Source organism: Acinetobacter sp. YH16042, from assembly GCF_013417245.1.
GTDB classification, from domain to species: domain Bacteria; phylum Pseudomonadota; class Gammaproteobacteria; order Pseudomonadales; family Moraxellaceae; genus Acinetobacter; species Acinetobacter amyesii.
In genome coordinates this window covers 1-57,671 of record NZ_VPEJ01000016.1, presented here as the reverse complement: position 1 = coordinate 57,671, position 57,671 = coordinate 1, and the positions used below count along the sequence as shown (strand labels likewise).

51 protein-coding genes and 2 pseudogenes (1 of these 53 running past the window's edge) are annotated in these 57,671 nt (G+C 41.6%); 36 read left to right on the top strand and 17 right to left on the bottom strand.

Annotated features, from left to right (window positions below; translation table 11 throughout):
* The 5 genes from FTV37_RS11845 to FTV37_RS11825 all read left to right on the top strand — a co-directional run.
* Positions 1-710: the 3' portion of a class I SAM-dependent methyltransferase gene (locus FTV37_RS11845; RefSeq protein WP_218945800.1), read on the top strand. The gene continues 109 nt to the left of window position 1, outside the view; only the last 710 of its 819 coding nucleotides appear in the window; the start codon falls outside the window, past its left edge; it ends in the stop codon at positions 708-710.
* Positions 711-835: 125 nt separating this feature from the next.
* Positions 836-2,227 (top strand): C13 family peptidase, encoded by a 1,392-nt coding sequence (locus tag FTV37_RS11840; RefSeq protein ID WP_078192361.1) that lies wholly within the window; start codon positions 836-838, stop codon positions 2,225-2,227.
* 28 nt (positions 2,228-2,255) lie between these two features.
* The gene (gene fghA, locus FTV37_RS11835; protein ID WP_180063943.1) at positions 2,256-3,101 is read left to right on the top strand and encodes an S-formylglutathione hydrolase; all 846 of its coding nucleotides are present in this window, start codon (positions 2,256-2,258) and stop codon (positions 3,099-3,101) included.
* A 130-nt stretch (positions 3,102-3,231) separates the two neighbouring features.
* Entirely contained in the window at positions 3,232-4,338 is a 1,107-nt protein-coding gene (locus FTV37_RS11830; RefSeq protein ID WP_180063942.1) for a YjgN family protein, read from the top strand.
* Positions 4,339-4,352: 14 nt separating this feature from the next.
* Positions 4,353-5,414, top strand: coding sequence for a M48 family metallopeptidase (locus FTV37_RS11825; RefSeq protein WP_180063941.1), 1,062 nt, complete (start codon positions 4,353-4,355; stop codon positions 5,412-5,414).
* 31 nt (positions 5,415-5,445) lie between these two features.
* On the opposite strand, the gene FTV37_RS11820 is transcribed toward FTV37_RS11825, so the two are convergent.
* Positions 5,446-5,742 (bottom strand): DUF2218 domain-containing protein, encoded by a 297-nt coding sequence (locus FTV37_RS11820; RefSeq protein ID WP_180063940.1) that lies wholly within the window; start codon positions 5,740-5,742, stop codon positions 5,446-5,448.
* A 606-nt stretch (positions 5,743-6,348) separates the two neighbouring features.
* Here FTV37_RS11820 and rpe point away from each other — a divergent pair.
* The 9 genes and pseudogenes from rpe (at position 6,349) to FTV37_RS11775 (ending at position 13,819) form a co-directional block, all read left to right on the top strand.
* Positions 6,349-7,035, top strand: coding sequence for a ribulose-phosphate 3-epimerase (rpe, locus tag FTV37_RS11815; protein ID WP_168378513.1), 687 nt, complete (start codon positions 6,349-6,351; stop codon positions 7,033-7,035).
* Positions 7,036-7,703: 668 nt separating this feature from the next.
* Positions 7,704-8,168 (top strand): hypothetical protein, encoded by a 465-nt coding sequence (locus FTV37_RS11810; protein ID WP_180063939.1) that lies wholly within the window; start codon positions 7,704-7,706, stop codon positions 8,166-8,168.
* Between the two features lie 46 nt (positions 8,169-8,214).
* The gene (locus FTV37_RS11805) at positions 8,215-10,170 is read left to right on the top strand and encodes a multicopper oxidase domain-containing protein (protein WP_180063938.1); all 1,956 of its coding nucleotides are present in this window, start codon (positions 8,215-8,217) and stop codon (positions 10,168-10,170) included.
* Positions 10,157-11,185: a copper resistance protein B gene (locus tag FTV37_RS11800; RefSeq protein WP_180063937.1), complete on the top strand. Its 1,029-nt coding sequence runs from the start codon at positions 10,157-10,159 to the stop codon at positions 11,183-11,185. Before FTV37_RS11805 ends, FTV37_RS11800 begins: the two co-directional genes overlap by 14 nt.
* A 300-nt stretch (positions 11,186-11,485) precedes the next feature.
* Entirely contained in the window at positions 11,486-11,803 is a 318-nt protein-coding gene (locus FTV37_RS11795) for a multidrug efflux SMR transporter (RefSeq protein WP_078191168.1), read from the top strand.
* A 54-nt stretch (positions 11,804-11,857) separates the two neighbouring features.
* Entirely contained in the window at positions 11,858-12,175 is a 318-nt protein-coding gene (gene sugE / locus FTV37_RS11790; RefSeq protein WP_078191206.1) for a quaternary ammonium compound efflux SMR transporter SugE, read from the top strand.
* 37 nt (positions 12,176-12,212) lie between these two features.
* The gene (locus tag FTV37_RS11785; protein WP_180026910.1) at positions 12,213-12,695 is read left to right on the top strand and encodes a methylated-DNA--[protein]-cysteine S-methyltransferase; all 483 of its coding nucleotides are present in this window, start codon (positions 12,213-12,215) and stop codon (positions 12,693-12,695) included.
* A 39-nt stretch (positions 12,696-12,734) separates the two neighbouring features.
* A pseudogene (locus FTV37_RS11780) lies at positions 12,735-13,322 on the top strand (nuclease-related domain-containing protein); the annotation flags it as partial.
* A gap of 128 nt (positions 13,323-13,450) precedes the next feature.
* Positions 13,451-13,819, top strand: coding sequence for an SseB family protein (locus FTV37_RS11775; RefSeq protein WP_180023108.1), 369 nt, complete (start codon positions 13,451-13,453; stop codon positions 13,817-13,819).
* A 92-nt stretch (positions 13,820-13,911) separates the two neighbouring features.
* Here the strand turns inward: FTV37_RS11775 and FTV37_RS11770 are convergent, their stop codons facing one another.
* Positions 13,912-14,844, bottom strand: coding sequence for a tRNA-dihydrouridine synthase (locus FTV37_RS11770; protein WP_180063935.1), 933 nt, complete (start codon positions 14,842-14,844; stop codon positions 13,912-13,914).
* Between the two features lie 449 nt (positions 14,845-15,293).
* Between FTV37_RS11770 and FTV37_RS11765 the strand changes: the two genes are divergently transcribed.
* Positions 15,294-15,503, top strand: coding sequence for a cold-shock protein (locus FTV37_RS11765; RefSeq protein WP_067761877.1), 210 nt, complete (start codon positions 15,294-15,296; stop codon positions 15,501-15,503).
* A gap of 135 nt (positions 15,504-15,638) precedes the next feature.
* Here FTV37_RS11765 and FTV37_RS11760 read toward each other — a convergent pair whose 3' ends face one another.
* A complete protein-coding gene (locus FTV37_RS11760; protein WP_078191164.1) occupies positions 15,639-16,448 on the bottom strand; it encodes an inner membrane protein YpjD in 810 nt (269 codons plus the stop codon).
* A gap of 138 nt (positions 16,449-16,586) precedes the next feature.
* Here FTV37_RS11760 and ffh point away from each other — a divergent pair, with 138 nt between their 5' ends.
* Together ffh and FTV37_RS11750 are read left to right on the top strand one after the other, a co-directional pair.
* Entirely contained in the window at positions 16,587-17,990 is a 1,404-nt protein-coding gene (gene ffh / locus FTV37_RS11755; protein WP_078191163.1) for a signal recognition particle protein, read from the top strand.
* A 283-nt stretch (positions 17,991-18,273) separates the two neighbouring features.
* Complete coding sequence (locus FTV37_RS11750; RefSeq protein ID WP_078191162.1) at positions 18,274-18,867, top strand: alpha/beta hydrolase; 594 nt, start codon at positions 18,274-18,276, stop codon at positions 18,865-18,867.
* Positions 18,868-19,013: 146 nt separating this feature from the next.
* Here FTV37_RS11750 and FTV37_RS11745 read toward each other — a convergent pair whose 3' ends face one another.
* The 3 genes from FTV37_RS11745 to FTV37_RS11735 all read right to left on the bottom strand — a co-directional run bounded on the left by FTV37_RS11745 (position 19,014) and on the right by FTV37_RS11735 (position 21,423).
* Positions 19,014-19,691 (bottom strand): hypothetical protein, encoded by a 678-nt coding sequence (locus FTV37_RS11745; protein WP_180055574.1) that lies wholly within the window; start codon positions 19,689-19,691, stop codon positions 19,014-19,016.
* 225 nt (positions 19,692-19,916) lie between these two features.
* Positions 19,917-20,645, bottom strand: a complete 729-nt coding sequence (locus tag FTV37_RS11740) for a type III pantothenate kinase (RefSeq protein ID WP_180063934.1) — start codon at positions 20,643-20,645, stop codon at positions 19,917-19,919.
* Positions 20,646-20,667: 22 nt separating this feature from the next.
* Positions 20,668-21,423 carry a biotin--[acetyl-CoA-carboxylase] ligase gene (locus FTV37_RS11735; RefSeq protein ID WP_180063933.1) on the bottom strand — a complete coding sequence of 252 codons (756 nt, stop codon included), beginning with the start codon at positions 21,421-21,423 and terminating at the stop codon, positions 20,668-20,670.
* Between the two features lie 29 nt (positions 21,424-21,452).
* Between FTV37_RS11735 and FTV37_RS11730 the strand changes: the two genes are divergently transcribed.
* The 5 genes from FTV37_RS11730 (at position 21,453) to ligA (ending at position 29,754) form a co-directional block, all read left to right on the top strand.
* Positions 21,453-22,265, top strand: a complete 813-nt coding sequence (locus FTV37_RS11730; RefSeq protein ID WP_180008514.1) for a sulfite exporter TauE/SafE family protein — start codon at positions 21,453-21,455, stop codon at positions 22,263-22,265.
* Between the two features lie 147 nt (positions 22,266-22,412).
* Positions 22,413-23,108, top strand: coding sequence for a GntR family transcriptional regulator (locus tag FTV37_RS11725; protein ID WP_078191157.1), 696 nt, complete (start codon positions 22,413-22,415; stop codon positions 23,106-23,108).
* 10 nt (positions 23,109-23,118) lie between these two features.
* Positions 23,119-26,568: a chromosome segregation protein SMC gene (smc, locus tag FTV37_RS11720; protein WP_180063932.1), complete on the top strand. Its 3,450-nt coding sequence runs from the start codon at positions 23,119-23,121 to the stop codon at positions 26,566-26,568.
* A 1-nt stretch (position 26,569) separates the two neighbouring features.
* Entirely contained in the window at positions 26,570-27,622 is a 1,053-nt protein-coding gene (locus FTV37_RS11715; protein ID WP_180063931.1) for a cell division protein ZipA C-terminal FtsZ-binding domain-containing protein, read from the top strand.
* Between the two features lie 98 nt (positions 27,623-27,720).
* Positions 27,721-29,754, top strand: a complete 2,034-nt coding sequence (ligA, locus tag FTV37_RS11710; protein WP_180063930.1) for an NAD-dependent DNA ligase LigA — start codon at positions 27,721-27,723, stop codon at positions 29,752-29,754.
* Positions 29,755-29,994: 240 nt separating this feature from the next.
* On the opposite strand, the gene FTV37_RS11705 is transcribed toward ligA, so the two are convergent.
* From FTV37_RS11705 to FTV37_RS11695, 3 genes are all read right to left on the bottom strand, one after another.
* Positions 29,995-31,458, bottom strand: coding sequence for an amino acid permease (locus FTV37_RS11705; protein WP_180021403.1), 1,464 nt, complete (start codon positions 31,456-31,458; stop codon positions 29,995-29,997).
* The gene (locus tag FTV37_RS11700) at positions 31,458-32,492 is read right to left on the bottom strand and encodes a methyltransferase (protein WP_078192341.1); all 1,035 of its coding nucleotides are present in this window, start codon (positions 32,490-32,492) and stop codon (positions 31,458-31,460) included. Before FTV37_RS11700 ends, FTV37_RS11705 begins: the two co-directional genes overlap by 1 nt.
* A 66-nt stretch (positions 32,493-32,558) precedes the next feature.
* Positions 32,559-33,929, bottom strand: coding sequence for a uracil-xanthine permease family protein (locus FTV37_RS11695; RefSeq protein ID WP_180063929.1), 1,371 nt, complete (start codon positions 33,927-33,929; stop codon positions 32,559-32,561).
* A 173-nt stretch (positions 33,930-34,102) separates the two neighbouring features.
* Here FTV37_RS11695 and typA point away from each other — a divergent pair, with 173 nt between their 5' ends.
* Together typA and mscL are read left to right on the top strand one after the other, a co-directional pair.
* Positions 34,103-35,938: a translational GTPase TypA gene (gene typA, locus FTV37_RS11690; protein WP_180063928.1), complete on the top strand. Its 1,836-nt coding sequence runs from the start codon at positions 34,103-34,105 to the stop codon at positions 35,936-35,938.
* Positions 35,939-36,230: 292 nt separating this feature from the next.
* Entirely contained in the window at positions 36,231-36,662 is a 432-nt protein-coding gene (mscL, locus tag FTV37_RS11685) for a large conductance mechanosensitive channel protein MscL (RefSeq protein WP_180063927.1), read from the top strand.
* 38 nt (positions 36,663-36,700) lie between these two features.
* Here the strand turns inward: mscL and FTV37_RS11680 are convergent, their stop codons facing one another.
* The 3 genes from FTV37_RS11680 to mutM form a co-directional block, all read right to left on the bottom strand.
* Positions 36,701-37,075: a hypothetical protein gene (locus FTV37_RS11680; protein WP_005007840.1), complete on the bottom strand. Its 375-nt coding sequence runs from the start codon at positions 37,073-37,075 to the stop codon at positions 36,701-36,703.
* 197 nt (positions 37,076-37,272) lie between these two features.
* On the bottom strand, positions 37,273-37,551 hold the full coding sequence (locus FTV37_RS11675) for a peptidylprolyl isomerase (protein WP_078192338.1): 279 nt from the start codon (positions 37,549-37,551) through the stop codon (positions 37,273-37,275).
* Complete coding sequence (gene mutM / locus FTV37_RS11670; protein WP_180063926.1) at positions 37,548-38,402, bottom strand: bifunctional DNA-formamidopyrimidine glycosylase/DNA-(apurinic or apyrimidinic site) lyase; 855 nt, start codon at positions 38,400-38,402, stop codon at positions 37,548-37,550. The genes FTV37_RS11675 and mutM overlap by 4 nt, the downstream gene beginning before the upstream one ends.
* Positions 38,403-38,791: 389 nt before the next feature.
* Here mutM and FTV37_RS11665 point away from each other — a divergent pair, with 389 nt between their 5' ends.
* The 4 genes from FTV37_RS11665 to FTV37_RS11650 all read left to right on the top strand — a co-directional run bounded on the left by FTV37_RS11665 (position 38,792) and on the right by FTV37_RS11650 (position 44,316).
* Complete coding sequence (locus FTV37_RS11665; RefSeq protein ID WP_180009888.1) at positions 38,792-40,054, top strand: carbohydrate porin; 1,263 nt, start codon at positions 38,792-38,794, stop codon at positions 40,052-40,054.
* Positions 40,055-40,072: 18 nt separating this feature from the next.
* On the top strand, positions 40,073-42,178 hold the full coding sequence (locus tag FTV37_RS11660; RefSeq protein ID WP_180063925.1) for a TonB-dependent receptor: 2,106 nt from the start codon (positions 40,073-40,075) through the stop codon (positions 42,176-42,178).
* Positions 42,179-42,190: 12 nt separating this feature from the next.
* The gene (locus tag FTV37_RS11655; RefSeq protein WP_180008490.1) at positions 42,191-43,306 is read left to right on the top strand and encodes an NADH:flavin oxidoreductase/NADH oxidase; all 1,116 of its coding nucleotides are present in this window, start codon (positions 42,191-42,193) and stop codon (positions 43,304-43,306) included.
* Positions 43,307-43,386: 80 nt separating this feature from the next.
* Positions 43,387-44,316 carry an AEC family transporter gene (locus FTV37_RS11650; RefSeq protein WP_180008488.1) on the top strand — a complete coding sequence of 310 codons (930 nt, stop codon included), beginning with the start codon at positions 43,387-43,389 and terminating at the stop codon, positions 44,314-44,316.
* A gap of 72 nt (positions 44,317-44,388) precedes the next feature.
* Here the strand turns inward: FTV37_RS11650 and FTV37_RS11645 are convergent, their stop codons facing one another.
* Positions 44,389-45,195 carry a tetratricopeptide repeat protein gene (locus tag FTV37_RS11645; protein ID WP_078191142.1) on the bottom strand — a complete coding sequence of 269 codons (807 nt, stop codon included), beginning with the start codon at positions 45,193-45,195 and terminating at the stop codon, positions 44,389-44,391.
* A 249-nt stretch (positions 45,196-45,444) separates the two neighbouring features.
* On the opposite strand from FTV37_RS11645, the gene FTV37_RS11640 reads away from it, so the two are divergent.
* Positions 45,445-45,690, top strand: coding sequence for a hypothetical protein (locus tag FTV37_RS11640; protein WP_078191141.1), 246 nt, complete (start codon positions 45,445-45,447; stop codon positions 45,688-45,690).
* Between the two features lie 207 nt (positions 45,691-45,897).
* A complete protein-coding gene (locus FTV37_RS11635; protein WP_180063924.1) occupies positions 45,898-47,079 on the top strand; it encodes a sorbosone dehydrogenase family protein in 1,182 nt (393 codons plus the stop codon).
* Positions 47,080-47,188: 109 nt separating this feature from the next.
* Here the strand turns inward: FTV37_RS11635 and FTV37_RS11630 are convergent, their stop codons facing one another.
* From FTV37_RS11630 to FTV37_RS11620, 3 genes are all read right to left on the bottom strand, one after another.
* Entirely contained in the window at positions 47,189-47,710 is a 522-nt protein-coding gene (locus FTV37_RS11630; RefSeq protein ID WP_180009882.1) for a hypothetical protein, read from the bottom strand.
* 137 nt (positions 47,711-47,847) lie between these two features.
* Positions 47,848-48,579, bottom strand: coding sequence for a folate-binding protein YgfZ (locus FTV37_RS11625; protein WP_180063923.1), 732 nt, complete (start codon positions 48,577-48,579; stop codon positions 47,848-47,850).
* A gap of 117 nt (positions 48,580-48,696) precedes the next feature.
* Entirely contained in the window at positions 48,697-50,796 is a 2,100-nt protein-coding gene (locus FTV37_RS11620) for a multicopper oxidase family protein (RefSeq protein WP_180063922.1), read from the bottom strand.
* A gap of 591 nt (positions 50,797-51,387) precedes the next feature.
* Here FTV37_RS11620 and acnD point away from each other — a divergent pair.
* The 6 genes from acnD (at position 51,388) to FTV37_RS11590 (ending at position 57,484) form a co-directional block, all read left to right on the top strand.
* Positions 51,388-54,003, top strand: a complete 2,616-nt coding sequence (acnD, locus tag FTV37_RS11615; protein WP_180063921.1) for a Fe/S-dependent 2-methylisocitrate dehydratase AcnD — start codon at positions 51,388-51,390, stop codon at positions 54,001-54,003.
* Positions 54,004-54,141: 138 nt separating this feature from the next.
* A complete protein-coding gene (locus tag FTV37_RS11610) occupies positions 54,142-55,746 on the top strand; it encodes an AAA family ATPase (protein ID WP_180063920.1) in 1,605 nt (534 codons plus the stop codon).
* Positions 55,747-55,855: 109 nt separating this feature from the next.
* Positions 55,856-56,086 (top strand): antitoxin, encoded by a 231-nt coding sequence (locus FTV37_RS11605; RefSeq protein ID WP_078191134.1) that lies wholly within the window; start codon positions 55,856-55,858, stop codon positions 56,084-56,086.
* Positions 56,086-56,505 carry a type II toxin-antitoxin system VapC family toxin gene (locus FTV37_RS11600; RefSeq protein ID WP_078192327.1) on the top strand — a complete coding sequence of 140 codons (420 nt, stop codon included), beginning with the start codon at positions 56,086-56,088 and terminating at the stop codon, positions 56,503-56,505. Before FTV37_RS11605 ends, FTV37_RS11600 begins: the two co-directional genes overlap by 1 nt.
* Positions 56,506-56,544: 39 nt before the next feature.
* Positions 56,545-56,781 (top strand): hypothetical protein, encoded by a 237-nt coding sequence (locus FTV37_RS11595; protein WP_143221616.1) that lies wholly within the window; start codon positions 56,545-56,547, stop codon positions 56,779-56,781.
* A 127-nt stretch (positions 56,782-56,908) separates the two neighbouring features.
* Positions 56,909-57,484 (top strand): DUF4126 domain-containing protein, encoded by a 576-nt coding sequence (locus FTV37_RS11590; protein WP_180063919.1) that lies wholly within the window; start codon positions 56,909-56,911, stop codon positions 57,482-57,484.
* Positions 57,485-57,581: 97 nt separating this feature from the next.
* On the opposite strand, the pseudogene FTV37_RS11585 reads toward FTV37_RS11590, so the two are convergent.
* Positions 57,582-57,671 (bottom strand): annotated as a pseudogene (locus FTV37_RS11585) (IS5/IS1182 family transposase); the annotation flags it as partial.

Here is a 57,671-nt window from a genome sequence, read left to right as displayed (position 1 = left end):
AAAAATTAAACGCGCGTTTTTTACGTTTAAACTCTGAACTCAGTTTGTGTGTCGATGCAGATGGTTTGTGGTTAGCGGCCAATGGCATGAAGATGCAACCCGATTGGAAAGCAGAAGTGGGGCGTTTAAAGCGAGCATCCTTAAAGTCTGAGATGATTGCACGTGCGTGTAATTTGGCTGAAAAACCACAGCTTGTAGATGCAACCGCAGGGCTAGGGCATGATAGTTTATTGATGGCCCATTTGGGTGCGCATGTGACCCTTGTGGAACGTCATCCAATTTTATTTACCCTATTGGAAGACTCACATCAACGTGCGCAGCAAGATGCGTTTTTAAGTTCGGTTGTAGCTCGAATTGAATTGGTCTTTTCAGATTCGGCAGATTATTTGAAACATTTGTCGACGACCAATCAAATCTTTGACGTGGTTTATCTCGATCCGATGTTTCCGCAGCGAGATCAAAACCAGCAAGCCGTCAAAAAGCAAGCTCAGGTCAAAAAACAAATGCAATTATTGCATTTGCTGTTACCTGAAGATGGTGAGATGGATTTAGGTGATAATTTACTGGATTTAGCACAAAAAATTGCTAAACGTGTCGTGGTTAAACGTCCACGATTGGCGGTTTTTTTAGCGAATCAAGAGCCACAACATCAGTGGCAAGGTGATGCTTGTCGCTTTGATGCATATTTCCAACATGATCTTGTGACTTAAAATGATATTTGCTTCAATATTGTTCAAAGATTTGTTATATAGTTAAAAAATAGCATTGCTAAAAACGACATCAGGCATAAAATTATTTGTGCAATTAAGCGAGCCAAGGCCACCATCAGAACTCTATGATTGATTTCAAACCCTCCATCAATTTTTGGCATGATTTTAAAAGCAACCAAACTGCGGGGATGTGGTTATTTTTGGGGTCTCGTCGTTCTTTACAAATCGTTCGACCATCGATTTTACAATTGGTGTTTTGGGGGATTTTAGGTGGTTGTGCCAACAGTTTATTTAGTTGGCTCAGCACGGGGCGTATTGGCGAATTTAATGCCCAAGGTCTCATTAGCTACGCATTGTGGCCATTTATTGCTTTAATCGTGGGGATTTTCCTGTCACAACGTGTGAATAATCCACGGTTAATGTTGGTCCCAGCATTGCTCTGGTTGGTGCTTGATACGCACATCATGTTGTTTCAATGTTTGATTCAATATATGGGAGATCTCGATTTTCTCCCATACTTCCTATATGACTACATTCCAACGTTATTCATTATTCTATTTGTTTGGCAAAGTTTGGCTGTCGTTTGGGTGTTTTCACGTGAGCTGAAATGGCCATGGTGGGAGCGAGCACTGATTATGGGTGCGACGCTATTTACTTTGGTCGTGTGGCAAGTCTCAGTCAAAGATCAGCCGATTTGGAAAGTAGAAGAAGTTCCTCCAAGCTTTGCTGAAGATGCATTTTATGCACAAAGCCGTTTGCTCAATAAATCTTTAGACGCAGTGGAATATGGTGAATTTGCCCAATCCCATTGGTACTTCTTAGGGGTGGCAGGTGCGAGTTATCAAGATGTCTTTAAACTGGAAATTGAACGGATTAAAGAACAGTTTGATACACGTTTTGGCACCTATGGGCGTTCGGTTGAGCTTATCAATAACCCTGCAACGCGCACTGAAATTCCGCTGGCATCTAAAACCAGTATGGAGTTGGCGCTGCGTCGTATTGGTCAGCAGATGAACCGAGAAAGTGATGTCTTATTTTTATATATGACCTCACATGGTTTACCGAATGTCTTTGAAATGGAAAATGCACCTTTGGATTTGGCGCAAGTCGATCCTAAATGGTTAAAAGAAGCCTTGGATGCATCCGGAATTCGTTGGCGTGTGATTGTGATTTCTTCATGTTATTCAGGCAGTTTTATTCCAGCACTGCAAAATGATAATACTTTAATCATTACTGCATCGGCAGCTGATCGACAGTCTTTTGGCTGTTCGAATGAAGCTGAATATACCTATTTTGGCCGAGCGTTCTTTGATCAGGCGATGCGTGAGCAGACCAGTATTCAAGCGGCATTTAATGAAACCAAAGCGACTGTAGCGAAATGGGAAGCCGCGCAAGGTTTCGAACCTTCTGAGCCACAGTGGTCGATGGGGAAAAACATGGCATTAATGTTGCCTCAATTAGAACAACGATTGTTCCCGCCGACAACTACTGCACCGGCTACGACGGTTACGCCTTAAAAGATTAAAAAAGTTTAGGATAAAGATCATGGAATTAGTACAACGAAATACCTGTTTTGCGGGTGAGCAGCGCATTTATCAATTGGATTCTTTAAGTCTAAAGACCGCGACAAAGTTTGGTATTTTTCTGCCAGAAGCAGCCTTACAAGGCCAAGCGTGTCCTGCATTGTTTTATTTGGCGGGATTAACCTGTACTGAAGAAACCTTTGCTATTAAAGCGCATGCTCAGCGTTTAGCAGCGCAGCTCGGCCTGATTTTAATCAGCCCTGATACTTCTCCACGTGGGGAGCAGGTAGCGCAAGGTGATCATTGGGATATTGGGCAGGGCGCAGGCTTTTATATTAATGCAACGGAACAACCGTGGGCCGAGCATTATCAAATGGAACGTTTTATCGCTGAAGAATTGTATTCGTTGGTACAGGCTGAATTTCCGGTACAAAAAGGTGCGATTGGCATATTCGGACATAGTATGGGCGGTCATGGTGCATTAACTTTAGCGTTGAAGTATCCGGACCTGTTTAAATCGGTTTCTGCTTTTGCACCGATTTGTGCGCCGAGTCAGTGTCCATGGGGCGAAAAAGCCTTTAGTCAGTATCTAGGTTTAGATCGTCAGCAGTGGCTTCCGCACGATGCTACAGCTTTAGTGCAAACTAAAGGGGCTTTGTTTAAAGCCATTTTGATTGACCAAGGCATTGATGATCAATTTTATAGCCAGTTAAATCCGATGTTGTTTCAGCAAGCGTGTGAGCAAGTTGGGCAGCCACTCGAACTGCGTGAACATGTTGGCTATGATCATGGGTATTATTTTATTCAAAGTTTTATGGACGATCATTTGCAATTTCACGCTGTCCAATTGCAAACAGTAGTTCATTAATTTAAAAGTCAGTGGTTAAAAATATTGAGGCATAGCTTGCTTTGATATACGTATAAATAAAGCATGGTGATGAGCATTGCCATGCAAATGAATAAATTCGACATACCAAAAAAAATAATTTAGGGTACTTATGCAAAATTCACAAATGGAAACGCCGCTTCCGCCAGAGCTGCCCGTGATGAATCCACCGAGTCTATTTGGGGAGACAGAACAGGCTAATGTTTTGGGACGAAATTATCATTTTAGGTTTAAAGGTAATGCATCTGAATATTTCGGTATTTGGATCGTGAATATCTTACTGACAATTGTTACGCTTGGACTTTATGCACCTTGGGCAAAGGTCCGCCGTTTACGCTATTTTTACGGTAATACTTGGGTGTTTCAGCGTCGTTTTGATTTTACTGGTTTGCCTACAAAAATTTTAGTTGGACGCATCATTGCGTTAGTGGTCTATGGTGGTTTCTCTTTTGCTGCAAAATATTCTTGGGAAGCATTTTTAGCGGGCTTTGTCCTGATCTTCTTTGCGGTTCCTTGGCTTATTCGATCTACGATTCGTTTCCGCGCCCGTAACAGTAAGTTTAGTAATAGCCGATTCTTTTTTTCTGGGACGAATAAAAGCGCGTATTGGTGTTTTGTCAAATGTCTTGCGGTGGTTGTCTTTACCCTTGGTTTGTTTACACCAGTTGCGGTCTGGCTATATAAACGTGAATGTCTGAATCATTTGTATCTGGGTCAGTTGAAATTTAATCTGAATAATACTTGGGGCGATTATATGCGTGCCATGTATGTGCCTTTATTTCTGTTTATGGGCTTTGGTGCATTGCTAGCAGTAATCTTTGCGATATTGTTTGGTAGCTCAGATGGTTTAAATGACGCATCTTATGTCTTCATTATTTTTGGTATGTATTTGATTGGCTATATGTTTATTTGGCCACTCACAGCTGCACGTATATTTATTACTACTTGGAATAACACTACTTTGAGTCGCAGTCATTTTCATACGGACTGTAATCAATGGCGTTATGCATGGATTGTCTTGAGTAATTGGTTGGCTAAAGTGATTAGCCTCGGTTTACTGACACCATGGGCAGTTGTACGACTATATAAATATCAGACTGAATCTTTGCACTTAATGTTGGTCGATGATCCTGACCAATTACAAAATCAAATGCAGCAAGATCACAATGCGATTGCTGAAGAATTATCCGATATTTTTGACCTAGATATTTCCTTATAACGCAGGTGAATTACATGAAAACATCAGTAGTGAATGCAACCTATTATGATGGGAAAGTGTCAAAACCCTTTGTTGCTCAAATCAGCGCAGATGGGGAGCATGCTGTGATTGTGCGTTATGGTCAAGACCTAGAACAAACGCAGCATTACACTTATCAAGATATGACGCTGATCGGTGCTTTGGGTGATATTCAGCCAGTGATCGAGTTAAAGGACGATGCTCGTTTAGAGTTTCATCAACCTTTGCCAGAGTGGTTTAATCTCGACGTAAAGTCGCGTTGGCATTCGATTTGGAAGTTAGAGCGTTCACCTTCTCTAATCATTTTTAGTGTGATTTTCGTGGTGGCTTTTGCTTTTGTATTGATTAAATGGGGCATACCTGCGGCGTCACATGTGGTGGCCAACCAACTTCCTGAGACAGCGTTAAAGAGTTGGGGTGATCAGGCGGAAAAATATATTATTGATATGACTGAACCCACGAAATTGCCACAAGCACGTCAAGACAAGTTGAAGCAAGAATATCAACAATTGGTGGCTGAAAATCGTCCTGCGAAGTTGTTATTCCGCGGTGGTGGCAGCATCGGTGCAAATGCATTGGCGATACCCAATAACACCATTATCGTGACAGATGAGTTGGTTAAATTAGCGAAAAATGATTATGAGCTCATAGGTGTGCTGGCACATGAGCAGGGGCATTTAGTTCAACGCCATAGTTTGCAGCAAAGTTTGTCAGGTTTAGGCATCAGTATTATTTTGTTGATGATCACAGGGGATGGCTCTGACATTCTTACCAGTTTACCGGTTGCTGCGGTGGGTGCGAGTTACTCACGAGACTTTGAATCTGAAGCAGATTTATATGCCCTAAAACAACTTTCAAAACATCAAATTCCAACGGCACATTTTGCAAACTTCTTACAACGTATGGAAGATGAAGCTGATGGTGAAACAGCAAAAGAGAAAGGTGCAGAGGATGAAACTGCCAAAGATCAGAGATCTTGGACAGACTTCTTTGAGTCACATCCAGCGACGAAAGCCCGTATTGATGCAGTTAGAAATTATCAATCACATCAGCATTGAGTGAAATGCTTTGATAATATGGCGACGTAGACTACGGTTCGCGTTGCCATGTTGCACTGAGTTCTTCTTGTACCATGCGGATCAAATGATCTAATACCACATGTTCCAATTGATCTAGATTTGTGCTTGGATCTTGGGCTGAAATCACCACGTCTAAAAACGCAGCTTGTGGTAGAAGGCTAACCTCTGCAGAGGGCAGTTGAATCTTGAATGCAGTATTTTCTCCAATGAGCTGTTCATTGACTTCAAATTTATGTTTCCAATGATTGACTAAGCGTTTAGCAACACGTGCTGCTTGGGCGGTGGTGATTTGTGTTGAACTTTTCATAGATGCAATTTTATTGTTAAGTTGTCAGTCCTTTAACTTAGCAAAGTACATAGATGCTCGTTAAGTCTAAATATGCAACGCTGTGTTTCTATCCCTGAGATCTTTATCCATATTAATCACTGATGTTACGTAAGCAAAAAATAATTTTGCATTTTTTAAAATGATATTTAAGTCAATTCGACGGAGTCTTACATCTAGGACTTAAATAATGGGATTAGCCTTCGGCTGGAGGTACTCTTACGAAACGATGTTTCTCATTAGGCAAAATGAGAAGCGAAGCTTCGCAAGGAAACCATCTTGCGGAGCAATGCTCCTCACCGCAAAACTCGCTCTCTAGCGTCTATTTATTTAAAGTATTGCAAAAAAAAAATTTGATGAGAAGTCGTGCTGTCTCAAACAAATGCGGATGACGTTACCGCGTATCTTTCTTTTATTTGAACCAATTACGCTTCTGATATTACTGCGTAACATCAGTTCATCCTAGGTTTTTTTATTATAGAGATCTCAATCATCGGCATCGAAAAAACGACTAAGGGCATAGGCAGCGAATAGGGGGACAATTTGCTATAATGCGTCAATCACTCCCTTTTCAAAGCTAGGTTTTTCATGTCCAAGCCATTCTTAATCGCACCTTCAATTTTGTCAGCAGACTTTGCGCGCTTAGGTGAAGAAGTTGAAAACGTTCTAGAAGCCGGTGCAGATGTTGTTCATTTCGATGTCATGGATAATCATTATGTACCGAACTTAACTTTTGGTGCGGGCGTTTGTAAGGCATTGAAAAAATACGGCATTAAAGCGCCAATTGATGTGCATCTAATGGTTTCACCGGTAGACCGTATGATTGGCGATTTCTTAGACGCTGGTGCAGATATCATCACTTTCCACCCCGAAGCAACTGACCATATTGACCGCTCTTTACAGTTAATCAAATCTGGTGGTGCGCAAGCGGGCTTGGTGTTTAACCCTGCGACACCTTTGCATTATTTAGACTACGTTTTAGATAAAGTTGACCAAGTCTTGTTGATGAGTGTGAACCCAGGTTTTGGCGGTCAAAAGTTCATTCCAATGACTTTAGAAAAGCTGCGTCAAGCACGAAAAATTATTGATGCTTCAGGCCGTGATATTCGCTTAGAAGTGGATGGTGGTGTTACCCCAGCCAATATCCGTGACATTGCTGAAGCTGGTGCAGATATGTTCGTTGCAGGTTCAGCGATTTTTGGTAAGCCTGATTATAAAGCTGTGATTGATGACATGCGTTCTGAATTGGCAAAAGTGCATGCTCAAGAGGCTTAAGCCTTTGGGTATAAGTTATTCATGGCTTGTGGATAACTATATGGATAACCGTATGGATATCTGTGTAGATAAGTATATGGATAACTTGAATAAATTATAAACGATTGTGCATCAATGGTTTAATAATTAGACGTATTAAGTATAAAAAGGACTCAATTGAGTCCTTTTTATATGGGTCAAAGTATTTGAAATATTGTGTATTTATTAATCTATGGTAAATAATTAATCAGTTTAAAAAATAACTTTTATGTTTTAACTGGAAGATATGCGCTGATTTTTATGACAGCGCAATAAATTTAAAACTGTTGTGAATAACTGCACAATTAATTATGCTGTTAGCAACTATTGAGATACGCTGCGACTGGCAAAACACATCATCGATCGCACTGGATAGTGCTTTTAGATATTTCTGAATGTATCGTTCATGATGGATAAATCGGTCGAGCTGCATGTCATGTTGATACAAATGTCATTTGATTGCATTTGAATCGTAAATAATATCATCATGGTGTTTCATGCGGATTTCGGCTGAGCCGATCGCGTGATGTTTCTAAAGATGTGTTAATAGGGATGTGTTGTCACAGTGCATCATTGGGTTGAATTAGGATACTAAATTGTTCAATTTTTTGCGAAAGCATCTTGGCTTTGCTTGGCTCATGGCGTTCGTCATGGGGTGGAGCAGTGTGGTCAGTGCACAGCAAAATTTTCAACATCAACAAATGATGAACGCAAATGCCCATCAGGCATCAGTTCATGCAGCACATGCTGATCCTTCGCATTTAAATATGACAAATTGCCATCAAAATCAGCGGCAAGCTGTTCCTGAACATGCAGCACATCATGGTAAGCAGACGACATTAGAAGTCTTTTCAATGATGGATTGTCATCAATCTTTAGATGCGACATCTGCACTGCAAGATGGTCAGGCGCATCATTCAACGACACAAAGTACAGACTGTCGTCAGGACTGTACACTCGCACATTGCCAAATCAGTACCTCTTATGTCGATAGCGCCTTGGTCGCATTGCAGACCTTCCATGTGCATCACTATGCAGAACCCCCTCGTTTCATTTTTGCTGGACAGCATTTAAAAGGCTTTTGGCAAGAAATTCTAAGACCCCCGCAAGCTTAACCTGAGTTTTAAATACGTTTTTTCGTTATTTTATAAAGGTTAAGTCATGTCTAATTTATTTAAATCAGGCCTCGTGCTCGGGGTATGTCTGCTGTCACCAACGTGGGCGTTTGCAGCCATTAAAGAATATCATCTGAATATTGATGAAAAGACCATCAATTTGACTGGTAAAGCGGTCAAGAAAATCAGCGTCAATGGTCAGTTTCCAGCACCATTACTGGAGTTTGAAGAAGGCGATGATGCGGTCATCCATGTGCATAATCAGCTCAAAAAACAAAATACCTCAGTGCATTGGCATGGTCTATTGCTGCCCGGCTTAATGGATGGTGTACCCGGCTTTAATGGTTTCAATGAAATACAGCCTGATGGTAGCTTTACTTACAAATTTAAAGTCCGTCAAAGCGGAACCTATTGGTATCACGCGCATTCCAAAGGCCAAGAACAAGACGGATTGTATGGCGCTTTGGTAATTTATCCGAAAGGTAAACAAGCACTTGCCGCACATGAACAGACGCAACGTGATTATGTGGTCATGCTGTCGGATTTTCATGAATCATCTAGCGCTCAGATTATGGCAAATCTGAAAAAGTCTGCCGAATACTATCAAAATCAGCGTGAAACAGTTTCAGATGTATGGACGCAAATTCAACGAACAGGTTTAAAAAACACTTGGCAAGATCGTTCGATGTGGAATCAGATGCGTATGCTGAAAACGGATTTGTCAGATGTCACGGGTTATACGTTTTTAGTGAACGGCAAAACACCACAGCAGAACTGGACAGGGATGTTTAAGCCCAATGAAAAAGTTAGACTTCGTTTTGTAAATGCTGCGGCCATGTCGTTTTTTGATGTGCGTATTCCTCAGCTCAAAATGACGGTGGTCAGTGCAGACGGCCAAGCGGTCAAACCGGTCGCTGTGGATGAATTCCGAATTGGTGCTGCAGAAACGTATGATGTGATCGTAGAGCCTAAATCTGCGCATTATCAGATAGAGGCTGAGTCGATCGATCGGACAGGATTTGCGATTGGCACTTTACATGATGAAACGCAGCCTCAGCACTCAGGCATTCACATGCCAAAAGCTCGGCCACGCGCTTTGCTGACCATGGAAGATATGGGGCACGGCTCAATGTCAGATATGGACCATAGCAATATGGGACGTATGGCTACAGGTTCAACCCAAACTTCAGCAATCCAGCAAGTGAATGCTCATGAGCACAACACGCATACTGTCAATCCGTCAAATATTCAGCCGAAACAAGTTCATGATCATGCAGCTATGGGACATGACATGGACTATTCTCCAGTGACTGCGCATACTACTATGCAGCATCCAGATATGCATAAACAGAATATGTCTGATTCAGCGCATGCCAATATGGATCATAGTGAGATGGATCATTCATCAATGAAACTGGATACGCATACAGCGATGGAGCATGCACAGTCTAAAGAGGAGAAGCAGGCAGTTGTAAATTCAGCAACGGTTATGGGTTGGGCCAATGCTTTTACTCCTGTCGGTGATAAGGCACTTCAATATAGTGATTTAAAAGCGTTAACCCCGCAGCCTGATACCCGTGAACCGACGCAAGACTTGGTCATTCATTTGGGTGGAACGATGGAACGCTATATGTGGACCATGAATGGCAAAAAATTTAGCGAAGCCGAACCACTACAAGTGAAATATGGTGAGCGAATTCGCCTGAAATTTGTCAATGACAGCATGATGGCGCATCCGATGCATTTACATGGCATGTTTATGCAATTGGAAAATGGGCAAGTGTCTTCTGAAATGCCAAATAAACATACGGTGATTGTGCCGCCGGGGAAAACAGTGACGGCTCTGTTAACGGCCAATGAATTAGGGGAATGGGCGATTCATTGTCACTTGCTGTATCACATGTCTGCAGGGATGATGAATAAACTTGTGGTCGCAAATGTCGCAGAGAATACTAAAACAGCATCTGTGCCGAAAAAGGAGGTGTCTCATGCGCATCATTAAATCATGCACGTATACGGTATTGAGTTTAGGTTTGGCATCGGTCACTCAAATGACCATGGCGCAAGATGCACATCACAGCATGTCGATGTTAGCTCAACATGAGTCGCATTCCTCACATGATTCGTCGCATCAAGTGATGCAAACAAGGATCGAATCGAACAAGATGGAGCATACTGCAGAACATGCAGAACATGCAGAACATGCAGAACATGCAGAACATGCAGAACATGCAGAACATGCAGAACATGCAGAACATGCAGAACATGCAGAACATGCAGAACATGCAGAACATGCAGAACATGCAAATGCATCATCTATTGCGTCACGTGCTGCTTCTGCGCAGCACCCTGTTGATCATAAGCGTGAACATGGTGGACAGATTTATCAAGCGACTGAGATAGACAATCGATGGCTCAATAATGCCGATGGCCGTGGAAGTTTAAAGACCGAAATTGAGAGTCGAATCGGGACCGATGAAAATAAGCTCTTCATCAAATTACATGCGGATAAAGCAGAATCTCAAGATGCAGATTATGCGGCTCAATTGATGTATAGCCGTATGATCTCCGACTTTTGGGATGCGCAAATTGGTGCGCGTTATCGGGTCGATGAACATCAAGTGACGGACAAAGAACAGTTAGATGCTGTGGTGGGTTTGCATGGTCTGGCACCGTATTTCTTTGAAACCGATGCTTATTTATATCTTGGTGCAGATAAACAGGTCAGTTTTTCTTTAGAAACCGAACGTGATTTTCTGCTGACGCAAAAATTGATTTTAAAACCGTATCTGAACCTAGATGTGGTGCTGAGTGATGATTCCGCCTATGCACAAAAAACAGGACTCAGTTCTGTATGGCTAGGGCTAGAAACACGCTATGAAATCAATAAAAAGCTGATGCCCTTTATCGATGTCGCTTACAGCTATGAAAAAGGAAATCAGCATACGGCATGGCAAGCTGAAACTGGAAGTGAAAAGCAATGGTGGTATGGCGCAGGTCTTCGTCTGAAGTTCTAATCGGCGAATAGACCAAATAAAGAGGGTATCATCAATAGGTTTTGGTGATGCCTTTTTTATTTCTGAATTTGTCCTTTGAACAGACATGCTATGTTTTGGCGCAAATCATCAGCACTAGAGTTTTACTCAACTGAATAACGCCCTGAATTTGGTCAAAAAATGTAAAGACTGCACTAAAATTCAGCATATTTGCTATACTGAGAAAATATTCGGAGGAACGACCTCCCTTACATCTTTGTTCAAAGCCAGTAAGAAAAATCGTCAGGACGACCTGACTCTATTAATATGGAGGAAGGCATCATGGCTTGGGTTGTTCTGGTATTCGCTGGTATTTTTGAAATCGTTTGGGCCTATTCGATGAAGCTCTCAGAAGGCTTTACAAAACTTGGCCCAAGTTTAGTCACTTTATTTTTTATGATCCTGAGCTTTGGTTTGTTGGCCTATGCCATGAAAACGTTGCCTCTGGGAACAGCTTATACCATTTGGACAGGAATCGGCGCGATTGGCTCTTTCCTCGTGGGTATTTTTATACTCGGTGAGCCTGCAACTGCCATGCGGATGTTAGCCGCAGTACTGATCATTTCGGGTCTAATCTTGATGAAATTATCTTCAAGTTAATATGTTCTAAAGCACAGCAGTCATTGATCCCTGTGCTTTTTTTTGGGTAAAAATATGGCTTGGGTTTTATTAATTGTAGCGGGATTACTTGAGGTGGTTTGGGCCTATTGTATGAAAGTCTCTGAAGGCTTTAGCAAACTGACGCCAAGTATTTTGACCATTGTTTTCATGATCGCAAGTTTCGCTTTATTGTCTTATGCAATGAAATCCTTACCACTGGGTACAGCCTATACGGTGTGGACAGGGATTGGTGCAGTGGGTTCATTTATCCTCGGCATCGTTGTATTGGGTGAGCCTGCCAATGCCATGCGCATGCTAGCTGCGGTACTGATTATTTCAGGACTAGTCTTGATGAAATTATCGTCCTCCTGAATAATGAAGTGCTGCGATTTTGAGCTTGGAGTATGTCATGCAACTTTCTTATCAGTTTTTAGATTCGCCCGTTGGACAATTAAAACTTGTTGCACATGAAACCGCATTGGTGGCTGTCCTTTGGGAAAATGAAAACCCTAATCGTGTGCGATTGGCGGCTTTGGTTGAAGATCGGCAACACCCGATTTTGCTCAAAACTGCACAGCAATTAAATGAATATTTTGCGGGTAAAAGACAGCAATTTGACTTGCCGCTAGACTTTGAAGGCACCGCATTTCAGCAACAAGTTTGGCAAGCTTTACTGACGATTCCTTTTGGAGAAACTCGCAGCTATAAACAAATTGCAGAGCAGATCGGCAATGTCAAAGCCGTACGTGCTGTCGGTGCAGCCAATGGTAAAAATCCAATTTCAATTATTGCACCTTGTCATCGTGTCGTGGGCGCAAATGGAAAATTAGTGGGTTTTGCGGGTGGTCTAGAAAATAAAGAAATATTGTTAAAAATTGAGAAATTACAATAAAATAGAAAATATACTTATTTAAAATAATGAATCAAATTAATGAATATTTCTCAAATCTTTGCACCCTTCATTTCGACGTTGTGGTGGCTAATTCCATTGTTACTGATTGTGGGGGCAATCAAAGCATTTAAACCTTATTTAAAGGGGAAAATGGGGGAGTTTGCTGTCGCCGTTCATGTCAAACTTTATTTGAAAGACCATTATATATTGTTAAATGATTTGACCTTACCAGATGGCGAAGGAGCTACAACTCAAATTGATCATCTTCTTTTAAGCCCATTTGGTGTGTTTGTGATTGAAACTAAAAACTATAAGGGCTGGATTTTTGGGAGCGAGAGACAAAAACAATGGACGCAAAAGATTTATAAAAAAAGTTTTAAATTTCAAAATCCAATTCACCAAAATTATAAACATATGAAAGTGTTAGAACAGGTGTTGAGCGATATTGTGGATAAAGACAATATGCATTCTGTGATTGTTTTTATGCCTGAAGCAGTGTTTAAAACAGAGATGCCGTCGAATGTATTTCGGGGTACAGCTTGGGTGGACTATGTTCAAACCTTTCAGCAACCCGTGGTCTCTGAAATGAAACTTAAACGAATACAGTTGCGTTTAGAAAAAGAAATTTGAGAAAAATCGTGGAAAACAAATCGACAGCACATTGAGGATTTAAATCAACGGCATAATTCATAAACTTCCTGTATGCTGTGGATTGTGAACAGTATCTGACTGATAAAAATAGACGGACAATAACAATGAACGACACGCTTCAACACCTTTATGAATCGACTTTAGATCATCCTGAGCAATACCAAGACTTTTATCAGCAACTTTTAGCCAGCCAAGTATATTGTTTGGGTGAGCGTGATACAGAGCAGCATTTACATTTTCAATTGATGGAAACGGAGCAAGGCGAGCAAGCCATTCCATTTTTTCTGAGTCTTGCGATGCTTCAACAGGATGTTGGTGCAGATGCAGAGTTTGTCATGATCAGTGCTGAAAAATTATTTGCGATTACCAAAGGCGCAAGCTTGGTGATGAACCCGACTTCGGAACATCCTAAAGAGTTCTTGGCAGATGAGATCGACGCAATTTTAGAGTTTGCCAAACAACAAAGCCTTTGAACACTGTAGGTATAATCAAAGGCTCTGCGGCTACGCTTAGATAGGTGTTTTCACACTTTTTCGTTTTCATATTGGGCGATGTGCTTTAAAACTTACATACCGGCTTTGAGTTTTTGCACGATTTCATCAAGTGGTTTGACACGTTTTACTTCATCCCAAAGGACTTTGGCTTCTGGATAGTGCTTCGACATCATGCCGAGCCATTGTTTATAACGACCGACCATATTCATTTCTTTTTTATACGAGCCGTTTAAGAAACGAATTTGTAATCCAAGTAGTTCATGCCATGTAATCAGCGGTTCATCGGTATTACGACGGATACACTGTGTAATGTCAGGAGTGGTCACCGCAGCACGACCAATCATTAGGTCTTCACAACCGGATTCGAGTTGGCACTGTTTGGCATCGGCATTGTTCCAAATTTCACCGTTGGCAATCACATTGATTTTCAATGCTTCACGAATGGGTTGCAACTGATCCCAAAAGGCAGGCGGGGTATAACCATCGGCTTTAGTCCGCGCATGGACTGTAACCCATGCAGCTCCGGCATCTTCGATGGCATGCGCATTTTCCATAGTGAAGTTACGGTCCATATAACCTAAACGCATTTTTGCCGATACAGGAATATGACTCGGAATAGCATCACGCACAGCTTTGACTAACTCATACACCACTTCAGGTTCATCTAGCAGAACTGAACCACCACGGTGGCGGTTGACGGTTTTTGCAGGACAACCAAAGTTCATATCAATCGCAGGGGCACCAAGTTCTACCGCGCGTACAGCATTTGCCGCGAGCATAGTGGGATTGTTACCTAAGAACTGCACATGAACCGGTGTTCCTGCTGCAGTTTTACCTTCATTGTTTAGTTCAGGACAATAGCTATGATAAATATGATCGGGCAGGACAGAGTCCGTGACACGGATAAACTCGGTTACACACCAGTCAAAACTCCCCACATGCGTCAACACATCTCGCATAATTGGGTCGGTTAAGCCTTCCATCGGCGCAAGAACAAGTTTCACGGTCACACAGCCAAAAATTGAAAAACGGAGTTATACGTGGTTTTGAAAGGGATGTCTAGGTTTTGTGCTTAAGGTGACGCGGAATACGAAATGACAAGATTTTATGTAACTATTTGGTGAAATTAGGACCAAAGTCGTAAAGTATTGACTGACATAAAACTTTAACAATAAAATGAGTAAATACATATGGATAGTAATAATAAGAAGATGGCTTATACTGTTGTTTTTTAATGGAATCAACAACATATACTGTGCTTGAATCTTTTAAGATTTCATGTATGATGGCTGCAACTAGAAAAAAAGTATTGTTTCGTAAATTTTCTTTAAGTATCGCAGTGTTAGTCATAATCCTTCGTTTTTTACAGAAATGAAGTTCAATTCTTTATTATTTTCCAAGTTATAGTCAGTCATCATCCAATGGCTAAATCAACAAATTAATAGGTATTATTATGTCTAATACAGTTACTGGTACAGTTAAATGGTTCAACGAAACTAAAGGTTTCGGTTTTATTGCACAAGACAACGGTCCTGACGTTTTTGCTCACTTCAGCGAAATCACTGGTTCTGGCTTCAAAACTTTGCAAGAAGGCCAAAAGGTTTCTTTCAGCATCGCTCAAGGTCAAAAAGGCCCGAATGCTGTAAACATCGTTGCTCTATAATTTAGACGTAATGAAAAAAAAAGCGCTGTATAGCGCTTTTTTTATGCCTGTTGTTTTTATGTGAATAATCAAGATATAAAAAAAGAGAGCCGTAGCTCTCTTCTTAATAAAACTTAAAATCGTTTCATCGTCGACTTAGCGGCCCAAAACCATTTCTAAAATAAACTTAGATCCAATAAAGCCAACTGCCAAAAGACAAAAACCAATAATGGTAAAGCGAATAGCTTTTTGACCACGCCAGCCAAATCGATAGTGTCCAATAAGCAAAGCTCCATAGACGAACCATGAAATAATGCTAAAGGCAGTTTTATGCGCCAAATGCTGTGCAAAGAAGTTATCGATGGTGAAGAAACCAAACCCAAGCGCCACGGTCAGTAGTGCAAATCCAGCAATCAATAAATCAAATAGCAAAGATTCCATGGCTTGGAAGGATGGAAGCAGACTCACCCATACACGCTTTTTCTGCTTGTTTTTTAGTTCACGGTCTTGTAAACGCAAAATAACCGCTTGAATTGTTGCCATCAGCAGGACGGCATACGCGGAAAGTGACAAGATGATATGGATGTCTAAACCCAGCGAATGTTGTTCTATAAATTGATTTTGTCGACTAAATGCGAAGCCCAAAATCAACCCTGTCGCTGCCACAGGAATGCCCAACAGGTTCATTGCCAGCACAGGTCGATAGGTACTAAATAACACACTGAGCAATAGCATGAGACCTGAAGTGAAAGACATCAGGTTGAACACGTCATAGTTCACACCCATAGGCGTCAACATGTCGTTATATAAAACACCTGCATGCAATAACATGCCTAAACCAAGTACAACACCAATAAACCAATGGTTCGGCGCACGTTTAGACATTAAATGGCTGAATAAATACCAAAAAGACGTGGTATAAGCGATTAATGCTAGGATCGTGTAAACCAAGGGGAGACTGATCATGTCAAACCTTTTTCAGGATGTTGAATATTCATTTATATAAATTCTGCAAGAACTAAAGTATCCTATAGCATTCTATGCATAAATTTTCTATTTTAAGAAACAATTTTTTGCTCATGGCTATTTTAAGCGGATTTTGCAATGTTTGATACCTTAACAGAACGACTCACGCAGAGTTTAAGAAATGTTACTGGCTCAGGGCAGCTAACCGAAGACAATATTAAAGATACGTTACGCGAAGTACGTATGGCACTTCTTGAAGCCGATGTTGCGTTACCTGTAACTCGTGAATTCATCGCGAAAGTTAAGGAAGAAGCATTGGGCCAAGAAGTGATGACTCAGTTATCACCGGGGCAGGCTTTCGTCAAAATCGTTCATGACGAATTGACCAAAATGATGGGTGAGGCGAATGAAAGCCTAGACCTAGCGGCAAAACCACCAGTTGTTGTGCTACTTGCAGGTTTGCAAGGTGCGGGTAAAACTACTACTGCGGCAAAACTTGCACGTTTCTTACAAGAGCGTCAAAAGAAAAAAGTAGCAATGGTGTCTGCCGACGTTTATCGTCCAGCAGCGATTAAACAGCTACAAACGGTTGCAGGTGAAGTTGGCGCGATTTTCTTTGAATCAAGCGCAGACGAAAAACCAATTACCATCGCAAATCGTGCGATTGAGCAAGCAAAAATTCAATTTGCTGATGTCTTGATTGTCGATACAGCAGGTCGTTTACATGTAGACGACGAAATGATGGATGAAATTAAAGAGCTTCATGCAGCAATTAAGCCGACTGAAACATTGTTCGTGGTTGATGCCATGACCGGTCAGGATGCGGCGAATACGGCAAAAGCCTTTAATGATGCTTTGCCTTTAACAGGTGTGATCCTGACAAAAACCGATGGTGATGCACGTGGTGGTGCGGCACTTTCTGTTCGTGCGATTACTGGCAAGCCGATTAAATTCTTGGGTATGGGTGAAAAACTTGATGCCCTAGAGCCATTCCATCCTGAACGTATCGCACAGCGTATTTTGGGTATGGGTGACGTACTTTCTTTGGTCGAAGAAGTTGAACGTAAAATCGACAAAGAAAAAGCCGAAAAAATGGCGAAAAAACTGCAAAAAGGCGGTAGCTTCAACTTTGAAGATATGCTGATGCAGTTTGAACAAATGAACAAAATGGGCGGCATGATGGGCTTCCTGGATAAACTTCCAGGCATGAGCAACTCAGGGATTCAAGATGCAATTGCACAAGCAAATCCTGAAAAGCAAGTGAAGAAAATGGAAGCGATTATTCAATCGATGACCATTAAAGAACGTCGTAACCCAGACTTGATGAATCCAAGCCGTAAAAAACGTATTGCAGCAGGCTGTGGTATGGATGTTGCTGAAGTGAATAAACTCATCAAGCAACATGCGCAAATGGCGAAAATGATGAAGAAATTTGCCAACCCAACGGGTATGGCAAAAATGATGAAATCATTAGGCAATATGCAAAAACAATTTGGCGGCGGTGGCATGGGTCCATTGTTTGGCAGTAAAGATCCGAAGTAATTTGGACTGAAAAAAAGGCGCTTTCTGCGCCTTTTTTTATGGCTGCAATTTGACGAGACTGTGCGTTCAAGTAAAGTGGTAGGGTATATTTGATAGCAAGTACTGGATGAAGGAATCTTGCTATACGAGCCGATAGATACCGAACTGAGCTAAATCATTACAAAAAGATGCCAAATTGACATTGAGAGCGTGTAGGTGACAGGTTTAAAACAGAGGTGAAAATTTGCCGAACTGCAAATTGAAGGTTTAACCAAAAATAATCACCTAAAATAAGAATCAAATCATGAATACACCGCATACGCCAGAAAGCCAAAAGATCTATATTGTTCATGGTCATGATGCATCACCGAATGATCATTGGTTTCCTTGGTTAGGACGAAAGCTGCAGGAAGCAGGACATTATTCTCGACGCATCGTGATGGCAAATGCAGCACAACCTGATTTTGACCATTGGCAGAAATTTCTAGCGTTGCAAATGCCTGATTTGGATGAAAATACCATTGTGATTGCCCATGGTTTGGGGTGCTTAACCACGCTGCATTATCTCAATCAATATTTTGAACAGCATGGCACACGGATTAAAGCGGGCGTTTTTGTGTCAGGTTTTAAAAGTAGTTTACCGACACAACCTGAATTAACCGCATTTATTCAACGTGCAAAAATGGATAGTGGTGTTTTACAGACCTATATGCCAATTTGTATCAGTCTGATTTCATCCAATGATCCAATCGTGCCGCCACCGGTTGCGATTCAATTGGGCAATTTTATAAATGCACAAATTTATGAAGTGAAAGAAGCAGGGCATTTCACAGCAAAAGATGGCTTTTCTGAGATTCCACAACTGTGGCACGTGTTAGAGCCGATTTTAACGGCTTAGGTAGGTTTTGAGCGCGTGTTTTATAGATCGCGTGTTTTGTCGATAAGATATTTAGTGAAGCCTGAGATTACAATCATGCAATTGGTGCAATTGAAGAGAAAAAAGGCGCAATCTGCGCCTTTTTGTTTGTTCGATTTGTTGATAGATCAGTCGAGTTCTAAAGCAACACGTTCACGAATGTCGTCAATATCATCATTGGCTTCGCGACCATCTTCCTGCCATGCTTTATAGGCACCGACATATTCACCATCGGTATCGACGACATATTCAGCCGCAATTTTTCCTGAGGCATACCATAAGCGATAGGCATCATTGCCATTTTCATCGACTTTATACGCTGCGCCACGTTGTCCTGTTGGATAAAACTCTTCGCCGTGGATGCTCACGCCATCTTGGTTCACAAAGGTTGATTCTACTTTGCCGTTTTTGCGATAAAGCGTTACTGGGCCTTCAATGTCACTGCCACTGAAACTAAATAGTTTCATCGGATCTTTGACCCAAGCAGGTGAGGATTGAGGGGTTTTGGTTTCTTGGTAAAAATCTTGGACTAAAAAATCACCTGTCGCATTACGACCTAAAAGTACACGGTAATAGCCGTCTTTGACTGGAGTCATGTAATAGCTTGAGTCAATATATGATACGCAGCCGCAGTAATCAGGATTATCTTCATCTCCAAAATAACCCAAAACTGCTTCAGAGGTGCTGAGCTGTGATTTGATTTCGGCAGGGATTTTAGAGTTGGCTAGATTTTGTGTCGTGGTACAACCGCCGAAGAATAATGTAGAGGCGAGCAGGCTTAAACCCAGTAAATTTTTAAATTTCATATCTATACTCTTCGTCTTATATTCTATCTTGAAAGACATTTTTAAATTATAAAGTTGCTGATGTATCTGTCGATCATCGCAGGCTATTGTAATTCCTTGGACGAAAAAAGGTCATGAATCGCGATACAATTTGTAACCACGCTTATATGAAATGCCCCTCAATAAAAAAGCGTGATCACCATTGGTCATCACGCTTTCACAGTTTGCTATCAAAAAATGGCTAAATTACACGCCATTTACATAACTTTGTAGACCTTGAAGCAGCAAATCTGCTTCGACAGCTGGCTGATATTGTTCTAAATAGCGTGCAAATAGCGCAGCATCGCCACCGGTTAAAATCAACTGACTTGGATATTTATCGAGAACCTTTTCAATGGTGCTGACCAAGCTGAGCAAGATGCCATGATGAACAGCGTCTATGGTGTTTTTACCAGGAGACAGCTCATCAAAGGTGGCATCTGGAATTTTAATGCCTTTGGTGTTTTGGATGAGCGAATCACGTTGCAAATACAAATTTGGCAAAATATAGCCGCCTAAATGTTGTAAGCCATCCGTTAAGTCAATGGTGAGTGCCGTGCCACAGCTAATGACACAGTATTTTTGTGTAGGGTCTTTGACCACAGCCAGCATTTGCAGCCAACGGTCGATCCCGAATTTACTGGTATCTTCGTAGGCACAGCGCAAGCCCGCATATTCGGCATGAACTTTTGCAATGGTGACAGGAACGGCTAAAAATTTAAGAATTTTTTGAATCCGATCATTATTTTTCTTGTCGAGTACCGAGGAAATCCCGACCTGATCTAAGTCCAAACTTTTAAAGTGCTGGATCAAACCGAGTAGAAGTTCGGCAGGCGACTGTAAATGCAGTTCCGCAGCATGCTCTATGATTTGATCGTATTCGGTAATCCAGTATTTCAGCCGGGTATTACCGACATCGAGCCATAATTTTTTCATCAGTAGGCCTTTGCAATCCTGTTTATGATTGATCTGCTAAACGTAAGCGACCTTGGAAATGATTTTCTAAGCGCTGCGAAGTTTGGATGTTGATCGAACCATCATTTTCAATACCGAGAAAGAGACCTTGGCTTTTGCCTTGTAGGTGTTCAAGCTCAACAGGCTGTTGCATAAATGCAGCATAATGGTTGAATCGTGCAGCGAGGTTGTAGCAGTTATGATCGAACCATTCACCTGCAAGTTGAATCGCTGCATAGAGTTCAGCAATTAACTGCAAACGGTTTGGCGAGGGAAGTCCGAGTTCAGATAACGAGGTTGCACGTTGCTCAATTCCTGCGGATGGAATCGGAAATAAATTCATCCCAACGCCGACAATTGCTTGATGTGGCGAAATCGGCTCAATCAAGATCCCGCCCCATTTGCCTTGTGGGCTATACAGGTCATTGGGCCATTTCACTTGCAATGCTAGATTTTGCAAACTTGGCATTTGCAAGATGTTTAAGGCAATTTCAAGTGCAAGCCGTCCATCTATCGCTGTCTGTAAATTCAGCAATGTGCTTAAATAGATATTACCAACGGGTGAGACCCATTGATGATCGCGTTGCCCACGGCCCTGAGTCTGTTGTTCACTGCATACCAAAACATGCTGAATGCCTTTTTTGGCAATCTCACGGACATCGTCATTGGTCGATGTAGTAATGGGCTTCAGTAATAAAACTTCAGGCGGTTGAGGTACTGTGCTCAGCAATTGCTGTAAGTGTCTGGTCTCTAAATCCATTTGAATCTGAGAGTTGTGGAATAATATTGATGGAGTTAATCATATATTTACTGATTGGTGCAATCGCTGGTTTTGCTGCGGGGCTATTTGGTGTGGGCGGTGGCCTGATTATTGTACCGATTTTATTCATCGTCTTTACCCAACTTCAGTATGATCCCAGTGTGATAATGCACATGGCGGTGGGCACATCTTTAGCCACGATTATTGTCACCTCACTTAGCTCGGTTTCGGCGCATCATAAAAAAGGTGCCGTGCTGTGGAATGTCTTTCGGAATTTGGCACCGGGTTTGGTGATCGGTTCATTTCTCGGTGCAGGCATTGCAGATTATTTATCAGGGCAGGGTTTGCAACTGTTAATTGGCTTTTTTGCGGTCTGGGTGGCCTTTAAAATGTTTCGCGGTGCAGCGACACCAGTCGATCCGAATAAACATTTACCCTCACAAGCCATGCAAATGGCAGCAGGCGGTGGTATTGGGATTGCTTCTGCGATCTTCGGTATTGGTGGTGGTAGCTTAACCGTCCCATATTTGAATAAAAACGGCGTCATTATGCAAAAAGCAGTCGCAACATCTGCTGCATGTGGTTTACCGATTGCGATTGCTGGGGCACTCGGCTTTATGTGGTTTGGTCATCAAGCCGATATCGTGGTTCCCAATACCATTGGTTATATCCATATTTATGCATTTATCGGGATTAGTGTAATGAGCTTCATCACTGCGAAATTGGGTGCGAAAGTGGCTCATATGTTGTCGCCATTTATGCTAAAGCGTTGTTTTGCATGTTTATTAACAACAGTCGGCTGCTATTTTATTTACCAAGGTGTGCAAGCCTTTGGCGCATGATTGTCCGTTTTGACTGAAAAAATTGGCTTTGTTGACACAAGATTGTCAGACAATGTCATGTTCAATTAGGTTGCTTATCGTTTCTAATGCAAATAGATTGAGTGTAAATCTGAACATTGCATCTTATAAAAAAAAGATAGGAACAGTATGCAACAACAAGAAGCGGACAGTTTGTCAGAACAAATTGCCAAACACATCGGTGAACAAATCATTCGCGGTGAGTTGGTTGAAGGCGAGCGTATTCAGGAACTCAGAATTGCGGCCGAATTGGATGTGAGCCGTGGCTCTGTTCGTGAAGCGTTATTGATTTTAGAACGGACTCAGCTCATTGAAATCTACCCACGACGTGGCGCCTTAGTCTCTGAAATGTCGGCTTTACAAGTGCGCTCATTATTTGATATTGCAGCATTATTGTTGGGTCAAATTGTGCATCGTATGGCGGAAACGTGGCGCAGCCATGAAGCTGAGCGTATTCAGTTATTACTTGAACAATTAGACGTGGAAACTCGCCAAGGCAATACTGAAAAGTTTTATGATCTGATTTTTCAGGGCATGGCTCGTCAGCATGAAATGGTGGGAAATACCTACCTGATGCGTTATTACCAAGAATTGTTGCCATCACTCAGACGTAGTTATTTCCTGACACTGAATATTTCACGACGTGAACTACAAGAATCTTTTGATTTGTTTAAATTAGTGACTGATGCAGTTTTAATCAGAAAATCACATCAAGCCACTTTATTTATGGAAGATTTTTGTCGACACTTACGCAACCTTGTGTTGGAATCACTAACACGGATGAAACAAATCGAATTAGCGTGGGCGAGACGTTCACGCCGCTGATCAGGACATTATGCGTTTAAGCAGTTTAAAACTTTCCGGCTTCAAATCTTTTGCCGATAGCACAACTCTAAAATTTGAAGGCAACCGTAGTGCGGTTGTTGGACCGAACGGCTGTGGTAAATCCAATGTGATTGATGCCATTCGTTGGGTTATGGGTGAATCCAGTGCCCGTCAATTGCGTGGTGGCACCATGCAAGATGTTATTTTTACCGGAACGGCAAAGCGTAAACCAGTCGGGATGGCGAGTGTTGAACTGCGTTTTGATAACACCTATGGCAAGTTAGGTGGTGCTTATAATGCCTATACTGAACTGGCAGTTCGCCGTCAGGTCAATCGTGATGGTAAATCTGAATATTTCCTCAACGGCACCAAATGCCGCCGTCGTGATATTACTGATATTTTCTTAGGTACCGGTTTAGGTCCGCGTTCGTATGCGATTATTGAACAGGGCATGATCAACCGTTTGGTCGATGCCAAACCTGAAGAAATGCGTGTGTATATTGAAGAAGCCGCTGGGGTTTCTCGCTATCAAGCTCGTCGTCGTGAAACTTTACAGCATCTAGAACACACCACTCAAAATTTAGAACGTCTCGAAGACATTGCATCCGAACTAAAGTCTCAGCTGAAAACCTTAAAACGTCAGTCTGAAACGGCGGTGCAGTACAAAGAATTAGAAACCCAAATTCGTACTATTAAGATCGAAGTGCTGTCTTTCCAATGTGAACAAAGCACGCGTTTACAGCAAGAATACACGCTTCAGATGAATGAGCTCGGGGAAACCTTCAAACTGGTTCGTTCTGAGCTGAACACCCTAGAGCATGACTTATCTTCCACCAGTGCTTTATTTCAACGGCTTATTCAACAGTCCACTCCTTTACAAAGTGAATGGCAACAGGCGGAAAAGAAACTGTCTGAGTTGAAAATGACGCTGGAGCAAAAGCAGGGTTTATTTGCACAAAATTCGGCAAGTTTGGTGGAGCTTGAAAAGCAAAAAGCCCAAACCAAAGAACGTTTACAGCTATTAGAGTTACAACTGGAAACGCTGCAAGAACAGCAAGATGGATTTGTTGAGCAATTACAGCGTCAAGAAAGCAGTAGTCAAGATCAGACCCAGCAGTTAGCCGATTTGAAAGCTCAGCATCAACAAGCGGTTCAACAATTTGAACAATGCCGTGGGCAAGTTGAAAAGCAGCAACAGCAAAAGCTACAGATGTTGGCGCAGAGTGAACAATTGACCAAAAATATTGGTCGTATTGAGCAACAGCGTGAGACCCTACAACAGCAACGTGGTCAAATTCAGCATCAAGCGCAGCAAGATGAGTTGGAGCAGTATCAGCAAGATAAGCAACAGCTCGAACAACAAATTACGCAACAAGAGCAGGTGATTGCCGAAACTCAAGCACAGCTTGCAGCTGCACAAGAACAGCAGGCACAGCATAAAAATATGGTGCTGCAGCTAAAGTCAGAAATACAGGTGTTGTTGTCAGAGCAAAAAAACCTAAATCAATTGATGATTAAAGCCAGTCCAAAGCAGCAAAGCCAGCGTCAACATTTAATGCAGCAGTTGCAGTTGAGCACACAAGGTAAACAGCATGCACAACTGGTCGAAAAATTTTTGTCTAAATGGCTGAGTGCCCAAGTCTTAGGACACAGTGATAATTTTCAAGACAGTATTGCACGTCAGGTCAAAGGCAATCACCACACCGCAGTACAAATCGTTGGATTAGACGCTTTGGCGACGTGGATTGAAGCCCCTCAACTTTCGATCTGGCAGCAGGTCGCGATTGCTGAAACATTGACAGTGGCATTGAGCCATCAGGCTAAACTGGCCGCAGGTCAGTCAATACTCACGCTCGATGGTTATCATGTCGGTGCAGATTGGGTGATTGGTCTAGATTATGATGAGGACAGCCAAGCAGGGCAAGGTGCATTGAGCCACCGTATTCGCTTAGATGAATTGACTGAATTACTTGCAGAGCAGCAGCCAAAGCTAACGCAACTAGAAGGCCAATTGCCTGAGTTGCAAAATGCCGTACAAGCTTTACAGCAAAATCTGCAACAGCAACATAGCCAATTAAAAAATTGGCAAAAAGACATTCAAAATACTGATGTTGCCATTGCGAAGGTACAAAGTTCCAATCAGGCTTTTGCATTACAAAAGCAGCAGTTAGAAGATCAATTACAGCAACTTGAAGCACAGCTTGAAGAAGATGCCATGCAAAAAGACGATTTGGAAATTGATTTGCATGCGCTGACGATGAAGCTTGAGCAAGCTTTGCCCAATTATAAGACCTTGCAATTCCAAGTTGAGGAATTGAGTCTAGCGCTGGAAAGTGCTCAGCAAGTGGCATTACACAGTCAGCAAGAATTGGAAATCGTGCGTCGTCAGTCTGTACAGACGAAACAACAGATTGAATTATTAGAAAAAGACACGGTCTTTTTAAAAGCGCAAACTCAGCAAATTATTGGACAGATGGAACAGGCGAAGAAATTTGTCGATCCAGTACAGTTAGAATTGCCTGCGCTTGAGTCACAGTATTCTGAACAGGCTCAAGTCACTGAACGTTTACAAAAAACCTGGAATGACTGGCAGCTTGAACTCAATAATGTTCAGAGCAAACAACAGACATTGACGGAACAACGCCATTCACATCAACAGCAAGATGAAAAATTGCGTACGCAATTGGAAGAAAAGCGTCTAGCTTGGCAATCCGCGCAGTCTGATTTGCAGCATTATTCAGAACAATTGAAAGAAATGAACAGCGAAATGCTGACAGGTTTAAGCATTGATGTGGTATCCCATCAGCAAAAACTCGAAAAAGCGCAGCAGCAGTTTGATAAATTGGGTGCAGTCAACTTGGCTGCGGCAGAAGAATATACTGAAGTTTCTAAACGCTTTGATGATTTAAGCCACCAAATTGATGACTTGCAAAAGACTGTTGAGCAACTGCAAGCCGCGATGAAAAGCATTGATCAGGAAACTCGAAAGCTGTTTATGACCACCTTTGATAAGGTTAATGCTGAACTTCAAGCGTTATTTCCGAAAGTATTTAATGGTGGTGAAGCAAGTTTAAGCCTTGAAGATGGTTGGCAATCGGGTGTAAAACTGATGGCACGACCACCGGGTAAACGAAATAGCTCTTTGGCATTATTGTCGGGTGGTGAAAAGGCATTGACCGCATTGGCTTTGGTTTTTGCGATTTTCCGCCTAAATCCTGCGCCATTTTGCGTTTTAGACGAAGTCGATGCACCTTTAGACGATGCAAATGTAGGAAGATTTTGTAATCTTGTAAAAGAGCTTTCAGAACAAGTGCAATTTATCTACATTACACACAATAAACTGGCAATGACAATGGCAACTGACTTACTTGGTGTGACCATGCCAGAACCAGGAACTTCAAAATTAGTGACTGTGAATATTGAGCAGGCCAAAGAATACGGTTTAGCTGCGGAGGCATAACATGGAAATCACCACTATAGCTGGGATTGTAATCGCTGTAATTATCATGGTTGTGGGCATTCGAATGATGTTTCGTAAACCTGCAGATGCAGCGCCATCACTTGACACCGAATTACATATTGACCCTGATAGTCAGCAACCTGTTATTCCGCGCCATGTACGCAATCAGTTAAATACACCTGAAACCACCCAACGTGTAGAGCCGACCTTAGCTGAGGAAAAAGTCACAGCGGTTGAAACGATTGAAACTGCTCAAGCGAATGTAACGCAAGAAGCAATGGCAACAGAACAAGCTGAGCAAAGCGTTGAGGCTATTGCAAAGACTGAGACGACTACGACGGATCCCGTTTCAGTTGAAAAAGCTCAAACTGCGACAGAAGACACTACTTTGTCTACAGAAGCCACTGAATCTACGACAAATACGTCTGTAGTAGATGTAGCCAATGAAGCCGCGACTCCTGCGACGAACGTTCAGGCAGACGCTGTTCCTGTAGAAAAAGCGCCAGAATTTAGTGTAAATAGCGCAATTGAAAAAGCTGAAATCAGCGATTTTGATGAAGAAAGCAGTATTTTGGATGCGCATTTACATGAACAAAAAATTGTTGATGAAGAAAGTGCTTTAGCGACTGCGGAAACCTATATCGCCTTAAATGTGTTCCCGGATAGCCGTGCCTTGTCGGGTGAAAAAGCATTAAAAGTTTTACTGAAATACGGTTTACGCTTTGGCGAAATGGCTTGTTTCCATCGCTATGATGAAGAAGGTACAAAGTTATTATTCTCTGTATTGCAAATGAATAATGATGGCGCTGCGCAAGGTTTTGATCTTGAAACTTTATCGACTGAAGAAGTAAAAGGTTTGGCTTTCTTCTTAGCGCTGCCACACAGCGATGTACAAAATGCCTTTGATACCATGGATAGCATTTCACGTCTAATTGCCCGTGAAATTGACGGTACTGTGTATGATCAAAATAACCAAGAATTTACACCGCAGATGCGTGAACATTGGCGTCATCAAGCGATTGATTATCGTCAAGGTCAAGCTATCGAAGTCTAAGCGTCTTTGATTGAAACTCACCGAGTGGGTTTCTATAATAGCAACAGATAATGAAATTTGAGGGCGGAGCATGAACCGCCCTTTTTTATGGTGAATGTATGACACAACAATCCACTGTCGTTGCACAGATGCGACAACTGATTCAACTCTTGGCGAAGCATAACCATGCCTACTATGTCATGGACACGCCAGAAATTGAGGACAGTGAATATGATCAACTTTTTCACCAATTAAAAGCTTTAGAAGAGCAATACCCTGATTTAGTACAACCTGATACACCAACTACAAAAGTGGGTGGAAAGGCCTTGTCTAAGTTTGAATCTGTAACCCATGCAGTACCCATGTTGTCATTGGGTAATGTGTTTAATGCAGAAGATTTATTTGCCTTTGCGCGTCGTGCGGAAGAGCGCTTGCCGAATCAAAAAATTGAATATGATGTCGAATTAAAATTTGATGGACTGGCCATTTCTCTCTGGTATGAAAATGGCATTTTAGTCCGTGGTGTGACACGGGGTGATGGTGAAACAGGGGAAGACATTACCCAAAATGTAAAAACTATTCGTAATTTACCTAAAGTACTGACTTCTACACAGACTGAAATTCCAAGTCTGCTTGAAGTTCGTGGTGAAGTCCTGATGCCAAAGTCAGGCTTTGAAAAGCTCAATGCTGAAAACGAAGCCAAAGGTGAAAAAACCTTTGCCAATCCACGAAATGCAGCAGCAGGAAGCTTACGTCAACTCGACCCTGCAATTGCAGCTTCGCGTCCTTTGGCTTTTTATGCCTATGGCATTGCACAGTGCGAACCACATCATGGTCAAACCACCATGTCTGCTAGCTTAGAATGGCTGAAACAGTTTGGTTTTGCTGTCGGTGAACGTCACTTTATATGTGACAGCATTCAGGACGTACAAGCTGCGTATGAGCAAATGATCATTGATCGACCAAGCCTGAGCGTTGAAATTGATGGCATGGTGATTAAGGTAAACAGCCTGAAGCAACAGCAAACACTGGGCTTTTTAAGTCGTGAACCGCGCTGGGCAACGGCATATAAATTCCCTGCAGTCGCAGCGCTGACGACGATTGAAAATATTGATTGGCAAGTGGGGCGTACAGGCACTTTGACCCCAGTCGCACGTTTAAACCCTGTGGCAGTCGGAGGGGTAACGGTTTCCAATGTCACTCTTCATAATATTGGTGAAATTCACCGCCTAGATGTCCGTGTAGGCGATACCGTGAGTGTTTACCGTAGCGGTGATGTGATTCCAAAAGTGGAAAAAGTATGGCCTGAATTCCGTCCTGTAGATACGGTAGAAGTTCAGTTACCTGCATATTGCCCAGTCTGCTCATCTCCAGTGGTGATGCCCGAAGGTGAAGCCTTGGCACGTTGTTCAGGTGGTTTGTACTGTGCTGCACAGCGTATTGAGGCGATTCGTCACTTTGTATCACGTAAAGCTATGGACATTGAGGGCTTAGGCGACCGTTGGGCGGAATCACTTTTACATTTGGATTTGCTCAAAGATGTTGCTGATATTTATAGCTTGCCAGAGCATCGTGAAAAATTACTGACCATTGAAAAAATGGGTGAGAAGTCGGTTCAAAACCTCATCGATTCTATTGAAAATAGTAAGAAAACGACACTAGGTGCATTTATTTATGCACTCGGCATTCGAGGCGTGGGTGAAACCACGGCACGCATGCTCGCCAATACCTTCCAAACCTTTGATGCGATTCGTCATGCAGATCTAGAATCCTTGAAAAAAACGCCAGACGTTGGTGATATTACCGCTGAATGGATTGTCGATTTTTTCCAAGCGCCGCATAATCTCGAAGTGGTTGATCGTTTGTTGGCAGCTGGGATTCATTGGGATGCACCGATTGCACCAACACGCCAACCATTGAATGGTGAAAGTTGGGTGATTACTGGGACATTGAGTACCATGGGTCGTGATGAAGCGACGCAAATGCTTCAAGCCTTAGGCGCACGTGTCAGTGGTAGTGTTTCGGGTAAAACCAAATGTGTAGTTGCAGGTGAAAAGGCAGGTTCTAAATTAGAAAAGGCTGAAAAGCTGGGTGTACCTGTGATGAGCGAAGAAGAGTTTATTTCCTTTGTACAACAGCATAATGCTTCTTAAGTATTGAAAATCAAACCTGAAAAGGTGGTTAATTTTGAACAAACGCCTGATGCATTGCATTGGGCGTTTTTATTTGAGCGCTTAAAAATGATCGAATGAATAGATAAATTGGCGGTTATAGGTGAGACAGCGTACTTTAAATAGACACTAAGCATTTTGTTAAAGCGTGAATGTATTGAGATACAATTTTAGCCATAAAAAAGCAGCCCTGAAGCTGCTTATTTTTATTCAGTGATCACATTATTCTTGATCAACTTTCATTGGTTTTACATCCATTTCTTGATAGGAAACCAACTTAGTTTTGTGTTTCCACTTATAACCGAACCAAATGGCAAGGAATAAGAAAATACCAATATAGGTAGAAACAACGGCCAACCACTCACCATCTAAAACGGCTTGATAGTTCTGACCAAGGACCACGATGGCACACAAAATAAAGGCAAACCACGGTGCAAATGGGAAGAATTTTGCACGGTAAGCAAGATCTTCCAATTTATTGCCTTGAGCCAAGTAGCCTTTACGGAAGCGATAATGTGAAACTGCAATACCGAGCCACACAATAAAGCCACACATACCTGACATGTTCAGTAACCAGTTAAAGACCGCTTGTTCACCGATAAATGTGGTTAAGAAGCACAGTGCCGCAATCGCTGTAGTTGCATAAAGTGCATTCATTGGTACGCCACGTGCATCTAAGCGACCAAAGACTTTCGGCGCACTGCCTTTACGTGCCATATCAAACAGCATACGGGTAGAGGAGTACATACCAGAGTTACCCGCTGATAAAATCGCAGTCAAGATCACCGCATTCATCACCGATGCAGCAAAGGCAAAACCTGCTTTTTCATACAGTAAGGTAAATGGTGATAGTGCAATATTTTCAGTAGATGCTGCTTGTAATAAACGTGGGTCATCATAGGCAATAAGAGTGCCGATAATGAAAATACACACGATATAAAACAACAAGATACGCCAGAAAATTTGCTTGATGGCAATAGGAATGGTCTTTTCAGGATCTTTCGATTCACCTGCAGCCACACCAACCATTTCAGTCCCTTGGAAAGAGAAACCGGCAATCATGGCCACACCAATCAAGGCAGATAAACCGCCGACAAATGGGGCTTCACCCTTGGTCCAGTTGGCAAATGTTTCTACGCCCGGTGTCAGCATGATTTTGCCAATCATAAACAGACCGATAATGATAAAGGCAACAATTGCGAGCACTTTAACAAGCGAGAAGAAGAATTCAGATTCACCGAAGCCTTTTACGGTCAGCGCATTAATAGCAAAGACGATTGCGAGGAAAATCGCACTCCAGTAAAAGCCCGGAATATCTGGAAACCAGAATTTCATAATGAATTGGACTGCGACCAATTCAAATGCCACGGTAATCGCCCAGTTGTACCAATAGTTCCAACCCAAAGCGAAGCCGAAACCACCCTCGACATATTTTGTGCCGTAGGTAAAGAATGCACCCGAAGTTGGATTATGTGTTGCAAGCTCACCTAGACTGGTCATCAAGAAGTAAATCATGATACCAATTAAGCAGTATGCAAGCAGGGCGCCACCCGGGCCTGCATTGGCAATGGTTGCTCCAGAGGCAAGAAATAAACCTGTACCAATTGAACCACCAATTGCAATCATGTTGAGATGGCGAGCACCCAACTTACGCTGAAGCTGAGCTGGTTTTTGAGTTTCGCTCATCATTGTTCCTTAAGATTTTTTTGCGTGCTCGCAAACAAGACTTTAAATCCTTGTTGGTCGGCTTTGATTGTACATTGACCGTAATGTTGCTCAATTAAAGTCGGATAATTGAGGAATCGGTTGGCAACAATCCAAAGCTCACCCCCAGACTTCAAATGTCTGCGCGAAGTTTTGCATAGATTTTCACTGGCATTGTAGTCGGTTTGAATCCCTTGATGGAAGGGTGGATTGCTGACTATGGCATGTAAAAATAATGGAGCATCCTCGATTCCTGTGACCGCTTTAATCTCAAGTTGTTCAGGTTCAAGCAAATTTTGTTCAAATGTCATTTGTGTAGACGCTAGTGCAAAGGCATCTACATCCATGGCAAAGATACGATTTTTAGGATTCAGTTTGGCTAAATAAGCACTGATAACACCCGCACCACAGCCAAAATCTGCAATTTTGCCAGAAGTCACCTGTGATAAATAAGGCAATAATGTAGCCGTACCCACATCTAAACGGTTCTGGCTAAATACACCCGGCAGTGCGCAAATCGTAAGCTCACCATTTGGGGTCTCTACTGGATATTTTTGCACCCAATCTTGCAGTGGCTTCAGTGTGACAGTTTTTTCCAATAGGGTTTGCCACATTTGACAGTGACGCGCACTATCAATTTTTAGGGTTTTACCAAAGGGCTGTAATTGTTTTGCAGCGCGTTCAACACCGCCTTTTTTCTCACCCACGAGGAAAATAGAAGCACCTTGAGCAAGATGACTTGCGACATTGTGTAATAAATAATTTAGCAGTTCTTTTGATTTTGGAACAAAAATAACCGCTTGATCAAACTGACCTTCAGGAAAATCGACACCAAAATGGACGTTTGACTGTTGATTTTGAAAGTACTGAAAATCATTAAAATTCCAGCACCAAATCGATGGCTTAATATTGTCATTCAATTGACTGAGTAAGTCATCTGTCGGTGCATTTACGAAAAGCACGCGATCTTGTAATAAATCGATCTGTCGTATAACGACTTCACTTGTGAGATCCATAGATTTCTCCATCATAAAAAACACTGCCTAGGGCGGAACCTAGGCAGTGTTCTTTGACAAATGAACTTACTTCTTCACTTCAGGAAGAACAATATTCAAAATAAGGGCAGCGATACCACCAGTGGCAACGCCTGAACTGAAGATATTACGGAACAATTCAGGAAGATGTTCAAGGATTTGTGGTACTTGTGCAACACCTAGACCCAATGCCAATGAAATCGCAATGATTAGTAGTGCGCGGCGGTCTAAATGAATGCCTGACAAAATATTAATACCAGAGGCAGCCACAGCACCGAACATCACCATCACAGCACCACCAAGCACGGCTTGTGGAACCGCCTGAATGACACCTGCAACAGCAGGAAGTAAGCCTAAAATAACCAATAAGGCAGCAATCCAAATGCCTACATAGCGGCTTGCAACACCTGTTAACTGAATAACACCGTTGTTTTGCGCAAATACAGAACTTGGGAACGTGTTAAAGATACCGGCAAGGAATGAGTTTGCACCATTCACCAATACACCACCTTTGATACGCTTCATCCATTCAGGGCCATCTACAGCTTGATTTGAAAGCTTAGAAGTCGCGGTAATATCGCCAATCGCTTCTAAAGATGTCACAAGGTAGATAAATGCCATTGGAATAAACAAGCTCCACGAGAAGCTTAAGCCAAAGTGCATCGGTGTTGGAATTTGAACCAGTGGCGCATCTTTTAAACCATCAAAGTTTAAATGACCCATAAAGCCTGCAAGGATGTAACCCACGACTAAGGCAATTAGGATGGCAGAACTTTTTACCCATGTAATACGTACACGGTTCAATAAAATGATCAGTGCCAAAACGGTACATGACATGATGAGGTTGTCTGCATTGGCAAATGTTTTATCGCCCATGGCTTGATAACCACCACCCATGCTGATCAGGCCTTCTTTAATTAAAGTCAGACCAATCAATAGCACCACAATACCTGTTACCAATGGGGTAATCAGTTTTTTCACCCACGGTAAGATCCGTGACACACCCATTTCAATGAATGAACCCGCGATCACCACACCAAAGATAGATGCCATGACTGCTTCTACAGGTGTGCCTGCCGCAACCATCGCAGAACCAATACCGATAATAGGACCAATAAAGTTAAAGCTGGTTCCTTGTACAATCAGCAAGCCTGCGCCAAAGGGACCCACTTTCTTGGATTGTAAGAAAGTTGCGATACCAGAGATCACCAATGACATCGACAGAATCATATTGGTGTCTTCTTTTGACACACCAAGTGCCAAACAGATCAGCAGACCCGGCGTCACAATTGGGACAATAATGGCCAATAAATGTTGGAACGCAGCGAGAAAAGCAATAAAAGGTTTTGGTCGATCATTCAATCCATAGACTAAATCGAGTTGATCTTTTGCTTCGGGAGATTGGTTTAAATCAGACATGCGGCACTGAAAATTAAGGCTAGGTGGCGCTATTCTAATCTGTTTACACAGCTTTACAAAACCAAAAGCGTACCAGTCGTCAAAAAAAATGCGATTGTCAATAAACTGTCACTACTAAAATCTATATTTTTTCTGTATAATTTGCCCTCAAACTTTAGGCGTATCGAATTCACATGTCAGATATTAAAACTCTCCGTAACATTGCCATCATCGCGCACGTCGACCATGGTAAAACTACTCTTGTAGACAAACTTTTACAGCAATCAGGTGCTCTTGGCGATCGCGCAGGCGAGATCGAACGTGTAATGGATTCTGGCGCTATTGAAAGTGAACGTGGTATTACCATTCTTGCAAAAAACACTGCAATCAAATGGTTAGACAAGCGTACTGATACTGAATACCGTATCAATATCGTGGATACCCCGGGACACGCCGACTTCGGTGGTGAAGTAGAACGTGTAATGTCAATGGTTGACTGCGTACTTCTTCTTGTTGACTCTCAAGAAGGCCCAATGCCACAAACTCGTTTTGTAACGCAAAAAGCGTTCGCACGTGGTTTGAAACCAATCGTAATTATTAACAAAGTCGACAAGCCAAACGCTCGTCCAGACTGGGTAATTGACCAAGTATTCGATTTGTTCGACAACCTTGGTGGTTCTGACGAACAGTTAGACTTCCCAGTTGTATATGCTTCAGGTCTTCGTGGTGTGGCTGGTCCATCTCCAGAAGAACTTGCTGAAGACATGACTCCATTGTTCGAAACAATTGTAGACATCGTTGAACCACCAGCGGTTGACGTTGACGGTCCATTCCAAATGCAAGTCTCTTCACTTGACTATAACAGCTTCGTAGGTGTTATCGGTGTTGGTCGTATTCAACGTGGTTCAGTGAAATTAAATACACCTGTAACCGTGATTGACCAAGAAGGTAAAACACGTAACGGTCGTATCTTAAAAATCATGGGTTACCATGGTTTAGAGCGTGTTGATGTTGAATCTGCTTCTGCAGGCGACATCGTATGTGTAACAGGTATGGACGAACTGCATATTTCTGACACGATTTGTGATCCGAAAAATGTAGAAGCTTTACCACCGCTTTCTGTAGACGAACCAACAGTATCGATGACATTCCAAGTGAATAACTCACCGTTTGCAGGTAAAGAAGGTAAATTCGTGACTTCACGTAACATTCGTGAACGTCTAGACCGCGAATTAATTCACAACGTTGCACTTCGTGTAGAAGATACTGACAGTCCTGACCGTTTCAAAGTATCAGGCCGTGGTGAACTTCACCTTTCAGTATTGATTGAAAACATGCGTCGTGAAGGCTTCGAGATGGGTGTATCTCGTCCACAAGTGATCTTGAAAGAGATCGATGGCGAAATGCAAGAACCATACGAAAACGTGACTTTTGACGTAGAAGAACAGCACCAAGGCGCTGTGATGGAACAAATGGGTAACCGTAAAGGTGAGATGACCAATATGGAAGTAGACGGTAAAGGCCGTATCCGTATTGAAGCAACAGTTCCTTCACGTGGTTTGATTGGTTTCCGTTCTGAATTCATGACCATGACTTCAGGTACAGGTATCATGACTTCAAGCTTCTCGCACTATGGCCCAATGAAACAAGGTACTGTTGCGAAACGTCAAAATGGTGTGTTGATTTCTATGGTTCAAGGTACTTGCTTGGGCTATGCATTGTTCAGCTTACAAGATCGTGGTCGTTTATTCGCTAAACCTCAGTTAGAAGTTTACGAAGGTATGATTGTAGGGATTAACTCTCGTTCAGACGACATGGTGGTTAACCCAACTAAAGCGAAGCAGTTAACTAACGTACGTGCTTCTGGTACTGATGATGCGTTGACACTAGTGCCTGCAATTGAATTCACGCTTGAGCAAGCACTTGAATTTATTGAAGACGATGAGCTAGTTGAAGTAACACCAAAATCAATTCGTATTCGTAAGCGTTGGTTGACTGAAAACGAACGTAAACGTAACCGCGATAAATAATAGAATATCGTGATCTAAAAACCGCTAAATTCGTTTAGCGGTTTTTTTATGCATGGGTGTTTTGAATAAAAATGCAAAAATTGAATGACTTTATTCATTTAATTCGACATGTATAATTTTGATAAATCCTTTTTAATAGAATGTATTACCAAAATCAAAAATGTTTTGTGTGAATTTTTATACATGGTATTTAGAATCGAATATAAACCAAGTAAATTAGGTGGAAATAGTTATACAGATATAATGTATACTTCGTCACAAAATTAAAGCTGAAAAAATTTCTGGAGATCACATGAGTATTATTCAAGAATTTAGAGAATTTGCCGTAAAAGGCAACGTGATGGACTTGGCTGTAGGTGTCATCATTGGTGGTGCTTTCGGTAAAATCATCGATTCCATGGTAAAAGACATTATCATGCCTTTTATTTCTTGGATCCTTGGTGGTGACGTTGATTATTCAAATTGGTTCTTAGTATTGGGCGATAACCCAAACAAATTAACCACGCTAAAAGCAGCACAGGATGCAGGCCTTAATGTGTTGGCTTACGGTAACTTTTTAACTATCTTAATCAACTTCTTGCTTTTGGCATGGGTCGTATTCTGGTTAGTGAAATTGATGAACAAATTGCGCCGTCAAAAAGTTGAAGAGCCAGCTCCAGAGGCGACTCCAGAAGATATCGAATTACTTCGTGAAATTCGTGATGAATTAAAACGTAAAGGTTAATCCTTTAGCAGTGAAAACGGCGCTTAAAGCGCCGTTTTTTATTGTGAATTTTGTTGAGGCGTCATTTTCATAAACTTAGGTTCTGATGTCGAAAAAACAATGCCATTTCGAATGCCTGTAAATACTTCATTTGCTTCTTCAGGTGATTCGGGTGCGCAGGCTTGTTGACCTAATATAAATAAGACTAAAGGGTGATTTTTGGATAATTTGCTAATTTGCTGTATCGCATCATACCATTTTGATTCATCGTTACGATTCCCATCTAAATCTAGTGCCAACTGGACTTCACCATGAGGGTTCATATCTTGATCATCATATAATGCTTGGATAAGTGCATGCTTTCGTTCACCTCGAATGATTGTAAAATCTGTTGTATCGACAGTGCCAAGACGAAAATAGTTGTAATAGCCCAATGGAATGTCCTTTGTTTATTATTAAGTAGAATTGATTTAGTGCAATGTTATCTGGTTGCTATGATTTATATTATATGATTGAAAACCGCCAGCCAATGTTCTGAACGATTGAAAAAAATACTGGGATTATGTGCTTTAAGATGAAAAGCACATATTCGCGATATACTCGTTATAGCATGTTCAATGTGGGTGCTATGTTACATCCGAAACTTAATTTCTAATAAATGCCAGCCAAATTGGCTTTTGATCGGACCATGCAGTTCACGTTCAGGTAGGGTAAATACCGCTTTATCAATTGGGCCAACCAACTGGCCTTTTTTAATGTCGCCAAGCTCACCGCCTTTTTTACCCGAAGGGCATGTCGAATGCTGCTTTGCAATTTTGGCAAAGTCCGCACCGCCTTTGATTTTCTTTTTCAGTTGCTCACATAGTTCTTTATCTTTGACTAATATGTGGCGAACAATCGCAGACTTCATGCGTTATTTCCTTTCACGGTTTTCTTAGTCAGCATTTTAACCTTTTTTAAAGGCTGACACTCTGGGCAAAACACCGATGCACGTTGCCCTAGTTTGATATTTTGCAAGATGGTTTCACAGTTGATGCACATTTCACCGGCACGTCCGTAGGCGAGCAGAGTTTGTTGGAAATAACCATTTTCGCCCATCGCATTGGTGTAATCACGTAAAGTCGAACCGCCTAAATCAATTGCCTGTTTTAAAATACGTTTGATTTCGATGACCATTTTTTCAACTTGTTCAAAACTCAAACTCGATGCTGGCTGCGCAGGGTGTATGCCGAGGTTAAACAGGCTTTCCGTTGCATAAATATTGCCAACACCGACTACGATATGATTGTCCATGATCGATACTTTGATACTGGTCTGCTTATTTTTAAATTTTTGGAATAAGTATTCAGCATTAAAGTCATCACTCAGCGGTTCAGGGCCAAGCGTGTCAATCAGTTTGGTTTGAGACGATGCATCTAACCATAAAATACAGCCAAAACGGCGTGGATCGTGATAGCGCAATTGCATATCTTCAAAATGAATCACCAGATGATCATGCTTTCGTAATGCTTCATGACCTTCACAAATCCGAAAACTGCCAGACATGCCCAAATGCCACAACATGCTGTCCTGTTCAAATTCAGCCAAAATATATTTTGATCGACGGCTGAGCTGAAGTAGCTTTTGTCCGACGAGTTTTTGAATGTCGTCAGGAATAGGCCAACGCAGGCTCGACTGAAAAACCTCAACTTTGAGAACCTTTTCATTCAATAATGGCAATAAACTGGTTTTAGTGGTTTCTACTTCTGGTAATTCAGGCATAAAGGTCGAAGCAATGGATCATTCAAGTTATGCATACTATTGGGTCTAGCCCTACATAATGCAAGTTTCATCGCGGCCTAAGGGAGTGTATGAATAGGTTATTGATTATTAATTGTGAGAATAATAAACCAACAAGTCACAATAATGAGTTTGAAAAAGCGATCAGAAGTTAAACAATTGAATTAATAGATATATAAGATATTGAAAAATAATCACTAAAAATATTGCATAACAATAGATTTATTTAAAGTCACTTATTGATAAATTAAAGTTTGGTGAATGATAAAAATAATGCTGAGATAGAACGTGAAAAATTATGTAATTTCTGTGACATTAGATTTCAAGCCTTGTGGCTTGTCTAGAGACTCTCTCCAGATTTAGGTTTTACCATGAAAAAATACAGTCTAGCTCTTCTACCTGCATTTGTTGCAGCAGCCATGACACATGTTCACGCTACAGAAGCATTCGACACTAAAGGTCAGTACATGCTCGGGGATTGGGATGGTAAACGTACCGAACTTGCACAACAAGGTGTGAAGTTTGAGGCCAATATTGCTGCTGATGCTGCCTATCTTGCCGATGGCGGTCGTAATCCGGGACATTCAGCAACGGTAGCCAGTCAATTGTGGTTAGGAACACAGCTTGATATGGAAAAACTTGCAGGTTGGGATGGCGTGACTGTACGTGCTGTAATGACTGCTCGTCAAGGTCAAAGTACCTCAGTTCGTGATTTGCAAGGGGATGTTCCTCAATTGGCAAATGCACAAGCCAATTTTGGCCGTGGTAACCAAGACAGCCGCTTAACCGAGCTTTCGATTGAAAAGAATTTCAAAGAACAAGGTATTAGTGTTAAAGCCGGTCGTCTTGGTGTCGGTATGGACTTTAACGTGATGGCGTGTGATTTTGCCAGCAATGCCTTTTGTGCTGCACAAATGGGTAAATGGCAAGGTTCTATGTGGATGAATACCCCAGTTTCACAATGGGGTGGACGTGTGAAATACCAAGCGACACCAGAACTTGCGGCACAAGTCGGTGTTTATGAATTTAACCCTGACAATGGTAATGCCAAAGCAGAAGGTCAAGGTTGGAGTCTAGATACAGATCATGCTGATGGCGTAACTATTCCCGTAGAATTGGTTTGGACACCAAAATCATTGGTCAATGGCTTACCGGGGAGCTACCGCTTTGGTGCGATGTACAACACTGCAGATAATGTAAAAAATCAAAAAGACATTATTTCCGGTGAAGCTGAAGATCGTACCTTTGGTGGTTGGATAGCGATTGAGCAACAGTTTACGTCTACAGGTGAAGGCAAACGTGGTTTGCATAGCTTTGCTAATTTTACTTGGCATGATCGTGTCACCACAAAAGTTGATAACTCACAGCAGTTGGGTTTGAAATACATTGGATTGGCCGATCGTTTGCCTAACGATATGGTGGGCTTGGGCGTGAACCGTGTTCATGTCAATGATCGCCTTTCTACTGAAAAATTTGATGCAAGTGCAGAATATAATGTCGAGTTGAACTATAGCCATAACCCGACGAAATGGTTGATGATTCGCCCTAGTTTACAATATGTGATTAACCCAGGCTCAACAAATCGAGTTGATGATGCTTTCCTAATTGGTTTAAGCTCTAAGGTAATCTTCTAATGTCAAAATAGGTGCTCTATGCAAAGTAAATTTAACGTCACATCATTTAAGACACATTTACTTTGCCTGACGGCATGTATTAGCCAACAGCTGTATGCAGAAACAGGTTCTACGGAACCTGTTTTACTTCCTGAGATTACCATTGAAGCACCACGAACCAATACCACGTGGTTAAAAACACCTGCATCGGTATACCGTGTACAGCAGGCTGAAAATAATAACAATACTGGAGTGAATCTGTCCGAAACCTTAAAAGGTGTGCCCGGACTACAACTGAATAACCGTGAAAACTATGCACAAGACTTGCAACTCTCTATGCGAGGCTTTGGCGCACGTTCAACATTTGGTGTGCGTGGTATCCGTTTATATGTTAATGGAATCCCTGCGACCATGCCGGATGGTCAGGGACAGACATCAAATATCGATATGAGTAGCTTAAATCATATCGAAGTATTGGGCGGCCCATTTTCTTCTTTATATGGCAACTCTTCGGGTGGGGCGATCTTAACAACAACCAAGCAAGGTACTGGAAAAGACTCTATCGAACTCGGCTATTCGGGCGGCAGTCATCATAAAAGTCGTGCTGATATTGTGCTGCAAGGTGGCTCAGAACAGGCCAATGAACCTAGCTATGTTGTGAGTTCTTCTTATTTTGAAACCGATGGCTACCGTGATCATAGTGCTGCAAATAAGGTACTCAGCAATGCAAAACTGACGTGGGATTTGGATGATGGTTCCAAGGTCAATTGGATTGTGAATCATGTGGATATCAATGCCGATGATCCACAAGGTCTGAATCGGGAGCAATTGCGTCAAAATCCGAAACAAGTTAATGATGCCAATAATACCTATGATGTACGTAAGGAAATTAGCCAAACTCAAACTGGGTTGACGTGGAAAAAACCATTGAATGAGCAGCATGAACTCAATGCAATGGTGTATATGGGGCAACGTGATGTGGTGCAGTATCAGTCCATCCCCAAAAATCCACAAAATAATGCGCGCCATGCAGGTGGTGTGATTGATTTTAGCCGTGATTATTATGGAACAGATATTCGCTGGACAGGCAAAGACCTCTTGCCGAATACGCGTTTAACTGTAGGCCTTGCCTTTGATTATATGGATGAAGACCGTAAGGGCTATGAAAATTTTGATGCCAATGGAAATTTTGGCAAGAAAGGCAATATTCGTCGAAATGAAAATAACACCTTGTGGAATTTAGATCCCTATGTACAAGCTTCATGGAATTTTTTACCTAATTGGACTTTAGATACAGGGCTACGATATAGCAATGTTCATTATGAATCTGACGATAAATATGTCGTGGGTTTAAATAAGGATGACAGCGGTAAAACTGACTTTGACAAAGTTTTACCTTCAGCAGCAGTAAGCTTGAATATTGCGCCTCAACTGAATGCCTATGCCAGTTATGCCAAAGGTTTTGAAACACCAACCTTTACAGAAATGGCCTATTCTAAAGATGACGGCATGAATTTTGATTTAAAACCAGCCAGTAGCGATAACTACGAGCTTGGGCTTAAATCACAAAATGTATGGGGGAATTTCACTGCAGCGGTGTTCCAAAGCAAAACTCAAGATGACATCGTCTCTGCAGGAAGTATCAATGGTCGAGCAACCTATAAAAATGCCGATAAAACCTTACGTGAAGGTGTTGAGCTTTTGTGGAATAAACAGCTATGGCGAGATTTAAGCGCGCAAGCAAGCTACAGTTATATCGATGCCACTTTTGATGCCGCAATTCCTGACAGTGATGTCGTCAAAGGCACTTATATACCGGGTATCGCCAAAAACCAAGCGTTTGCCGCACTGAATTGGCAGCCAGATATTGGCTTTAATGCCGGCCTAGATGTTCGCTATATGGATAAAGTCTATGTCGATGATGCCAACAGTGATGCCGCGTCGAGCTATACCGTGGTTTCTGCCAACGCAGGTTATGTGTGGAAACAAGCAGATTGGAAAGTCAAAACCTATGTACGTGCAGATAATTTGTTTGATGAGAACTATGTCGGTTCAGTGATCGTCAATGATGGAAACGGACGCTTCTTTGAACCCGCAGATGGTTTGAATTGGAGTGCAGGATTAAGTGTGACCAAAGCCTTCTAAAAGGAGAGTAATGTGGCGTTGTTATTTCAACCAATTCAGTTTGGAACATTGGGGCTGAGTAATCGAATCGTGATTGCACCCATGTGTCAATATTCTGCCAATGAGCAAGGGGAGTTAAGCTATTGGCATGAGCAACAATGGGCGAATTATGCTTTGTCAGGTGCCGGACTTTGTATCGTCGAGGCAACGGCTGTGCAGGCAGAGGGGCGCATTAGCTATGCAGACCTCGGCCTTTGGAATGATATGCAACGCGCACAGATGAAGGCACTATTGGCCAAGGTGAAATCACTTTCACCTATGCCATTTGCTATCCAACTGGCACATGCGGGTCGTAAGGCATCGACAGATAAACCTTGGGCAGGACGTGGACAATTACCCCCAGATCACCCTCAAGGATGGCAAACTGTTTCAGCAAGTGAGTTGCCCTTTAATGTCACAGATCATGCACCCCATGCTTTAAGTCGAGATGAAATCCAGCAGATCATTCAAGACTTTGCCGATTCAGCAAAACGAGCGGTAGATGCAGGCTTTGACTTAATTGAGTTACATGCCGCACATGGTTATTTGCTGCATCAATTTATGTCGCCATTGTCGAATCAGCGTAGCGATGAATATGGTGGCAGTCTGGAAAATCGCATTCGGCTGACGCTTGAAGTGTTCCAAGCCATGAAAAATACCGTTCCTGAAGATTATCCAATTGGGGTACGTATTTCCGCAACTGATTGGATGGAATATACTGAAGCACCGAGTTGGGATCTAGACTCGGCTGTTGGCTTGTCAAAAGCGCTTGCACAACTAGGCACAGCCTATATTCATGTTTCTAGTGGCGGCTTAGATGTTGCGCAAAAAATTCAATTACAAGCCAGTTATCAAGTGCCTTTTGCTGAAGCCATTAAGCAAGCCGTTCAGGTTCCCGTCATTGCTGTGGGTTTAATTACCGAAGCAATGCAAGCCGAAGGCATCTTACAATATGGCATGGCAGATGCGATTGGTCTTGCTCGTGCAATTCAATATGACCCGCGTTGGCCATGGCATGCCGCTGCTGAACTCGGTGAAAACCTAAAAATTTCTCCGCAGTACTTACGCTGTCAGCCGCATGCACAAAGAAGTCAATTTACGGCTTTCTAATTTTCAAAATTTATAGCGTCCGATCTACACTCTCAGGTTGAGGGTGTGGATGGCAGAGTCTATTACACAGGATATTTCGTATGGTCTTTGAGGTGATTGGTCCAATCTTTTTTCTTTTGGCCTTGGGATATCTGTCTGTAAAATGCAGTTTATTGAGTAAAGAACAGGTCGGAACCATTGGTGCATTTGTGGTTAAGATTGCACTGCCGGCTTTGTTTTTTCAGTCATTAGCTTCTAAAGATTTGCATCAAATTTGGTATCCCGGCTATTTCTTTGTTTATACCGGAGTCACGTTTTTACTGTATGGTATGGCCTATTGGCTATTGTCGACACATTTTAAAAATAATATGTCGCAAACAGCGGTACTGTCATTAGGCGCTGGCATGTCAAATACAGGCTTAATTGGCACTGCAGTGCTAAGCTTGTTGGTCGGTCAAAATGCGATGACCTATACCTCACTAATCGTCATTATTGAAAGTGTGCTGCTGATTCCAACGGTACTGGTCCTTGCGCAATTAGGAAGTTCACAGCAAAAAGCCAATATTGGCGACATCATCAAAAATACCTTAATGACCCTGTTAAAAAATCCACTCTTTGCAGGGGTAATGCTAGGGATTGGGTTTGCAATTTTCCAAATTCGTTTGCCTCATCAAATCAATGATGTACTAGCGATGTTAGGTCAAACGGCTTCACCACTGGCACTGTTTGCAATTGGTGGAGGGATTGTCGGTATGAGCTTAAAGTATGTGAATGCTCAGAGCTTCTATTTGGTGATTTCAAGCAACTTGGTGATGCCTTTACTGACTTATTTAGGCTTACGTTATTTGACCGATGTCAGCCAAGAGATGTTATATGCAGGGACGATTATTGCCGCATTACCGATGCCGACGATTTTTGCCATGCTTGGACAAGTTTATGGCTTAAATGAAAAGACCTTAACGCCTTTGTTGATGAGTACTATCTTGGGCTTTGTCGTAACAGGTGTATTAATCAGTCTGTGGTGGGCGTGATTTTGATCAGCTCAAGATTTGCTTAAACCCATGAAAAAGCCCTGCATGTGCAGGGCTTTTTTTAATGCTCAATTAACTCTTTTTCGCATTGGCTTTAGGTGCTTTGGCTTGTTCAGCAATCATTTTATCCACGGTTGCCAAAGATTCTTTGGCTTGTGGAATATTTTCTTTGGCTAATGCACTGAATATTTTTTTAGCTTCAGGCAAATTTTGCGGGATGATATTGCCATTTACAAACATATTGCCCACCGCCATCAATGCAGGGACATAGCCTTTTTTTGCTAACTCTTGAATGCTATTTAGACCTTGCTGAATAGGCTTTTCATTTTTAGCTTTAAAGCCCGCACTGATGTCATAAAGTGCTTTGGCATGAATCGCAGGGTAGTTGCCTTTTTTAATCAGCGGATCAAGTTTGCTGAGTGCCAATTTATCTGACTCAGGTTTATTTTCTGCAAAAAGTAAAATGGCATAGTCGATGGAGGCATCGTCAAAACCTGCCGAAGATGCGCGTTCTAAATATTGTTTGGCCTTATTGGTGTCTTGTTTTAAGCCCAGTGTGCCCGTTGCATAATTTTTACCTAAAACATAGTTAGCAACAGGGTAGCCTTTGGCTGCAGCCTGTTCATAGAGTTGGATGGCTTTTTTCTCATCCTTCGCTACGCCTTGACCTGTTTGAGTAAGATAGCCCAAATTATAAATGGCCTGAGCATTACCTTTTGCTGCAAGCTTGCTCAGTGTTTGGTAGGCGCCATTCATATCTTTGGCCTTGACCATGGCTTCCACTTTAGCAAATTCAGGATCGACGGCATCTGTTTTAGTTTCAGCAAAAGCGAATTGAGTGCTCATTGCCAAAATGCTTGCAAGTAGGATTTTTTTCATCTTAAAACCTTTTTTAAATCATGCACATAATTCCATTTATGTGTTTTGGTGGTTATTTTTGTCGGTTTTTACATCATAGGTAGATTTACGTAAATGTAAAGTGAGGAATTGTGATTTAAAGCGTTTTTATAAAATAATGTTGATTGCCGTTAGCACTTTAAATGCCATGACTTTATTGCATCAAAAGCCTTTGCAAAAAAGCAGGACTCTGATTTAATCGCGCATTGTTATTTTCTCAGAGGCAGCGCGATGTTTATTAAAGGCATTAAACGCAATTACGATAAAATCAATGCAGATGAATCGATTGCAGATGAAGATAAAATTGATGCGCTTTTGATGAAATTGGGTGCAGAGTTTTTAGTCAGTAAAGAGGATCGTGTTTATATTTTCAAAAAAGGCGATTTAGAAGCTAAATTTGATGCCAAACATGCGCGCGCCTATCATTTTAAAGAATATGTATGCAAAGACATGAATAAGTTGTTTCATGGATTTTGATTAAAATCATGATTTAAAAACGAAAACATGAGGGGGAATAAAGTTCCTCCTTATTTTTGTTTGTTGTGTACTGCACCAGCGTATGTGATTTAAAAAACCTTAATTTTCAAAAGTATAATATTTTCTAAAAATATAAATTGAATAAAAAAGATACAAGGCATCTATGATGAATACAGATATACATGATTCATTGAGATGTATTTAAATATGATAAAAATAAGTGCCATCTTGATCCTTAGTTTCGTCTGTTCAATGACCAGTTGGGCTCAACAACCCAAGCTTGTTCCGCATCCAATCCATTTAAAAAATGGCAAGCAGTTTTCATTAAATTTGCCTGCGCAGTATGAAATTATTCCTGCTGCCGAAGGTCTCAAACGTGTTCGTTTTTTTGCGCAAGCACCTGATCGCAGAATGTTTGTCACGGATATGTATGATCTAACAGATAATAAAAAAGGTACTGTATATATATTGGATGATTGGAATGCTGACACAGGTAAATTTGGCAAAATCATTCCTTATCTGACCGGTTTGAGAAATCCAAATTCAGTTCAGTTTTATACCGATGCTCAAGGACAGGATTGGCTTTATTTGGCAGAAACGCACCAACTGACACGGCAAAAATTCAACAGAGGTGAAACTCAGCCTTCGAGTAAGGCTGAAGTTTTAGCGACATTTCCTGATTATGGTTTGAGTTATAAATACGGCGGTTGGCATCTGACGCGGACGATTGCAGTCGGTGGAAATGGAAAGATTTATGTGTCGGTTGGCTCGAGTTGTAACGCCTGTGTAGAAAAAGAAAAAGTGCGAGCATCCGTCATCGAGATGAATCCTAATGGTTCAGAGCAACGGATTTATGCGACAGGTTTGCGTAATGCAGTTGGTCTAAAATGGATCGGTAGATTTCTATTTGCAACTAATCAAGGTTCTGATCATTTGGGAAATAAAAAGCCAGATGAAACTTTTTATGCGTTAAAGCATGATACCGATTATGGCTGGCCCGCATGTTATTCATGGCAGGGCAAAGTCTTGGCGGATGCTAAATTTAAACGTGCATCAGGCTGTAAAAATGTTCCATCGCCCTATGCTTATTTCCCTTCGCATTCCTCTGCATTAGGTTTTGATTATTTTGATGACCCTCATACTGATGCCACCATTAAAAATGCATTTTTAGTGGCCTTGCATGGCTCTACCGACGAGGCGATTGGTCATGGCTATCAAATTGCAATGATGCGTAAAGGACAAAAACTTGAAACCTTTATGGATGGTTTTTTAGTCGGTAAAACGGTAAATGGGCGACCCGCGGATATTTATAAGATCGATGAAAAATCTTTTTATTTTTCGGATGATCGGGCAGGGGTGATTTATTATGTGAGTGAAAAAAATGAGTGATAAAAAGCCAAAGTCTTTAGGCTTTGGCTTTGAGTGCTTAGGGATAGTCTGAAAATTTAGATGGTCAGACCAGATGTCAAAATTCTAGTTTATATACGGTCAAAAATGGCTAATCATAGCGTTTCAGTTCTAAGTCTTCATTCTTGAAATGGGCAATCGAAATATGATTATTTGCTGCAATATTCTTAAAGCGTAACCATAGAAAAAATTCAATAAGATTGATTCCAATTCCCCAAAAAGATGTATTTAAGAGGGTGAGTTGGGTGTCGTAGGCAACATGAAACTCGAAGCCTGTGCTACTGAAGCCAAAAGAGCTTTGCATAAAGAGAAAAAAGCCAGTTGTTACTTTTGGATAGTAAATGACTAAGGGTGTGATAATAATCGGGACAAGGCTTAAGCTGATCCAAAACAGTATTTTCAAGCCTAGAACATCTCTTTTCCAATATTTGATAGCGCCCATTAGCATGAAAAAGAGTTGGACATACAGTACAATAATAATAATCAAAACAAGTAGAGATAGCTGAATTGAAAGCAATTGATTGCCGAGTATGACCATGCCTAGAAGAGCAAAAAATCCGTAATAAAGGGCAATGATCTTGTGCTTTGGGTCTTGAAATTGTGTCTGATGCATCGTTATATAGTTTATTGTTAAAATTCGGAGTGCATTTTAGTTTAAAAATAGTCAAATTAACATGATGAATTTTAAAATTTAAAACTTAGATTTATTATAAAAGAAGATAGCTAAATGTAGCTATCTTCTGAATTTATTTAAGCTGACTGCGGACGTGCCACATCACCATTCAATGCTTCAGGCAAGGCTAAAACAGTCACGTCTAACTCTTCTAAGGCTTCAGGACGAGCAACAACCAGTGCTACATAACCATTTTCTACAGCCGCGCTATTTACCACTTGCACGCCTTTATTCAGCTGTTCGCCTTGTGCAGGAGCAGCGCCTGTACCTGAAATCGCATGCAACCAAGCTTTGGGTTTGGCTTTAAACCATAAACGTGCAATCACTTCCTGACCCAAATAACAGCCTTTGTCATAGTGTACACCTTCACGCTGATGTAAACGTAGCTCTTGCGGTTGGAACACATGTTCAAGCGCTTGGTCAATATAGGCCTGACCCGCTTGAATGGCTTGAACTTCCCATGCTGCAATATCCGTCGGCGCCGAAGCAAAAGTCGTGTCATCACCGGCTAAACTTGGAAAAACTGCACCGGCTTCTTCCAGTTTCATTTTTGAAAAAGCGCCGAATTTTTTAATATGTTTGGCAAATTCTTCGGCTTGATCTGCTGTTGTGACAATAGAAAAACTTTCAGCACTGTGTTTGGTGAGCCATAAACCAAAGTGAATACGGCCTTTGAGGTCGCAGATTGCGGTATAACGTGTTGCATTTTCTTCAAGGCGTTCAACATGTAAAGTAACTTGCCCTTGTAGAAATTTTTGTGCATCGACACCGTTGAGAGAAAAAGATGTGAATGCCATAGACGTTGTCATGACCAGCCTCAGTATAAATTTTAGATATCATTAATCATGTTATTTTGCAGCAAGCCGCAGTGTTAGGCAAACAAAAAGCCCATATTGATATGGGCTTTTGTACAGCATAGATCGGTCTTAGTGACTGTGTGCCGGCATATCGCTTGTAGTCATATCCATAGTGGAATGATGTGAAGGCGGTTCACTATTACAATCATATTGGTCGCCACAAATACGCACGGTTTCCATCATGCCTTGATCTTCATGGTCTAAAATATGGCAGTGCAGCACGAAGTCACCTTCAAATTTTTCGTATTTACTGCGTACAAAGATTTTATAGCCCTGTTTGACGAAGAGCGTATCTTTCCAAACGCCTTTCATTCCATGATATTGCGAGTCAATATTTCCTGCACCATCTTTATCTGAGCTGCCGATGGCACTGACATCGACACCATTTTCATTCAATATTTTCACGACTTGGAATGGATTGACATGAATATGGAAGGGATGACTGGCTACATTACTGCTTAACTCCCACTCTTGAACTTGCCCGATTGGAAGCTTGCGGACATAGCTATGGTGGGTATGGTCTTCATCGTGGTAGGCATCGCCAAAGCTGATCAATGTGCCTTCTTCGGCATGACGAATACCAAATTTAAAGCTGCCATCTGCATTGAACAGAATGTCAAAGTTGGTGATTTGCTTCGCCATCGTTTTGAGCATTTCATCGACTTCAGCGGTCATTAAACTCGCATGCGAGATAAAGGCTGATAAATCACCCTGTTCGAGCTGTGCAATCACTTCTGGTGCCAGTTTCAATTGGGTGGCCTGACTTTTTAAGAAGTTAAACGGCGTTTGCTGTGGTAGTTGGGTTGCTTTTACATTGACCCAACCGAGGAGCTGTGTATTGAGTTTTTCTTCTGGTGCCCGACGAAGTAATGGACTTGATTCAGGCGCATTAATTTCATCTTCCAGATTGAGCTTGGCATCGTATACACAGTATTTATTGGTGGTCGGGAAGGAGAGCATGGCATCAAAGCGATAACCCGGCTGAAAAATTTCAATCCCTTGCTTTTGGATTTTCCCCATGGTCAAGCCGTCTTGTGCAAGGGTATATAACGGTAATGTTTTCAGCGTTTTAAACTGTGAAGACATCGACTTGCTTTGATACTTTTGACATTCACTAAGGGTTTGCTCTGCGGTAAAGAGCGCAGAATCAGGCAGTTCTTTGATGGTCAAACCAATGGTGTCACGGATACCGCCGTGAATCATGCGCCAGCGGTGGTATTGGTTCTGATCCACCTTAATTTCACCAAACATTTTGCCATTGATACTGGTAAAACGATTTTCATCGGCCCAAGAGGTCGGTATATCGAGTTTTGAATAATCTTCTAAGCTATAGATGCAGGGTGTACCATTCACTTGGCTTAAATTGCTGTCGCAATCTTCATTGTATTGAATCTGCTGGAACAGCATGATTTTTTCATGGTCATACTGCTGGGTTTTTTGATTTTTCCATAAGATGTCCAAATCACCAGTCTGCTGAATTTGCCCCTGACGAATGACGGGTTTTCGCTCTCCCTCAATAATCAAAGGGCCAGCCATGCCACTTGAGACCTGAATCGCGGTTGAACCATGCACATGCGAGTGATACCAAAATGTTCCCGCAGGATGATTCGGTTCGATCTTAAATTCGTAATGAAAATCTTGCTGAGGCTTTAAGCTCAAAAATACGTTGTCACTATTTCCTTGCGGGCTAACCCAAAGACCATGTGTATGTAAATTTGTGGTGTTAAAACAGTTCCCTTGGTTAATATTGGTTACTGGACTTGGACAGGTCTCCGTCGATTCAACAGGGAGATGATTGACCAGATGAATTTTTAAATTGTCACCTTGTTTTGCACGAATTTGTGGGCCGACCAGCACATCAGAAACACTGCCATCGCTATTTTTCGAGTTCCAGAGTTCAGGTTTAGTTAGATAGCCTCTGACTTGTAATAGGTCATTTTCACCGGTTTCAGGGTCGTATAAGGCTTGGCGTTTATAGGCAATTAGCAGTTCATGTTCACCTTGTGCATTGGCTTTCAAACGTGGTGGATTCGAGACGACAGTCGGTGAGTCTACTTCCTCTTCTTGAATCGTCGAATCTGTTGTCGATTGGTCGTTGTCGCCACAGGCAATGAAGCTGAGACAGCTTAAGAGGCAGCCAGCCCCAATGATGGTTTTAAATTTTGTCATGATCTTTCCCCAAAGCATAATGACGGTAGAACAGTAATCGCAGATTTATTTAGCTAAGATTTTGTAAATATTGTGATTATTTTGGCGAGTACAGCGAGTTACTGTGCTTGTATGTCGTGCTTTTATTATCTGAGAGAGGGGTGATTCGACGCTATCCCTGCAAATAGGGATAAATTGAGAATTAAGATAAAATAAATAATAAAACCGTGTTTTGATTCACATTATGGCTTTAAGGCGCCATGAGCTAATGAAGTAATTTAATGCCTTGATTATTAAATACTAAAATTGATAAGACTGATTATTAACCAAATTGGTTGATATTTAGATTAAATATTATGCAGTGCAATTTTCCTTAGACTAAAGAATGAGGCGGATTTGCAGCTATTTTTCAAAAAAATTCACATTTAGAGCGAATATTCCAAAGTTAGTGTAACTAAATATTTCAAAAACCCCTGTTTTTATATTTAACCCTATGAAATATATGAGATTTGGGAAATGGGTTTTCGGCAGTGTAGTATGCCTATCGAACAAAGATGAATTGTCTATGAAAAAGACAACGCAAAAAAATGAAAGACCGAGGGCAGGAACGCTATGAACAACAACTACCGTAAACCGCTGCAAGGCACCCAGCTAGAATACTTCGATGTACGCCAAGCCGTAGAAGATATTCAGCCAGGCGCATACGCAAAACTTCCATATACATCTAAAGTCCTTGCAGAGCAGCTGGTGCGTAAATGCGATCCTGCAATTTTAGAGCAGTCTTTAAAAGAATTAATTTTCCGCAAACAAGACCACGATTTCCCTTGGTATCCTGCACGTGTGGTGTGCCATGACATCTTAGGTCAAACAGCATTGGTTGATCTTGCAGGCTTACGTGATGCCATTGCAGATCAAGGCGGCGACCCATCTAAAGTAAACCCTGTTGTTCCAACGCAGCTGATTGTCGATCACTCTTTAGCTGTAGAGTTTGGCGGTTTTGACCCAGACGCTTTCGAGAAAAACCGTGCCATTGAAGACCGTCGTAACGAAGACCGTTTCCATTTCATTGAATGGACGAAAACAGCCTTTGAAAATGTCGATGTGATCCCCGCGGGCAACGGTATCATGCACCAAATCAACTTGGAAAAAATGTCTCCAGTGATTCAAAACCGTGGTGGTTTGGCATTCCCTGATACCTGTGTGGGTACAGATTCACATACACCACATACCGATGCTTTGGGTGTAATTTCGATTGGTGTTGGTGGTTTAGAAGCTGAAAACGTAATGTTAGGTCGTGCATCTTGGATGCGTCTACCAGATATTATTGGTGTTGAGTTTGTCGGTCAGCGTCAAGCAGGCATTACCGCAACTGACATTGTATTGGCTTTAACTGAATTCTTGCGTAAAGAACGTGTAGTCGGTGCGTATTTAGAATTCTTTGGTGAAGGTGCTGACAGCATGTCAGTGGGTGACCGTGCGACGATCTCAAACATGACCCCTGAATATGGTGCAACGGCTGCGATGTTCTACATTGACCAAAACACCATTGATTACCTGACATTGACAGGCCGTGAAGCGGATCAAGTGAAATTGGTTGAAACCTATGCCAAAGAAATTGGTCTTTGGGCGTCGGATATGACAGCGGCAGAATACCCGCGTGTACTACGTTTTGATTTATCACAAGTCACTCGTAATATTGCAGGTCCATCGAATCCACATGCACGTGTATCAACCGCTGATTTAAAAGCGAAAGGCATTGCAGGTAACTTAGAAGCGGTTAAAGCTCAGGAAGCTGAAGGTTTAATGCCTGATGGCGCAATCATCATTGCAGCAATCACCTCATGTACAAACACTTCTAACCCCCGTAATACCGTGGCAGCAGGCTTACTTGCACGTAAAGCTAATGAGTTAGGACTTGTGCGTAAACCTTGGGTGAAATCATCATTTGCACCAGGTTCTAAAGCAGCAGCTTTATACCTAGAAGAAGCAGGTGTACTCGGTGATTTAGAAAAATTAGGTTTTGGTATTGTTGCCTATGCATGCACCACTTGTAACGGCATGTCAGGTGCGCTCGATCCAGTGATTCAGCAAGAAATTATTGACCGTGATGTGTATGCAACTGCGGTACTTTCAGGTAACCGTAACTTTGACGGACGTATCCATCCATACGCAAAACAAGCATTCTTGGCTTCGCCTCCTTTAGTTGTGGCGTATGCCATTGCAGGGACGATCCGTTTTGACATCGAAACTGATTCATTGGGCAATGACAAAGACGGTAATCCAATTTACTTAAAAGACATTTGGCCGTCTGATGCTGAAATTGATGCATTGGTGAAAGAAGCGGTTAAACCTGAACAGTTTAAGAAAGTGTATATCCCAATGTTTGATTTGGGTGAGCGTGAAAAAGCGGCAAGCCCACTATACGACTGGCGTCCGCAAAGTACTTATATTCGCCGTCCGCCGTATTGGGAAGGGGCTTTGGCTGCACCACGTACACTTGCAAATATGCGTCCGCTTGCGATTCTGCCTGACAACATCACCACTGACCATTTATCACCTTCAAATGCGATCATGATGGATTCGGCAGCGGGTGAGTACCTGCATAAAATGGGCGTGCCTGAAGAAGACTTTAACTCATACGCAACCCACCGTGGTGACCATTTAACTGCACAGCGTGCGACATTTGCCAACCCGAAATTGTTTAATGAAATGGTGGTGCGTTCTGACGGTACGATCAAGCAAGGTTCAAAAGCGCGTGTAGAGCCTGAAGGCGAAGTAATGCGTATGTGGGAAGCGATTGAAACTTATATGAACCGTAAGCAGCCGCTGATCATCATCGCAGGTAAAGACTATGGTCAAGGTTCGAGCCGTGACTGGGCTGCCAAAGGTGTGCGCCTTGCAGGTGTAGAAGTGATTGTAGCGGAAGGTTTTGAGCGTATTCACCGTACAAATTTGGTGGGTATGGGCGTGTTACCGCTTGAGTTTAAAGCAGGGACTGACCGTAAAACCTTGAAGCTGGATGGTACTGAGCTTTATAGCGTGATTGGCAATATTGCGCCGCGTTCTGACCTGACTTTGGTGGTAGAGCGTTCAACTGCTGATGGTAAAAATGAAATCATTAAAGTGCCTGTGACTTGCCGTTTGGATACCGAAGAAGAAGTGCATGTGTATGAAGCGGGCGGTGTATTGCAGCGTTTTGCACAGGATTTCTTGGAAGGGAATGTTTAAAAAATCTCCCCTAACCCCTCTTTGAGAAAGAGGGGGAACTCCCTCCTTTTTTAAAGGAGGGTTGGGGTGGATTAAAGTTATTGATATTGTTTAAAAAAGACCCTACATTTATGTGGGGTTTTTTATTTGAATATAAATATGAAAGTTAAAGAAATTCGTCTGAATAATTTTAAAAGATTTTCCAATTTAACGATTACAGGTATTCCTGAACAAAACAAGCTAGTTGTCATAATAGGGCCAAATGGTAGTGGAAAATCCTCACTTTTTGATGCTTTATACCATTATTATAGAGAAAGAGCTGGATGGGGGTGGCAAGGGGATCATAGCTACTTTTCTAAGAATCCATTATTAGGTTTTGATAATCATAATGCCGTTAAAATTGATTTTCATGACTATTTTGACATTCATTATTTACCCAAAAATTCTCTTTATTTTCGATCAGCATATAGACATGAGCCAGATTTTCAAATTAATCATTTTTCTAGAATGAATCAACCTTTTGAAAATTTGAGGCTAGGGAGATCTATCGATGCTGATCAAACTGTATCTGAAAATTATCAAAGGCTAGTGCAACAGACAGTTCAATCTTTGTATAGCGAAATTAATAATAGAAGAACTGTAGAAGATTTGAGAGATGAGTTAATAGGTAATATCCGTAATTCATTTAATAATATTTTTCCTGATTTAACATTAAGAAATATTGTTGATCCTCTTGCGGATAACTGTTTTACGTTTCAAAAAGGTACTGTTGAGAATTATCCTTATAAAAATTTATCTGCAGGTGAAAAAGCTGTTTTTGATTTAATATTGGATTTACATGTAAAAATAGGTGCATATAACAATACAATTTTTATGATTGATGAACCTGAATTGCATATTCATACTTCACTTCAAGCAAAGCTTTTAGAAGAATTATATAAAATTATTCCTGAAAGTTCTCAACTTTGGGTTAATACTCATTCATTGGGAGTTATGCAAAAAGCAAAAGAAATATCTATACAAAATCCAAATACAGTTCATTTTATTGATTTTCACATAAATGATTTTGATGAAGATACTATTTTGTATCCAGCCCCAATTGATAAGGTTGTTTGGGAAAAGTTTCTTTCAATCGCTTTAGGAGAAATGCAAAATGTATTTTTACCCTCCAATATTGTCGTATGTGAAGGTAACTTGCTTGGTACAGCGCGAAAGGATTTTGATGCTTCAATTTATGGAATGATTTTATCTAAAAGCTCTAACAATATCACTTTTATAAGTGGTGGAAGCTGTAATGATATCGAAAAAGAAGATCATGCACCTACATTAGTCCTGAAAAATTTAATGCCAGAAGCAAAAATTATAAAACTATTAGATAGAGATGATCGTTCCGATCAGGAAGTTGAAGAACTTCTTCACAATAATATTCATGTAACGACAAGACGTAATTTGGAAAGCTATCTTCTTGATGATGAAGTAATTGAGGAATATCTAAAGTCGATTGAAAAAAATGACAAACTGACGGATGCTTTACGAATTAAAGCTGACGCGTTACGGGCAAGTGTCGCTAGGGGAAATCCTAATGATGATCTAAAGTCAGCTTCAGGAGATTTTTTTACTAGACTGAAGCAAGAATTAGGATTAATACGAGTGGGAAATAGATCAGATGCTTTTTTGAAAGATACATTAGCACCCGTAATTAAACCAGGCATGAGAGTTTTTGAAGAGATTGACAGTATGTTTGTTTCATTTTTTTCTAGATAATGTTTAAGTTTAATCAGAAGCCCTATCATTCGACTGGGTTTCTTTTGATTGAAAAATATTCAAAAAATACCTATCATAAGGTATATATCAAAACTGCTGGAGTAGTGCTATGACTACCGCAAAAGTTTTTATGACAGGACGCAGTCAAGCTATTCGCTTACCCAAAGAATTTCGTTTTGAAGGCAAAGAAGTAGAAATCTTCCGCCGAGGTGACGAAGTCATATTGCGAGAAAAACCAGTCACAGCAGATCAACTATTTAAAGTTTTGGCACAAATGCCAGACGACTTTTATGCAGAAACAAGAGTGGATGAACCACCGCAAGAACGAGAAGAGTTCTAATGCCAACACAATATTTATTAGATACCAATATTTGTATTTATATCACCAAGCATCAACCCGAAATTGTCCGTCAGCATTTTGAAAAACATTTACCTGACGGCAATATTTTTATTTCAGTGATTACTTTGGGGGAACTTCGCTTTGGTGCGGAAAAAAGCCAATGGAAAGACAAAGCTTTCAAAGTGATTGATGAATTAACTTCAATCATTCCTGTTATAGAGTTAGATGAACACACCGCCGTACACTATGCTCAAATTCGAAAACAGTTAGCGCTTCAGGGGCAAATAATTGGCAATAACGATTTATGGCTAGCTGCTCATGCACGATCAAATAATTGGGTCATGGTCACAAACAATGAAAAAGAATTTCTGCGTGTAGACGAACTGCAAGTAGAAAACTGGCTCAGCAAATCGCTGTAAACCCACCAAAATTTCCATTCGAAATTATGCTTTGCCTAAATGCCATTATCAATTGTCGAAATGACCAATAGACATTCATCACAAGAGGGTTATACTGAATCTACCATTTCTAAAAACACATGGAGAACAAAAATGGTTACTGCTGGTCAAAAACCCGGAACAGGCTTCTATTTTTGTGTTCAATGCGGACACCGCGTCTACTTAGAAATTGGTACTGATCGTTTACCACCGTGTACCAAATGCCAAGGCAATCAATTTAACAATAAGAATGCCTAAGCTGCAAAACACTAACAGTTATCCGCTGTTTAGAAAGAAAAGCCCTATCACTCGATAGGGCTTTTTGCTAACGTATAACACTGCATATATAAAAACAAATTGCACATTTAACTGTTCGGAGAAGCCCATGGAAACAATATTAGGACTGTGTATTGGTATTGGCTTAAGTGCTGCTTGTGGCTTCCGTGTCTTTGTACCTTTATTGGTGATGAGTGTTGCCTCCATTTTAGGACTATTCGAACCAATGAAAGGATTCGAATGGTTGTCTATGCCTGCGGTTTGTATTGGCTTAGGAATTGCGACGGTTTGTGAAATTGCCGCGTACTATATTCCTTGGGTAGATAATGCGCTCGACACCATTTCAACACCCGCAGCAATGATCGCAGGGACGATTGCCATAATGGCAGTAAGCTCAGGTGAAATGTCACAGTTTGCCAGTTGGGCGGCAGCAATTATCGTGGGTGGTGGTACAGCAACAGCAGTGCAAATGAGTACCGTCGCAGCGCGTGGCGTATCTACCGCAACCACAGGTGGCGTTGCAAATCCAATCTTATCTACAGGGGAATGGATTGGTGCTGCAGTCTTGTCAGTATTGGCCTTTTTAGTCCCATTTTTCGTGGTGATCTTAGTGATTGCAATCGTGATCTGGTTGGTTCGCCGCATACGCCAAAAACGAACTGTACAGGTCGATACCCCTTTATAAACCAATCAATATTTCACTCTAAAATGAATCCATCTTTTAGAGTGAGTGATCTGCGTTTTGTTTAGGGTGTGTTGACATTTACAGCCGATAAATTGAGCTAAAGAGGCAACCATATAAATATACAAGCTAAAGCAACAGCGCTTTGATAGTTACGTTTTAGCTTATCGTATCTTGTGGCAATTCCTCT

What these genes read in the sequence shown, in the direction of transcription:
- smc (WP_180063932.1), top strand. Translation starts at nt 23,119, where the DNA reads ATGCGTTTAAGCAGTTTAAAACTTTCCGGCTTCAAATCTTTTGCCGAT.
- FTV37_RS11750 (WP_078191162.1), top strand. Translation starts at nt 18,274, where the DNA reads ATGAATACACCGCATACGCCAGAAAGCCAAAAGATCTATATTGTTCAT.
- FTV37_RS11610 (WP_180063920.1), top strand. Translation starts at nt 54,142, where the DNA reads ATGAAAGTTAAAGAAATTCGTCTGAATAATTTTAAAAGATTTTCCAAT.
- FTV37_RS11640 (WP_078191141.1), top strand. Translation starts at nt 45,445, where the DNA reads ATGTTTATTAAAGGCATTAAACGCAATTACGATAAAATCAATGCAGAT.
- FTV37_RS11775 (WP_180023108.1), top strand. Translation starts at nt 13,451, where the DNA reads ATGAACGACACGCTTCAACACCTTTATGAATCGACTTTAGATCATCCT.
- FTV37_RS11595 (WP_143221616.1), top strand. Translation starts at nt 56,545, where the DNA reads ATGCCATTATCAATTGTCGAAATGACCAATAGACATTCATCACAAGAG.
- FTV37_RS11785 (WP_180026910.1), top strand. Translation starts at nt 12,213, where the DNA reads ATGCAACTTTCTTATCAGTTTTTAGATTCGCCCGTTGGACAATTAAAA.
- FTV37_RS11765 (WP_067761877.1), top strand. Translation starts at nt 15,294, where the DNA reads ATGTCTAATACAGTTACTGGTACAGTTAAATGGTTCAACGAAACTAAA.
- FTV37_RS11600 (WP_078192327.1), top strand. Translation starts at nt 56,086, where the DNA reads ATGCCAACACAATATTTATTAGATACCAATATTTGTATTTATATCACC.
- FTV37_RS11745 (WP_180055574.1), bottom strand. Translation starts at nt 19,691, where the DNA reads ATGAAATTTAAAAATTTACTGGGTTTAAGCCTGCTCGCCTCTACATTA.
- mscL (WP_180063927.1), top strand. Translation starts at nt 36,231, where the DNA reads ATGAGTATTATTCAAGAATTTAGAGAATTTGCCGTAAAAGGCAACGTG.
- FTV37_RS11620 (WP_180063922.1), bottom strand. Translation starts at nt 50,796, where the DNA reads ATGACAAAATTTAAAACCATCATTGGGGCTGGCTGCCTCTTAAGCTGT.
- mutM (WP_180063926.1), bottom strand. Translation starts at nt 38,402, where the DNA reads ATGCCTGAATTACCAGAAGTAGAAACCACTAAAACCAGTTTATTGCCA.
- FTV37_RS11635 (WP_180063924.1), top strand. Translation starts at nt 45,898, where the DNA reads ATGATAAAAATAAGTGCCATCTTGATCCTTAGTTTCGTCTGTTCAATG.
- FTV37_RS11675 (WP_078192338.1), bottom strand. Translation starts at nt 37,551, where the DNA reads ATGAAGTCTGCGATTGTTCGCCACATATTAGTCAAAGATAAAGAACTA.
- FTV37_RS11840 (WP_078192361.1), top strand. Translation starts at nt 836, where the DNA reads ATGATTGATTTCAAACCCTCCATCAATTTTTGGCATGATTTTAAAAGC.
- FTV37_RS11795 (WP_078191168.1), top strand. Translation starts at nt 11,486, where the DNA reads ATGGCTTGGGTTGTTCTGGTATTCGCTGGTATTTTTGAAATCGTTTGG.
- acnD (WP_180063921.1), top strand. Translation starts at nt 51,388, where the DNA reads ATGAACAACAACTACCGTAAACCGCTGCAAGGCACCCAGCTAGAATAC.
- fghA (WP_180063943.1), top strand. Translation starts at nt 2,256, where the DNA reads ATGGAATTAGTACAACGAAATACCTGTTTTGCGGGTGAGCAGCGCATT.
- FTV37_RS11735 (WP_180063933.1), bottom strand. Translation starts at nt 21,423, where the DNA reads ATGGATTTAGAGACCAGACACTTACAGCAATTGCTGAGCACAGTACCT.
- FTV37_RS11695 (WP_180063929.1), bottom strand. Translation starts at nt 33,929, where the DNA reads ATGTCTGATTTAAACCAATCTCCCGAAGCAAAAGATCAACTCGATTTA.
- FTV37_RS11605 (WP_078191134.1), top strand. Translation starts at nt 55,856, where the DNA reads ATGACTACCGCAAAAGTTTTTATGACAGGACGCAGTCAAGCTATTCGC.
- FTV37_RS11810 (WP_180063939.1), top strand. Translation starts at nt 7,704, where the DNA reads ATGGGGTGGAGCAGTGTGGTCAGTGCACAGCAAAATTTTCAACATCAA.
- ligA (WP_180063930.1), top strand. Translation starts at nt 27,721, where the DNA reads ATGACACAACAATCCACTGTCGTTGCACAGATGCGACAACTGATTCAA.
- FTV37_RS11630 (WP_180009882.1), bottom strand. Translation starts at nt 47,710, where the DNA reads ATGCATCAGACACAATTTCAAGACCCAAAGCACAAGATCATTGCCCTT.
- FTV37_RS11660 (WP_180063925.1), top strand. Translation starts at nt 40,073, where the DNA reads ATGCAAAGTAAATTTAACGTCACATCATTTAAGACACATTTACTTTGC.
- FTV37_RS11650 (WP_180008488.1), top strand. Translation starts at nt 43,387, where the DNA reads ATGGTCTTTGAGGTGATTGGTCCAATCTTTTTTCTTTTGGCCTTGGGA.
- FTV37_RS11700 (WP_078192341.1), bottom strand. Translation starts at nt 32,492, where the DNA reads ATGGATCTCACAAGTGAAGTCGTTATACGACAGATCGATTTATTACAA.
- FTV37_RS11820 (WP_180063940.1), bottom strand. Translation starts at nt 5,742, where the DNA reads ATGAAAAGTTCAACACAAATCACCACCGCCCAAGCAGCACGTGTTGCT.
- FTV37_RS11625 (WP_180063923.1), bottom strand. Translation starts at nt 48,579, where the DNA reads ATGACAACGTCTATGGCATTCACATCTTTTTCTCTCAACGGTGTCGAT.
- rpe (WP_168378513.1), top strand. Translation starts at nt 6,349, where the DNA reads ATGTCCAAGCCATTCTTAATCGCACCTTCAATTTTGTCAGCAGACTTT.
- FTV37_RS11665 (WP_180009888.1), top strand. Translation starts at nt 38,792, where the DNA reads ATGAAAAAATACAGTCTAGCTCTTCTACCTGCATTTGTTGCAGCAGCC.
- FTV37_RS11760 (WP_078191164.1), bottom strand. Translation starts at nt 16,448, where the DNA reads ATGATCAGTCTCCCCTTGGTTTACACGATCCTAGCATTAATCGCTTAT.
- FTV37_RS11805 (WP_180063938.1), top strand. Translation starts at nt 8,215, where the DNA reads ATGTCTAATTTATTTAAATCAGGCCTCGTGCTCGGGGTATGTCTGCTG.
- FTV37_RS11825 (WP_180063941.1), top strand. Translation starts at nt 4,353, where the DNA reads ATGAAAACATCAGTAGTGAATGCAACCTATTATGATGGGAAAGTGTCA.
- FTV37_RS11830 (WP_180063942.1), top strand. Translation starts at nt 3,232, where the DNA reads ATGCAAAATTCACAAATGGAAACGCCGCTTCCGCCAGAGCTGCCCGTG.
- FTV37_RS11645 (WP_078191142.1), bottom strand. Translation starts at nt 45,195, where the DNA reads ATGAAAAAAATCCTACTTGCAAGCATTTTGGCAATGAGCACTCAATTC.
- typA (WP_180063928.1), top strand. Translation starts at nt 34,103, where the DNA reads ATGTCAGATATTAAAACTCTCCGTAACATTGCCATCATCGCGCACGTC.
- FTV37_RS11740 (WP_180063934.1), bottom strand. Translation starts at nt 20,645, where the DNA reads ATGAAAAAATTATGGCTCGATGTCGGTAATACCCGGCTGAAATACTGG.
- FTV37_RS11590 (WP_180063919.1), top strand. Translation starts at nt 56,909, where the DNA reads ATGGAAACAATATTAGGACTGTGTATTGGTATTGGCTTAAGTGCTGCT.
- FTV37_RS11725 (WP_078191157.1), top strand. Translation starts at nt 22,413, where the DNA reads ATGCAACAACAAGAAGCGGACAGTTTGTCAGAACAAATTGCCAAACAC.
- FTV37_RS11705 (WP_180021403.1), bottom strand. Translation starts at nt 31,458, where the DNA reads ATGAGCGAAACTCAAAAACCAGCTCAGCTTCAGCGTAAGTTGGGTGCT.
- FTV37_RS11800 (WP_180063937.1), top strand. Translation starts at nt 10,157, where the DNA reads ATGCGCATCATTAAATCATGCACGTATACGGTATTGAGTTTAGGTTTG.
- FTV37_RS11730 (WP_180008514.1), top strand. Translation starts at nt 21,453, where the DNA reads ATGGAGTTAATCATATATTTACTGATTGGTGCAATCGCTGGTTTTGCT.
- sugE (WP_078191206.1), top strand. Translation starts at nt 11,858, where the DNA reads ATGGCTTGGGTTTTATTAATTGTAGCGGGATTACTTGAGGTGGTTTGG.
- FTV37_RS11715 (WP_180063931.1), top strand. Translation starts at nt 26,570, where the DNA reads ATGGAAATCACCACTATAGCTGGGATTGTAATCGCTGTAATTATCATG.
- ffh (WP_078191163.1), top strand. Translation starts at nt 16,587, where the DNA reads ATGTTTGATACCTTAACAGAACGACTCACGCAGAGTTTAAGAAATGTT.